Raw genomic sequence first — 56,508 nt, forward strand, 5'->3', positions numbered from 1 at the left:
TCGCCGTCATCGGCGACGGCGCCGCATCCGACGACGACGAGCCCGCCGACGAGCCCGAGGACACGTCCTCCGACGACTCCGCAGGCCAGGAGGACGACTCGGCCGGTGAGTCCGCCGAGAAGAAGGCCGAGGAGCGCAAGGCGGCCGAGAAGAAGGCGGCCGAGGAGAAGGCTTCGGACGAGCCCGCCAAGGCTGCTGCCAAGACGGAGAAGCCCGCGAAGGCGGAGAAGACCGAGAAGTCGGACGAGCAGGACTCTTCCGGCGACATTCCGAAGCGGGCCGAGCCCGCGGCTGCCGCCAAGGCCGGCACCTCCCCGTACGTCACCCCCCTGGTGCGCAAGCTCGCCCAGGAGCACGGCGTGGACCTCGACTCGGTCAAGGGCACGGGCATCGGCGGACGCATCCGCAAGCAGGATGTCCTCGCCGCAGCCGAGGGCGGCGGCGACAGTGGTTCCGAGGCCCCCGCGGAGAAGAAGCCCTCTGTCGGCGGTCCGTCCGCTGCCGGGGTGCGGCCCGAGCTGGCGGAGCTGCGGGGCACCACCAAGAAGGCCAACCGGATCCGCAAGATCACGGCCAAGAAGACGCGCGAGTCGCTGCAGACCAGCGCCCAGCTCACTCAGGTCTTCGAGGTGGACATGACCCGCGTCGCGCACCTGCGGGCACAGTCCAAGGAGCAGTTCGCCGACAAGCACGGCGTCAAGCTCACCTACCTGCCGTTCTATGCCAAGGCGGTGGTCGAGGCCCTGGTCTCGCACCCGAACGTCAACGCGTCCTACAACGAGGACTCCAACGAGATCACCTACCACGGCTCGGTGAACCTCGGCATCGCCGTGGACACCGAGGCGGGTCTGCTCTCCCCGGTGATCCAGAACGCACAGGACCTGGACATCCCGGGGCTGGCCAAGGCGATCATCGACCTGGCCGAGCGCGCGCGGTCGTCCAAGCTCACCCCGGACGACCTCCAGGGCGGCACGTTCACCATCACCAACATCGGCAGCGAGGGGGCCTTGTTCGACACCCCGATCCTCGTCCCGCCGCAGGCGGCGATGCTGGGAACCGGTGCGATCGTGCGCCGTCCCGTGGTGGACGCCGATGCCGACGGCGAGTCGATCGCCATCCGGTCGATGGGCTTCCTGCCGATGACCTACGACCACCGGCTCATCGACGGTGCGGACGCCGGGCGCTTCCTCACCACGGTCAAGGACCGGCTGCAGAAGGCCGAGTTCGAGGGTGACCTCGGGCTGTAGTCCCGCACCTCGACATCACGGGCGTCCTCCCCCTGGGAGGGCGCCCGTCGTCGTCGGAGGACGGTTCGGCCTAATCTGGACGGCATGCCCCACCACGGTCAGACCTTGCGCCGCGATCCTGCCGAGCCGGAGATCCGCCGCCTCGGCACAGTCGAGTACACGCCCACCTGGGACCTGCAGCGCACGCTCGCCGAGGAGCGGGCCGAGGGCCTGCGCGGGGACACGATCCTGCTGCTGGAGCACCCGGCCACGTACACCGCCGGCAAGCGCACCGAACCGTCGGACCGGCCGGACGACGGCACCCCGGTGATCGATGTGGACCGGGGCGGGCGGATCACCTGGCACGGTCCGGGACAGCTAGTCGGGTACCCGATCATCGCGCTGTCGGACCCGATCGACGTGATCGAGTACGTCCGTCGCGTGGAGCAGGCCCTCATCGCCACGTGCGCCCGACTCGGTGTGGACGTCGGCCGGGTCGAGGGCCGCTCCGGGGTCTGGTGCGCGGCCTCGGACGGCAGGCCCGAGCGCAAGATCGCCGCGATCGGCATCCGCGTCCAGCGCGGGGTGACCATGCACGGCTTCGCCCTCAACTGCGACTGTGATCTGGGTGCGTACTCGCGGATCGTCCCGTGCGGGATCGTCGACGCGGGTGTCACCTCGCTCTCGGCCGAACTCGGCCGGGATGTGCCGGTGTCGGAGGTCCTCGACCAGGTCACCTCCGACATGGTGGAGGCGCTCGACGGGCGTCTACCCCTGGTATGAATGCCGCGTAGGCTGGCGGCCGTGACTGTGACTCCGGAAGGCCGCAAGCTGCTCCGTATCGAGGCGCGCAACGCCGAGACGCCGATCGAACGTAAGCCGTCGTGGATCAAGACCAGGGCCACGATGGGCCCGGAGTACAAGGAACTGAAGAGCCTCGTCAAGACCGGCGGACTGCACACGGTGTGCGAGGAGGCCGGCTGCCCCAACATCTACGAATGCTGGGAGGACCGCGAGGCCACGTTCCTCATCGGCGGCGAGCAGTGCACGCGCCGTTGCGACTTCTGTCAGATCGCCACCGGTAAGCCCAGCGCCCTCGACCGCGACGAGCCGCGACGGGTGGCGGAGTCCGTCCGGGAGATGGGTCTGCGGTACTCGACCATCACCGGCGTGGCCCGCGACGACCTCGACGACGGCGGAGCGTGGCTGTACGCGGAGACGGTCCGCAAGATCCACGAACTCAACCCCAACACCGGCGTGGAGAACCTGATCCCCGACTTCAACGGGGAGCCGGACCAGCTCGCCGAGGTGTTCGAGTCGCGACCCGAGGTCCTGGCGCACAACGTGGAGACGGTGCCCCGGATCTTCAAGCGCATCCGCCCGGCCTTCCGCTTCGACCGGTCGCTGGGCGTTATCCGCGCCGCCCGCGACTTCGGTCTGGTCACCAAGTCAAACCTCATCCTCGGGATGGGCGAGACCACCGACGAGATCGTCGACGCGATGCGCGACCTGCACTCCGCCGGCTGCGACATCCTCACCATCACGCAATACCTGCGCCCCAGCCCGCTGCACCACCCGATCGACCGCTGGGTCAAGCCCGAGGAGTTCGCCGACCTGTCCGACCAGGCCCGCGAGATGGGCTTCGCCGGGGTCATGGCCGGTCCCCTGGTCCGGTCCTCGTACCGCGCCGGTCGCCTCTACGCGGAGGCGCTCGAGCACCGGGGCCAGCAGTTGCCGGGGCACCTCGAGCAGCTCACCTCCGGGGGCCCCGCCTCCCAGGAGGCCTCCAGCCTGATGGCGCGGCTCCAGGGCTGAGACCCAGGCGGATCCGGGGCGGATCCGGGCGCATCTGCGTCCGGGGTACCCCTTCGGCGAACCGCGGTTCCCGAACCGTCGCCTCTGCCACGTATCCTGATGGGCATGGCAAAGAGCGAGGTCAGCAAGGCGGACAAGAAGACGGCCCGGGCCGCACGGCGGCAGGCGGCCAAGCAGCAGCGCGGCCAGATGTGGGAGGCCCTGAAGATCCAGTCCAAGCAGGACAAACTCCTGTGGCCGCTGATGATCGGTGCCGTGGTCCTCTCGGCCGTCGTCTTCTTCCTCATCGGTTCCCTGTGGGGCGGCGAATGGTGGATGCTCCCCCTGGGCGTGCTCACCGGCCTGATGCTGGCGATGGTCATCTTCTCGCGGCGCGTCCAGAACACCGTGTTCGCCAAGGCCGAGGGTCAGCCCGGCGCCGCGGCGTGGGCCCTGGACCAGCTCCGCTCCGGCTGGCGGGTCAACCAGGCTGTTGCCGCCACCACCAGCTTCGACGCGGTTCACCGCGTGGTCGGTCGCTGCGGCATCGTCCTCGTGGGCGAGGGCCAGCCGCACCGGCTCAAGCCGCTCATGCTGCAGGAGAAGAAGAAGGCCGCGCGGGTGGTCGGCGACACTCCGATCTATGAGCTGATCGTGGGAGACGAGCAGGACGCGTCACCGGAGCAGGTGCCGCTGCGCAAGCTCAACCGTCGGCTCACGCGATACCCGATGAACATCAGCCGCGCCAAGGTCGACGCACTGGACTCCCGTCTCCGGGCACTGGGCACCAAGACCGGCATCCAGAACCAGATGCCCAAGGGACCGCTCCCCCAGGGCGCGAAGGTCCGGAACATGCAGCGCAGCGCGCGCCGTCGCAGCAGCTGATCCAGCGCCCTAGCGGGTGCGGATGAGCGCTGTACCCGTGGCGCGGTCGTGCATGCCGCGGCCGTCCTCGTCCTGGATGAGCGGCGGCAGCAGGAAGAAGATGAAGGCGACCCGGACCAGGGCACGAGGCACGCCCACCCGCTCGTCGGCGTCGATCCGGGCGGTCCCGATCCCGAACAGTGCCTGGCCGGGCGTCTGGGCGAAGAGCCAGACACACACCACGCCGATCACGCCCCAGACCAGCGGGACCGCCCAGCTCGCCACCCCCGCGAGCGACTCGCCGCCCAGCAGTCCGGGGCTCCCGAGCGTCACGACGAGGCCGATGATCCCGTAGGCCAGGAACCAGTCGACCAGCAATGCGCCGAAGCGGACCCCCAGCGGCGCCAGAGAGCCCTCGCCGTGCCTGGGCAGGCCCAGCCGCTCGCCCTTGAAGCTCTGTTCGGGCGCGTCCCCGGGCGAGGTCGGTCCGGACAGCCATGATCCCGCTACTTCACGCATGATCCCAGGGTAGCCGGGGCCGTGTCATTCCCCATGTCAACGATCCCCCTCTCCGGGTGACTAAGCTGTCCCCACTGGGAGGGCACCACCCGGCCCGTCGCGTAACACCACCGAAACACTCGGTTGACGGCCGGGCAACACCACCCCAATACCGTGAGGTCATCGCACGGCGGGGGACAACAGTTCCCCGCCGCCAAGAGAGACGAGGAGCGACACCGTGGCATTCTCCACTCCGGACGAGGTCATCAAGTACATCAAGGACGAGGCCGTCGAGTACGTCGATATCCGGTTCACCGACATGCCGGGTAACGAGCAGCACTTCACGATCGCCGCCGCCGCGTTCGACGAGGACATGTTCGAGGACGGCCTGGCTTTCGACGGCTCCTCGATCCGCGGATTCCAGTCGATCCACGAGTCCGACATGATGCTCCTGCCCGACGTCTCCACGGCCCGCATCGACCAGTTCCGCAGGGCCAAGACCCTCAACATCAGCTGCTTCGTGCATGACCCGTTCACCCGTGAGGCCTACAGCCGCGACCCCCGCAACGTCGCCCGCAAGGCCGAGGAGTACTTGCTCTCCACCGGGATCGCCGACACCTGCTTCTTCGGTGCCGAGGCCGAGTTCTTCGTCTTCGACTCCGTTCGCTACGGCTCGGGCACCAACCACGGCTTCTACGAGGTCGACTCGTCCGCCGGTCACTGGAACACGGGCGCCGCGGCCGAGGCCGACGGATCCCCGAACCTCGGCTACAAGGTCCGCCCCAAGGGCGGCTACTTCCCCGTGGCCCCGTACGACCACTTCGTGGACCTGCGCGACGAGATGTCCACCAACCTCACCAACGCCGGCTTCGAGCTCGAGCGCCTCCACCACGAGGTGGGCGGCGGCCAGCAGGAGATCAACTACAAGTTCAACACGCTGCTGCATGCCGCTGACGACATCCAGCTGTTCAAGTACATCGTCAAGAACACCGCGTGGAAGAACGGCAAGTCCGCCACCTTCATGCCCAAGCCCCTCTTCGGTGACAACGGCTCGGGCATGCACGCCCACCAGTCGCTGTGGAAGGACGGCAAGCCGCTGTTCCACGACGAGTCGGGCTACGCCGGTCTGTCGGACATCGCGCGGTACTACATCGGCGGCATCCTGCACCACGCCCCGTCGCTGCTGGCGTTCACCAACCCGACGATCAACTCGTACCACCGGCTGGTCCCCGGCTACGAGGCCCCGATCAACCTCGTCTACTCGCAGCGCAACCGCTCCGCCTGTGTGCGCATCCCGATCACGGGCAACAACCCCAAGGCCAAGCGCATCGAGTTCCGCTGCCCCGACTCCTCGGGCAACCCGTACTTCGCGTTCGCCGCGATGATGATGGCGGGCCTGGACGGCGTCAAGAACAAGATCGAGCCGCACGCGCCGGTGGACAAGGACCTCTACGAGCTCCCGCCGGAGGAGGCCGCGGACATCCCGCAGGCCCCCACCTCCCTGCCCGCGGTGATCGACCGCCTCGAGCAGGACCATGAGTACCTCACCGCTGGTGGCGTGTTCACCGAGGACCTCATCGAGAACTGGATCTCGTACAAGCGGGAGAAGGAGATCGCCCCGCTGAACCTCCGCCCGCACCCGCACGAGTTCGAGCTCTACTACGACTGCTGAGCCCGTACCCCTGTAATCGGTGAACGCCCCGGCCATCGCGGCCGGGGCGTTTACCGTTGGGCCAGGTGCCACACGCCACACGCCACAGGGCGGGACAGGGCGTGAGAGCGAAAGGGCCGGGGTCTGATGGACGCAGACGGGATGGACGCAGACGGGTTCGATTTCCGGAGTTCCTCCCCGCGGGCGAGGCCGCTCAAGGTGGTCGCCGCGGCCCTGGACCCCGAGCACGAACCGGGGATCGCCGCGGAGGGCGAGGGTTACCCCGTTCTGCTCAAGTTGTCCCGGGTGCTCGACCCGGAAGAGGCGCGGTTGATCCTCGAACGCAACCCCTTCCTCCACGCCACTGCCGGCTCACGCAAGCTCATCGCCATGGACACCTCCGTCGAGACCCTCCTCGAGCAGAAGGACCGGCTCCAACTGCTCCTCGCGGAGGTGGAGGCCGACGCACTGGCCCTGCTGGCCCGCCGCCGCTCGGAGGAGCACCGCGCGGCCGAACAACGCGCCGCGGAGCTCCGGCGGCGCAACGACGTCCTGGGCGAGATCGATTGGTGAGTAGGCGAGGACGTGGGAGAGTTCTTCAGATGACCTCCTCGCACCGTTCACGCTCCGTCGAAGGCGCCGCCCACTCGGCCGCCGACCACCCCGCCCTCGAGTGGCTCGCGCGCGCGGGCTTCATCATGAGCGGCGTCGTGCACCTCCTGATCGGCTGGATCGCCATCCGGATCGCGGTGGGCTCAGGAGGACAGGAGGCCTCCAACTCGGGCGCCCTCGCCCAGATCGCCTCGGCGCCCGGCGGCCAGTTCCTGCTCTGGGCGGGAGCGGTGGCGTTCGTCGCCCTCGGACTCTGGCAGGTCGTCGAGGCGATCCTCGGCGCCGAGGAGACGTCCGACCGGGTCAAGGCCGCCGCCAAGGCCGTCGTCTACGTCGTGCTCGGGATCACCACGGCCCGGTTCGCCTCCGGGGGCTCGAGCTCGGATTCCCAGTCCGCCTCGGACACCACCGCCGGTCTGCTGGGTTCGGGGGCGGGCAAGGTCGCCCTCGTCGTGGCCGGCCTGGTGGTGATCGGCGTCGGCGGCTACCACGTCTACAAGGGCGCCACCAAGAAGTTCGTCGAGGATCTCAAGCGGACCGGCGGGGGCAACGTCGGGCGGGCCATGATCGTGGCGGGACAGTCGGGCTACATCGCCAAGGGCGCCGCGCTGGTGATCCTGGGTGGCCTCATCATCGCGGCCGTCGTGACCGCCGACCCCGAGAAGGCCGGTGGACTGGACGCCGCACTGCGGACGGTCGGCGAGCAGCCCTTCGGTCAGGTGCTCCTCATCGCCACCGGCGTCGGCATCGCGCTGTACGGAATCTACTCCTTCGGGCGGGCCAGGTACGCCCGGATGTGAGACGCCGGCACGTAACACTCCGAACAACCGCCGGGTCCGGAGATCAACCGAGCTTGGGGAAGAACTGCGGGCAGTAGGTCCCCACGGCCGCACCCAGGAAGAAGCCCTGCTGCTCGGGGCCGAGGCGGCCGTACTCCCCGAGCCAGCCCGACACCTCGTCCATCTGCTGCCCGCCGCCGAAGCGGCCACAGGCCTCCGCCGCCGTGGCCACCGGATCCACCCCCTCCGGGAGGACCACGTCCTGCCGTTGCAGCAGGCCGGCGAAGTCGCCGCCGCCGGGTGCGGGCGGCGCCGGCTCACCCGGCGCCGGGGGTGCGGGATCGCCGGGCAGGAGCTCCGGCGCGGGTTCCGCCACCGGCTCCCCCGGTACGGGCTCCCCGGGCATGGGCTCCGTCCCCGGCACCGGGGTCGCGGGCGGGGTCACCGGCCCGGAGGGCTTCTCTGGTCGCTCCTCGGCAAACGGGGTAGTCGTCCCGGCGGCGGCCGCGGGGGCCTCCGATGACACCTCGGACGCCTCCCCCTCGACCGTCGCCCCTCCACAACCCGCGAGCACCGCGGCCATCATGACGGCACCGATCGTGACGGGGCCGATCGTGACGAGGCCGAGGCCGGAGGCGGTCGATCGGATGCGTGATCTCATGGTGCGCATGGTAGGTCAACGGGCGCGGCCGGTGGGAAGTCGCACCGTCGCGAGCACGCCCAGATGATCGGTGTCCCCCACGTGGACGGTGCTGGTCTCCCCCACCGCCAGCGCTCCCCGGGCCAGGACATGGTCGATGCCGATGAGCGGCGGGAAACTCCTGTCCGCCGGCCACGTGGGCAGCCACCCGTCGCCCCCGCCGGAGACCGAATCGACGTAGCCGAGCCCACGCAGGTCGCGGAACCGGACGTGATCCCAGGTGGCGTTGAAGTCCCCGCCCACCACGACGGGAGCGGGACCCGCGAGCCCGCCGAGGTACGAGCGCAGGCGATCGGCCTCCTCGACGGCGACGGGGGCGTCGAAGACCGGGGCGGTCGGGTGCGCGGCCACGACTGTGACCGGGCCCGCCGGGCCGGCCAGGTCGGTGCGCAGCACCCCCTTGCTGAAGCCGGGGATCCGCTCGGGCGCCGAGAGCGGATACCGCGACCACACGGCCACCCCGGCGGCCTGCGGAGCGGCGGCCAGGGCCTCGTGCGGGAGTGCCTCGGCCAACCCCGCGGCCCGGAGCCCGTCGACCGCCTCCGGAGTGGTCTCCACGGTCAACAGCAGGTCTACGCCGCCCTCGCGGACGGCGCGGGCAACGTCCCCCGGGTCTGCTCGGCCGTACTCCAGGTTCTGCACCAGCACCCGCAGGGCGATGCCCTCGTCGTCGTCGACCCCACTGGCCGGCGCCACCAGGGGCCCGTACTGGACCACCCCCACCCCGACCAGCGCCACCGCGATCACCGACAGCGCCGCGGAGCGGGCGCGCAGCGCCGCGAGCAGCGCGATGACGGAGAACGCCGACGCCCAGAGCGCGAAGGACGCCAGCACCAGCACGATGCCGACCTCGGAGGTCGAATGGTGGAGGGCGATTCCCGCCGCGGCGATCAGGGAGCAGAGGACGGCCAGCGCCCTGGCGACCGGGCGGCGGCGCGTCACCGGAGGAACTTGCGCAGATCCCCCAGGGCGGCGATCACCCGGTCCAGGTCGTCGCCGTTCCGGACCATCGACCGGACCGTCTCGGCGACCGAGGCGATGGTCGGCGAGGACGAGGCCGACGGCGCCGTGGTGGGCGATACGGGCTGGCCCACGAGCGCACCGGCGGCGGACCGCGCCGACCCGGCACGCCGACGATCGGGGCCGACCTCCGCCTCGAAGCGGTCGCCCTTCTCGTCGGAACCGAGGCACCGCACGCGCTCGTCCGCGGGCACGCCGGCCGCGCGGACCGCGTCGACGAACTCGTACAGCTCGCCGTAGGTCACGCCGTCGAGGGTGAGGGTCAGGGTCATCGTCACAGCCATGCCCCCAGGGTATCGGCGCCGGTGCCCGCAGCGCATCGGTGACAACCCTGGCCCGCGCGGGCGGGCACCCCTAGATCTCGCCCCAGAACACGTGATCGACGGCTTTGCGGCCGTGGCGGGTGATCCGCAGGTACTCGTTGAGGAACTCCGCGCCGTCGGAGGACCCGGTGCAGATGCTCGCGACGGCGGCCAGGATCTTGCCCTGGCCGGGAAGCTGGTCCACCGCCTTGCCGCGCGCCAGCACCAGGGCGTTGCGGGTGTGCCCCGCCATGAGCCAGGACTGGACGAGCGCGTCCCGCTCGCCCTCGGACAGCAGCTCAGCGGAGGCCGCGGCCTCCAGCGCCTCCAGGGTCGAGGTGGTGTGCAGGCCCGGCACCCGCGCCGCGTGTTGCATGGTGAGCAGCTGCGCGCACCACTCCACGTCCGCCAGGCCGCCCCGCCCGAGTTTGGTGTGCGTGGCCGGGTCGGCGCCGCGCGGGAGCCGCTCCGAGTCGATCCGGGCCTTCATGCGCCGGATCTCCTGCACCACCTTGGGTGGCACACCCGCCTCCGGGTACCGGAACTCGTCGATCATGTGCAGGAAGTCCAGCCCCAGGTCGCGGTCCCCCGCCGCGAACGCCGCGCGCAGCAGCGCCTGCAGCTCCCACGTCTCGGCCCACTTGGCGTAGTAGGCGCGGTAGGACGCGAGCGTGCGGACGAGGGGTCCGTTGCGGCCCTCCGGCCGCAGGTCGGCGTCCAGGTCGAGCGGCGGATCCGACGACGGCGAGGCGAGCAGCTTGCCCACCCGTTCGGCCACCTGGATGGCCCACCGGACCGCCACGTCCTCGGCGGCCCCGTCGACCGGGTCGCACACGATCATCACGTCCGCGTCGCTGCTGTAGGACAGCTCGTCCCCGCCGAGCCGCCCCATCCCGATGTACGCGAGCCGCGCCGGCGGTTGCTGCCCCTCGGGGACCATGTCCCGGATCACGGCCGCCAGCGAGGCCTCGAGCACCGCGCGCCACACGGCAGAGAGGCGTTTGCCCACCTCGGGCACCGAGACCAACTGCAGCACATCGGCGGCGCCGATCCGCGCGAGCTCGGCCCGGCGCAACGACCGCGCGGCGGCGATGACCTTCTCCGGGGTCCGGTGCCGGGCAGCCGAGGCTGCCAGCGCGGAGGCGATGTCCGAGATCCGGGAGGCCACCAGGACCGGCCCCTCCGCCCCGTCCGTCAGGTCGGGGATCACCTCGGGGTTGCGCAGGAGGAGCTCGGAGACGAACGCCGAGGTACCCAGGACCGTCACCAGGCGGCGCGCGACGATGCTGTCGTCCCGCAGGATGCGCAGGAACCAGGTGACGTCCTGGTGCTCGTCGCACAGCTTGCGGTAGGCCAGCAGCCCGGCGTCCGGGTCCGGGGTGTCCGCGAGCCACTCCATGAACGTGGGCAGGAGGAGTGAGTGGATCCGGCCGCGTCGGTTGCTCTGTCCCGCGAGCGCACGGAGGTGGCCGAGAGCGTTGCGGGGGGACCCGAACCCCAGCGCCGCGAGCTGCCGCTCCATGGCCTCCGAGCTGAGGGACAGGGCCTCCGCGTCGTACGCGGCGATCGAATCCAGCAGGGGCCGGTAGAAGAGTTTGGAGTGGAGTCTGCGGACCCGGCGCCGGACCTGACGGAGTTGATCGAGCAGGACCTCGGCGGCGTCGAGCCGGCCACTCGGCCGGATGTGGGCGGCGCGGGCGAGCCAGCGGTACGCCTCCGCGTCGTCGTCCGCGGGGAGCAGGTGGGTGCGTTGCAGGCGCTGGAGCTGGAGCCGGTGTTCGAGCAGGCGCAGGAATTCGTAGGCCGCCACCAGATTGGCGCCGTCCTCGCGGGCGATGTAGCCGCCGGCCCGGAGCGCCGATAGCGCGTTCACCGTGCTGGTGACCCGCAGTTCCTCGTCGGTGCGGCCGTGCACCATCTGCAGCAGCTGGACCGCGAACTCCACGTCCCGCAGGCCCCCGCGACCGAGCTTGAGCTCGCGCTCGCGCAGCGTCTCGGGCACGTTCTCCTCGACGCGACGGCGCATGGCCTGGACGTCGTGGACGAAGTCGTCCCGCTCGGCCGCCGTCCACACCATCGGGTGCAGCGCGGCGTGGTACTCGTCTGCCAGCGCCATGTCACCGGTCATCGGCCGGGCCTTGAGCAGGGCCTGGAACTCCCAGGTCTTGGCCCAACGCTTGTAGTAGGCCTCGTGCGACTCGAGAGTCCGCACCAACTCGCCGGACTTGCCCTCCGGTCGGAGCCCCGCGTCCACCTCGAAGAAGGCCATCGAGCCGATGCGCATCATCTCCCCCGCCACGCGGCCGGTCTTGGCGTCCGCGGGCTCGGAGACAAAGATGACGTCGACGTCGGAGATGTAGTTCAGCTCCCGGGCGCCGCCCTTGCCCATGGCCACCACGCCCAGTCGGCCGGGCATCGGCGAATCCGGATACACCGTGGCCACGGCCACCGCCAGCGCCGCGGTGAGTGCCGCATCCGCGAGATCCGCCAACCGGCGGCCCACCTCGGCGAAGGGCAGCACCGGCTGGTCCTCGACCGTGGAGGCCAGGTCGTGCGCGGCCAGGAGGGCCACGTGGTGGCGGTACGCCGAGCGGAGGACGTTGATCGCGGCGCCGCCGACCACCGCGGCGCGATAGGTACCCACGCTGCCCAGGTCCTCCGCCTGGGTGGGCGCGGGCGCGCCCTCGACCTGCTCCTCGGGGACGGCCTCGACGGCCCCGAGCATGTCCGCCAGGACGTCCTCGCGGGACGGCAGCGGGCAGCGGAGCAGCGCCCAGCGGGCGGGGTCGGCGACCAGATGGTCCCCGAGCGCGCTGGACGACCCCAGCAGTCCGAGCAGCCGCCCTCTCAGCTGCAGATCCGTCCGGAGTGCGGTGTCCAGGGCTGCTTCCCCGGTCTCGCCCCCCGCTCGGGCAGCGGAACCGCTGGCGTCCGCGTGCGAGTCGGCGACCAACGCCTCGCGGAGCCGGACCAGGGCTCCGAGGGCCAGGTCCGGGTCGGGCGCGCGCGAGAGCGCCCACAGCAGATCAACCGCGTCCTCGTTGATCCAGCCCAGGTACTCCAGCCAGTCCCCCGCGCGATCGTCGAGCAGGCCGAGCCGGCCCGGGCTGGGGATCCTGGACCGCGAAGAACCGGTGCTCACCTCGCGGTTCCGGTCACAGGCTGAGGTAGCTGCGGAGCTCGTACGGGGTCACTTCGTTGCGGTACTCACGCCATTCGCGCCGCTTGTTGCGCAGGAAGAACTCAAAGACGTGCTCGCCGAGTGCGTCGGCGACCAGCTCGGATTCCTCCATCGCGTCGAGGGCCTGTTCCAGACTCCCCGGCAGATCGGTGTACCCCATCGCCCGCCGCTCGCGTCGGCTCATGGTCCACACGTCGTCCTCGGACTCCGGGGGGAGCTCGTATCCCTCCTCCACGCCCTTGATGCCGGCGGCGAACATCACCGCGTACGCGAGGTACGGGTTGCTGGCCGAGTCCGGGCTGCGGACCTCGATCCGACGGGAGGAGGCCTTGTTGGGCGTGTAGAGCGGGACGCGCACCAGGGCGGAGCGGTTGGCCCGACCCCAGGTGGCCGCCGTGGGGGCCTCGCCGCCGCCGATGAGCCGCTTGTAGGAGTTGACCCACTGGTTGGTGACGGCCGAGAACTCGGGGGCGTGGCGCAGGATGCCGGCGACGAAGGCCTTGGCGGTGGCCGACAGCTGGTGCTCGTCGTCCGGGTCGTGGAACGCGTTGGAGTCGCCCTCGAAGAGGCTCATGTGGGTGTGCATGGCCGAGCCCGGATGGTCGCGCAGGGGCTTGGGCATGAACGACGCCCACACCCCGTTGCTCATGGCCACCTCCTTGACGATGTACCGGAAGGTCATGATGTTGTCCGCCATGCTCAGGGCGTCGGCGTAGCGCAGGTCGATCTCCTGTTGACCGGGGCCGTTCTCGTGGTGGGAGAACTCCACGGAGATGCCCATGGCCTCGAGTGCCTCGATGGCGTGCCGCCGGAAGTGCGGCGCGGAGTCGTGCACGGCCTGGTCGAAGTAACCGCCGTTGTCGGTGGGGACCGGCTCGGCTCCGTTGGTGTCGAGGTCCTTGAACAGGTAGAACTCGATCTCGGGGTGCACGTAGCAGGAGAAACCCAGGTCCGCGGCCTTGTTGAGCTGTCGCCGCAGCACGTGCCGCGGGTCCGCCCAGCTGGGACTGCCGTCGGGGTTGTAGATGTCGCAGAAGATGCGTGCGGAGTGCTGCGCGCCGTCGTCGTGGGCCCACGGCAGCACCTGGAACGTCGACGGGTCCGGCTTGGCGACGGTGTCCGCCTCCGAGACGCGCGAGAAGCCCTCGATGGCCGAGCCGTCGAAGCCGATCCCCTCGCTGAACGCGCCCTCGAGCTCCGCAGGGGCGACGGCGACGGACTTCAAGGTTCCCAACACATCGGTGAACCAGAGCCGGACAAACCGGATATCTCGTTCCTCTAGCGTCCTGAGAACGTACTCCTGCTGGCGGTTCATGCCGTCCAACCTAGTGCCTCTCGTGTTACGACCGTGTGACATACCGTCCCGGGGACACACTCCGACCCCACTCGGGGCCTGCGTGGCAGACTCGACGGCAGCGGGGAGAGCCCGTCACAGCCCCTTGTCCACCCGGGGACCGGCCACTTCGCCGGCCTCGGGTCCACCCGGGGACCGGCCACGTCGCCGGCCTCGAGGTCACCGAAGGAAGGCCACACCTGACATGAGCGACAACCCCGACACCCCGGTCTACGGATCCGGCGGCGCGCCGTCCGAGGGACCGCAGGGCCTCACACGGGTCACCCGGATCCACCACCTGGCCGAGCTCAAGGCCGCCGGCGAGCCCTGGCCCATGCTGACCGCGTACGACTTCGTCTCCGCCCAGTTGTTCCAGGAGGCCGGGATCCCCGTCCTGCTGGTGGGCGACTCCGCGGCCAACGTGGTCTACGGCTACGACACCACTGTCCCGGTGACCGAGGACGAGATGATCCCGCTGGTGCGGGCCGTCACCCGCGGCGCGCCCCGCGCGCTGGTCGTGGCCGACCTGGTGTTCGGCAGTTACGAGTCCTCGCCGACGCAGGCCGTGGCCGCCGCCACCCGGATGATGAAGGAGGGCGGCGCCCAGGCCGTCAAACTCGAGGGCGGGGTGCGGATGGCCCCGCAGATCCGGGCGATCGTCGACGCCGGGATCCCCGTGATGGCCCACATCGGTTTCACCCCCCAGTCCGTCAACGGCCTCGGCGGATTCCGCGTCCAGGGCCGCGGGGACGCCGCCGGCCAACTGCGGGCCGACGCCCGCGCCGTGCAGGAGGCCGGGGCGTTCTCCGTGGTCATGGAGATGGTGCCCGCCGATCTCGCCCGCGAGGTCACCGCCGAGCTGGGGATCTCGACGGTCGGCATCGGCGCCGGCAACGGTTGCGACGCCCAGGTGTTGGTGTGGCAGGACATGGCCGGCCACGGCACCGGGCGGACGGCGAAGTTCGTCAAGCGCTACGCGCAACTCGCCGACACCCTCCGCGACGCCGCCCGCGAGTACGGCGACGAGGTCCGCTCCCGCGCGTTCCCCGGCCCCGACCACTCCTTCTGACCGTGCCCGGATCGTCGAGGGACACGCACGCCACGCGCCGTACCCCCTATCCGGAGATCGAGCCCCACCAGACCGGGATGCTCGACGTGGGGGACGGCCAACTCCTGTACTGGGAGTGCTCCGGCAATCCCGACGGGGCACCCGTGCTCTTTGTCCACGGCGGCCCCGGGGGCGGGACCACCCCTGCCCACCGGCGGATGTTCGACCCGGCCGCCTACCGGATCATCCTGGTGGACCAGCGCGGATGCGGCCGGAGCACCCCCCACGTGGCCGACGGCGCCGACCTCGCCGTCAACACCACCTGGCACCTCGTGGCCGACCTCGAGCGACTACGCGAGCACCTCGGGGTCGAGACCTGGCTGGTCTTCGGCGGTTCCTGGGGCACCACGCTGGCGCTGGCCTATGCACAGGAGCATCCCGACGTGGTCCGTGGCCTGGTGCTGCGCGGGATCTTCCTGTGCCGCCCGTCGGAGATCGACTGGTTCTACCGGGGTGGCGCCGCCCACCTGTTCCCCGACGCGTGGGAGGGATACCTCGCGCCACTCGTGGCCGCCGACGGCGCGGCGGCCGTCCGCCGCGAGGGGTACGACCACGTGGCGGCCTATCACCGCCTCCTCCACTGCGGCGACCCGGCCACCGAGATCGAGGCCGCGCGCGCGTGGACCACGTGGGAGACCACCACCTCGACCCTGCTCCCCCGCCCGCGGGCCGACGGAGACGATCCGGACCGGTTCGCGCTGGCCTTCGCCCGAATCGAGAACCACTACTTCACCAGCGATGCATTCCTGGGCGGCAGGGCGATCCTGGATCGCATGAACCGCATCGCCCACCTGCCGGCCGTCATCGTCCACGGACGCTACGACGTGGTGTGCCCGGTGGCCAACGCCTGGGAGCTGCACGCGGCGTGGCCGGGGTCCCAGTTGCACATCGTCCCGGATGCCGGTCACGCGATGGCCGAGCCCGGAACCACCCACCACCTGATCGAGGCCACGGACGCCTTCCGCCCCTGAGTGCGCCGTACCCGCCCGTCCGGGAACGCGAGCCCCGCGGTCAGACCACGCCGAAGCGGCGTGAGATCGCGACCGTCCCCTTCTGGTAGGCGACCGGGGCCAGGCGCACGAGCGCGTCGAGCACGTAGGCGTCCGGGCCCACCAGCACCCGGGCCCTGCGCTTCTCCACCCCGTCGAGGATCACCCGAGCGGCCGTCGAGGCCTCCGTACGCGCGAACTTGGAGTCGAAGATCGTGGCGAAGGTCGCGGTGTCCAGCCCCTCGGCCGCCCCGGCACTGCGGGCGACCGCCGTCTTGATGCCCCCGGGGTGCACGCACGAGACGTCCACGGGATGCCCGGCCGCGAGCATCTCCATCCGCAGCGACTCGGTGAACTGCTGCACCGCGGCCTTGGCCGCGTTGTAGGCGTTCTGGGTGGGCACGGACAGGAACGCGAAGATGCTCGAGACGTTGACCAGGTGCCCGTCACCGGAGGCGATGAGGTGCGGGAGGAACTCCTTGGTGCCGTACACGACGCCCCAGTAGTCCACGTCCATGACCCGCGCGATGTCCTTGTACGCCGACTGTTCGACCGACCCGGTGAACGCGATGCCGGCGTTGTTGATCACCAGGTTGACCACGCCGAAGTGCGCCATGACCCGCTCTGCGTACTCGGCGACCGCGGCCTGCTCGGTCACGTCGAGTCGCACGGAGTGCACGTCCGCCGCCCCGTCCCCGGCCGCCCCGTCCCCGGCCGCTCCGTCCCCGCGAGCCCCGCCCGCGCGCACCAACTCGACCGTCTCGGCCAGCCCGTCGATGTCGATGTCGCTCAGCGCGAGCCGGGCTCCTCGACGCGCGGCCTCACGGGCGAGTTCGCGGCCGATGCCCGAGCCGGCGCCCGTGATCACGACGACCTTGCCGTCCATCCGCCAGCGGGGTCGGCGGGCCACCAACCCACCCACGGCGCCGACGAGTCTGCCGACCGGCGCGCTCACAGGGCAGCCGCCTGCCCGGTAGGCGTCCCGGTCGGGTTCTCGGTCCCGGCGCCGTCGACCGCCGTGCGGCGGTACGCGCTGAGGTCGAACTCCCTGGTCTCGCGGCGGAACGCGAAGGTGAAATCGGGCCACACCGCGGGCGCGTTGCCCTTGGCGTCCAGGTACCAGCTCTTACAGCCGGTCACCCAGACGGTCTCGCCGGTGCTCTCGCGCAGCTCGCGGTTGTAGGCGTCCTGGACCGCCTCGCGGACCTCCACCGTCTGCAGGCCCCGGTCGCGCATGGTGCGCAGCGCGTCCACCAGGTAGTTGAGCTGGGATTCGATCATGTAGATCATCGAGGAGTGGCCGAGGCCGGTCGCCGGCCCCACCAGGACGAAGAGGTTGGGGTACCCGGCGACCGTGGTGCCCTTGTAGGCCTCCATCCCCTCGCTCGCCCACTTGTCCGCCAGCGTCCGTCCGGCCGAGTCATGTACCCGTTCGAAGAACGGCGAGTCGGTGACGTGGAAGCCGGTGGCCACCACCAGGACGTCGGCCGGGTGCTCGGCGCCGTCGGCGGTGACGATCCCTTCCGGGGTAACCCGGCTGATGGGCGCGGTCACCACATCCACGTTCTTCCGGGTCAACGCCCGATACCAGCCGTTGGACAGCAGGATGCGCTTGCAGCCGATCTCGAAGTTCGGCGTCAGCTTGGCTCGCAGCGCGGGGTCGCGCACCGACATCGCCAGATTCGCGCGCCCGAGCGCACTGATCGGCGCGAGGGCCGCCCGGTTGCGGGTCAGGCCCACCACCTGGAACTCGCGGCTGACGTATTGGAGCGCCCGGACGGCGCGCTGCAGCCCGGGGACCCTGCGGTAGAGGGCTCTCTCGAACCGCGGGTAGGCGCGGTCCATCCGGGGCAGGACCCACGGCGCGGTGCGCTGGTAGACGTCGAGGTGCCCCACGACCGGGGCGATCGACGGCACCACCTGGATGGCCGAGGCGCCGGTCCCGATCACCGCGACGCGGCGGTCGGCCAGCGGAACCGAGTGGTCCCAGCGGGCGGTGTGGAACACCGGCCCGGCGAACTCGGAGATCCCGTCGATCTCCGGGTTCTTGGGCTCGCACAGGGCGCCGACGCCCAGCACCACCACGCGGGCGTCGTACTCCCCCGCCGTCGTCTCGACCGTCCACCTCTCGCGGGTGTCGTCGTACCGGGCGGAGGTGACCTCGACGCCGAACCGGATCTTGTCCCGCACCCCGGCGGCGTGGGTCACGCGGCGGATGTAGTCGTAGATCTCACCCTGGGGGGAGAACGCGCGGGACCACTCCGGGTTCAGCGCGAAGGAGTACGAGTACAGGTGGGAGGGGACGTCGCACGCCGCGCCGGGGTAGGAGTTGTCGCGCCACGTGCCGCCCACGTCGGAACCCCGTTCGACGACGACGAGGTCGTCGAATCCCTCCTCGACCAATTTGATGGCCGCACCGAGACCGGAGAAACCGGCCCCGATGATGAGGACGTCGACGGTTGTCGCCTGATCCACTTCTTCTCCCCACGATGAGCATGTGACCTGAACCACCTTCGACCTTACCCGCTGGTAAGTCCTGTCCGGTGACAGGTCCTCCCCGTTGGTGGATCCAACCGTGGCCGAGCGCGAGCGTGGCGGAGCGCGAGGCCGCGTTCACCCGAGCCTGGTACAACCAACCCATGACGATCAGCGAATCCCTCGAGATCGAGAGCAAGTTCGAGGTCGGTCCCGACACCCAGGTCCCCTCCGGCGACGCCTTCGCCCCGCTCGTGGCGGACCCACCGGTGGTGCACGAGCTCTCCGCGACGTACTACGACACCGCGGACCTCACCCTGACGCGCCACAAGGTCACCCTGCGCCGGCGCACCGGCGGCGACGACGCCGGCTGGCACCTCAAGTTGCCCTCGGAGGCCGGCCGGGTGGAACTCCACGCCCCGCTCGCGGACGACGACCAGAGCGCTGTCGACGACCAGGTGCCGGTGGACTTCATCACCGCGGTGGCCGGGCTGGTCCGCCGCCGGCCGCTCGCGCCCGTCGCCCGAGTGGACAACCAGCGGCACGTGCTGATGCTGCGCGAACCGGACGGGACGGCGGTGGTGGAGTTCTGCGACGACCACGTCTCCACCGAGTCGTTCGTCGCCGCCGGCGGCGCGTTCGACACGCCCTCAGGCGGTGGCGACTGGCGGGAATGGGAGGCCGAACTCGTCGATCCCTCGCAGCCCGGGGCGATGGGTCATCTCGCCGGCGTCGCTGCTGCGTGCGCTGCCGCAGGGGCCACCACCTCGTCGTCGTCGTCCAAACTCGCCCGCGCCCTCGGGCCGATCCCCGAGCCGTTCGACCGGGGCGTCTCCCCCGTCAGGGACGCGCTCGGCGAGGACCTCCAGCAACTCCTCGACCACGATCCGGCCGCCCGGCGCGTCACGATGGTGGGTGTCCACCAGATGCGGGTGGCGGTCCGCGGGCTGCGCAGCACGATCAGCTCCTATGCCGCCGAGCTGGAGGCGGAGACCGAGCACACGGAGATCGACCTGCCCGCACTGCTCGAGGAGCTCAAGGTGCTCGCGGCGGTGCTGGGCAAGGTGCGGGACATCCAGGTGGTCGACGAGCGTCTGGAGACCCTGGCCGCCCAGTTCCCCGAGGACGTGGTCAGCCCCGGCACCCGGGAGCGGCTGCGCGCCGAGCTCGACATCGAGGAGCGACGCGCCGGACGACGCGTGACGGCTGCACTGGGCACCGACAGGTACCTGGATCTGATCGACTCGCTCCACCAGTTGGTGGAGGTCGCCGGCACCGACCCGGCAGCCGCGCGGCCCGCAACAGCGGAGGGCGGGTCGACCGAGGAGGTCGGGGCGGCTGAGAAGCTGCCCGCCCCGACCAAGAAGAAGGCCAAGAAGCGGGAGGCCGAGGACCTGATGCTGCGCGGGGTGGACCGGCAGTTCGCCAAGTTCACCAAGGCGCGCACCCGCACCGAGCGCGACCTCGAGGCCCTCGACCTGACGCTGGCCCAGCGTGAGGAACTGACCCATGTCGTGCGCAAGCGCGCCAAAGCGCTGAGGCGCAACGTCGGCGCGCTTCCCGCGACGGGCGATCTGACCGTCGCCCCGCTGCGCACCGCCTGCCAGCGGCTGCACACCGTGCTCGGCGAGGTCCAGGACAGCGTGACCTCCCGGATGTGGATCCGGCGCATCGCCGCGCGCGCGGAGTCCGCGGGTGAGTCCACGTTCGGGTTCGGCGTCCTCTTCGAGCACGAACGCGGGTTCTCGGAGCGCACGCTGGCCGGGTTCGAGAGCGACGCCGCGACCGTCACCGCGGCCTACCGCGAACTGTCCGAATCCAGGCGCTCAGCTCGTCGACGGAAGAGCAACCGGAAGTAATTTCTTAGCGCAGCCGCGGGGACTCGCTCATCTCTCGCTCAGGTTCAGCTGTCCTCTGCGTCCCACGCCTCGTTGCGAGCCTTGGCCTTGGCCAGCGCCGCCTCGGCCTCGCCACGGGTGGCGTAGGGGCCCATGCGGTTATCCCAGTTCTTCACCTTGCCCTGAACCGCCTGACCCGTGCTGACGTCGTAGTACCACTGCTCTTCGGACATGACTGACCTCCTCGTGGCTGGTGCTGACCTCGGACACTACCCGCTCCCCGGCCCACCCCCGGTCCGACCCGGCGCTCCCCGAGGTCAGCGCTGCTGGTGAGTGTTGCTTTAATTTCACAACCATGTTGACGCGGGCATCTTGGTGGTTGTCATCTGTGTACACATGCGGTTACATCCCTGGCAGCACGCATCATCCGGTGCGGCACAGTGCGGCGACCGCCACCCCCAGAGCGGGCGCCCAACCTGAAGGAGTCGTATGAACAAGCTTGTTCGGTCAGTTGGAATCATCTCCGCCGCAGTGACATTCGGGGCCGGGACCGCCCTCGCCGCACCCCTCGCGGGAGCCCAGTCATCGCTGCCGGGCAGCTCGGCGGGCGCCCAGGCGGATGTCGACGACTGCGGCGTGACCACCGTGACCCCCTCGGGACTCAAGGCTGCCGGCTGGTCCACCCCGAGTGATGAGACCCCCGCCGAGATCGGCGCCGTCGCGGACGCTCCGGCCGAGGTGGGCGCTGCGGCGGTGACCTTCCCGGTTGCGGACCCCGCGGTAGGCACCTCGCTGTACAAGAACGCCAACAAGATGCCGCTGGCCGAGCTCATGGAGGGTGACGAGCTCGTCGACCTGAGCTACGACTACTTCTCCAGCGGACAGGCCCCGGCGCTGCAGATCCGGGTCAACGGCGCCGACCTCGCCGATTCCGAGAGCAATGCAGGCGGCTACGACATCGGTTTCGCCACCATCGTGCACAGCCCGGCGAACAGCGATGGTGAGTGGAAGACGGCCGACCCGGGCGAGTCGGACAGTTTCTGGGTCACCCGCGCCCTCAAGGGGGAGGACGGTCAGGTGATCCCCCGGATGACGATGATGACGTTCGAGCAGATCCTCGAGCTGAACTGGGACGCTGTCGTCACCGAGTACGGCGTCCAGAAGACCAAGGAGAACGTCGCCACGAACGACGCGGTCGACAACTTCACCCTCGGTTGCGAGACCACGAACTTCGAGCTCGCCGACGAGGACGGGTCAGCGGGCAGCCTCTCCGGGATCTTCGGTTCCGTGTCGGGCATCTTCCAGTCCTGAGTCCCCAGCGCTGAGTCCGCCGCGTCAGCCGGCCGCGGTCGGCATGACCGGTGAGAGCGCACGACCGGTGGGATCCCATGACCGGTGTGGGCGCACGATCGGTGAGGGCGGGGATCTCAATGCAGATCCCCGCCCTTCGGCCTGCGTGCAGCGGGCCAGGGTAGGTCGACGCAGGCGGGGATGTGGGTGAACGAGTCGGCCTGTAAGCCGGATCCTGTACCCCCCGCAAGGGAGGGCGACGACCATCCATCTGGGCACACCGTCACCGGGTACCTCAAGCGGTCCACCCGCGGACTCGGGCGAGCAACCCTGTCGTGCATCGCTGCACTTCCATCCGCGCAGACGCACCCTCGCGGGTGCGACCTTTGACCTTGCTCCGAGTGGGGTTTACCTAGCCGCCCCGGTCACCCGGGGCGCTGGTGCGCTCTTACCGCACCGTTTCACCCTTACCGCGCCGCGAGGGCGCGGCGGTCTGTTTTCTGTGGCACTGTCCCGCGGGTCACCCCGGGTTGCCGTTAACAACCACCCTGCTCTGTGGAGTCCGGACTTTCCTCGGGCCGGGGCCTTGCCGCCCATCAGGCGTCGGTTCCCCGATCCGCGGCCGTCCGGCCGACTCGTTCGCAGGGCAGTCTAGTCGAGGTGCGAGGTGTCGTTGACCAGGTGGACCGAGGTCGGGCCGTCCGGGTAGTAGCGCACCTCGGAAACCGAGGCCAGGTCGAGGTGAAGACGGAAGAGCAACTCCTCGCCCACGCCCAGTCCCGCGCGGATCGCCAGCTTGATGGGCGTGACATGGCTGACGACCGCGACCACGCCACCCGGGTGGTCGTCGACGATCCGCCGCAGTCCCCGCTCGACCCGGGCGCGCACCACCGCGAAGCTCTCCCCACCCGGCGGCGGGACCGAGGTGTCCCCGAGCCAGCGGGAATGCAGCTCGCGGTCCTGCTCCGCGGCCTCGCTGAACGTCAGGCCCTCCCACCGACCGAAGTCGGTCTCGATGAGGTCGCGCTCGGTCACCAGCGGCACACCCGCCGCGTCCGCGGCGCGCTCGGCCGTGGCCAGGCACCGGCGTAGCGGGGAGGAGACGACGGCGGCGAGGTGCGGGATCCGGGCCAGGCGCTCGGCGGTCCGCTCAGCCTGGGTCCCGCCCAGTGGGGTGAGGTCCGGGTCGCCCTGCCCGGAGTAGCGCCGGTCCACCGACAACGGGGTCTGGCCGTGTCGGGCGAGCACGATCCGGGTGGGCTCTCCGATCGCCCCGGTCCACCCCGGTCCACCGCTCACGAATTGTCCGTACGGACCACGATCACTCCGCACTCCGGGCAGGTCAGGACGTCGTCCTGGGGCGCGGACCGGAAGGCGGCGACGGCGCTCCGGCTGAGATCCATCGCGCAGGCGGAGCACCGGCCACCGCCCAGGATCGCCGCTCCCACCCCCGCCTCCTCTGCGCAACGGGAGTAGAACTCGAGGAGTTCGGTCGGGAGCCCCTCCGCCTCTCTTGCCCGCTCGGCGGTCGTCTCGGTCACGGCGTCCTCGAGGTCGGCGAGCGCGGTGTCGCGAACGGTCGCGGCCATGCCGATCCGCGCGTCCAGGTCCGTGATGACGGCCCCCGAGTGCCGGACGTCGGCGTCCACGGCCTCGTGGCGCTCGGTCAGTTCGGCGAGCTCGTCCTCCAGCGACTCCTCGCGGCGGGCCAGGGACCGGAGCTCGTACTCCAGCTCGGTGGCCTGCCGGTCGGACAGCCCGCCACCGGCCACCAACCCCGCGTCGTTCTGGCGGCGCCTGCGCACCGCGTCGAGATCCGAGCGCAGCTTGGCGATCGCGCGGTCGAGGTCTTCCACGTGGATGCGGGCTCGCGCCGCCGATTCCACGGCCGCCCGCCGCTCGGCCACGAGCTGGTCCAGCGCCGCCTGTTCCGGCAGCGACTCGCGCCGGTGCGCGAGCCCGCCCAGCCGTCGGTCGAGTTCGGCGATGTCGACGAGTCGACGCTGGTCGGTGGGAGCGGCCTTCATGAGTGCCAAGACTACCGGCCGCCGCCCTCGCCTCCCGACGCCACCGTCCACGGGTCGGTGCGCAGATCGCAGACGGTCGCCGTCACCCCGACCCCCTCCTCGAGCAATGCCGCGGCCTGCGCGCACCACGGGAACTCGAGCGCCCAGTGCGCGGCGTCCACGAGCACCGGGCCGCCCTCGCGCAGATACTCGTCCACCACGTGGTGCCGGAGGTCGCCGGTCAGGTAGACGTCGGCCCCGGCAACACGCGCGGCGCCCAGCAGCGAGTCGCCCGATCCCCCGCAGAGGGCGACCCGCCTGATCTCGGTGTCCGGGTCGCCGGCGGCGCGGACACCCCAGGCGGTCCTGGGCAGTCGGTCTGCGACGAGCGCGGTGAACTCGGCGAGCGACATGGGCTCGCGGAGTTCACAGATCCGGCCGAGACCGGTGCCGTCCGGTGCGGGGCCCGGCCCCGCGTGGTTGACCAGCACGTCCATGGCGGGCACCTCGTAGGGGTGCGCGGCCGTTACCGCCCGGCGCACGGCCGACCTGAGCTCAGGGGGCGCGACGAACTCCACCCGGGTCTCCGAGACCTGCTCCGGTTCACCGACCGTGCCGATAGCAGGGTCCGTGCCGTCCCCGGGGCGGAAGCGGCCGGTGCCCGGGACCGAGAACGAGCACTCCGCGTAGCCGCTCATCTGCCCGGCCCCGGCGGCGAACACCGCGTGGAGCAGGTCCTCCACGTCGTCGTCCGGCACCGTCACCACCCACCGGTCCACCGTTCCGTCACCGGTCGGCGCCAACGGCCGGCCGGGGGTCAGGCCGAGGATCTCGGCCAGGGCGTCGTTGACCCCGGGGCGCGCGGAGTCCGCGTTGGTGTGTGCGGAATACAGCGCGCACCCACCCGCGATGAGCTTGTGCAACAACCTGCCCTTGGGGGTGTCGGCGGCGATCGAATGCACCCCCCGCAGCAGCGGCGGGTGGTGCACCAGGAGCAGGTCCGCGCCCACGGCGAGCGCGTGGTCCACCACCTCGTCGGTGGCGTCGACGGCCACCACCACCTTGTCCACCTCCGCGGCGGGGTCGCCCGCGACCAGTCCCACCCGGTCCCACGACTCGGCCAGCCGCGGCGGGTACGCGTGCTCGAGGAGGTCGATCACGTCAGCCAGGGTGAGCCTGCCGGTGGTCATCGCTGATCCCCTTCCCATTCGCCCCGCCACGCCCGGACGAGGTCGCCCACCATGGTGCCCTCGAGCACCGCTGGCCGCAGGCGCCGGCGGGGATCTGGGAAGATGGGTGCCATGTCAGATCGCCCGACCCTCCTCGTCGACCTCGACGGCACCATCACCGATTCGCTGGACGGAATCGCCAAATCCCTCCACCATGCGTTGGGCGTCGTCGGCGCCCGGTGGGACGACTCCCGCGATATCCGTTCGATCGCCGGGCCACCCATGCCCGAGACCTTCACCTCGCTCGGCTTGGAGGGCGCCGACCTGGACCGCGCGATGGTCGCCTACCGCGAGCGCTACACCGACGTGGGGTGGCTCGAGAACGCCGTCTTCGCCGGCATGGACGAGCTGCTGACGGGGCTGGCGGACCAGGGCTACCGGATGGCGGTGGCCACGAGCAAGGACGAGAAGGCTGCGCGACGGATCCTCGAGCACTTCGATCTGGCCGCACCGTTCGAGTTCATCGGAGGAGCGGACCTGGGTGCCGGCCGCTCGGCCAAGGCCGACGTGGTCGCCCACTCGCTCGCCGCGCTCGGGGTCGACCCGGTTCCCGCCGCCGCCGGGGGCACCGCGCAGGCGCTCATGATCGGCGATCGCGAACACGACGTCGAGGGCGCCGCCCGCTACGGCATCCCCACCGCGATCGTGCGCTGGGGATACGGCCGCCCCGAGGAGTGGGACTCGGCCCGCTGGTCCGCGATCGACACGGCCGAGCTGGAGCGCATCGTCCATGACTGGTGACCCGGGCATCCGCGTTGTGTTTGTCTGCACGGGGAACATCTGCCGCTCCCCCATGGCCGAGGTCATGACGCGGCGAGCCGTGGCCGAGGCCGGGTGGGCGGACGAGGTCGCCGTCTCGAGCGTCGGGACGGGCGGCTGGCACGTCGGTGACGGGATGGACCCGCGGGCGGCCGCCGAACTCGAGGAGCACGGTTACGACTCCGCCCACGTCGCCGCGCAGCTCACCGCGGCCGATCTCTCCGCCGATCTCATCGTGACCCTCGACCGCGGTCACCGGGCCCATCTGCTCGCCGCCGGCGCCGACCCCGACCGGGTCCGGCTCCTTCGTGGGTTCGATCCGGACGCCCACGCCCCCGACGTCGCTGACCCCTACTACGGCGACCGCACCGACTTCAGCCGAACGCGGCTCGAGATCTCGGGCGCCCTGCCGGGCCTGATCGCCGAGCTCCGCGCCCTGCGCGGTTAGCCGGTCCGGCTCGACCGATACCCTGGGGCCATGCGGAGTCTGCGGCGTTTCCTGAGTCCCGGGTGGGTGATCGGCCTGCTCGCCGTGGTCGTCTTCGCCTGGGCCTGCTTCGCTCTACTGGCCCCCTGGCAGCTCGGCAAGAGCGGCGACCTGGAGGCCCGGAACTCCCAACTCGAGGAGTCCTTCCAAGCCGAACCGGCGCCTCTCGCCCAGGTGATCGACCGGCCCGACGGCTTTGTCGAGCGCGAATGGCGCCTCGTGACGGTGTCCGGCCGGTGGGTTCCGGATTCGGAGGCCCTGTTGCGGTTGCGCGCGGTGGACGGTGAACCGGTCTACCAGGTGCTCACCGTGTTCGATCCGGTGGACGGACCCGACCTGCTGGTCAACCGGGGACACGTCCCCGTGGGCGAGAACAACACGGTCCCCGACTACCCCGTGGCACCGGCCGGTCAGGTGGACATCACCGCGCGGGTGCGCGCGACGGAGGCAGGACTGGCCGAACCCGTGCTGGTGGACGGCCGACAGACGGTGCGCGTCGTGGACCCGGTCGTGCTCGGCGACACCCTCGGCCACACCCTGGAGTCGCAGGGCTACCTCCAACTCTCCGGCGGCCAGCCCGGCTCACTCTCCCCCGCACCCGTCCCGGCGATCGAGAACGGCCCCTATCTGTCCTACGGACTGCAGTGGCTGCTGTTCGGGGTGCTCGCCCCGGTCGCACTGGTGTACTTCGCCTGGGCCGAGATCCGCGCGCGGCGCCGGGACGCCGAGGACGAGGTGGTGGATTCGGCCGCCGAGGGCATGTCAGGCCGTGACGCGTCGGGCGACGACACGAGGGGGGACGGCGGAGGCGTCGCGATCGACGGCACCACCGGGGGTCGCTCCCCCGACGTCTTGGAGGACGAGATCCACGCCCGCGAGCGAGTCATGCGGGCCCGCTACGGGGAGCGGGACGACGCCGAACACCGCCGGGCGTACAAGCGGGCCAACCGACTCCTCAACTGAGGTTCGGGCCCTGAGGGAGGGTTCGCGGAGAACCACCTCGGCGGCGACCCCGGGGCTCGACGCGGGGAGATGCCCGGGTCACGTGCTCACTAGGTGTTCAAGGGTGCGCGCGGAGGGAATCGAACCCCCGACCGCTGGTGTGTAAGACCAGAGCTCTAACCGCTGAGCTACGCGCGCGAGTGCACCGGCGCGACGAGCGCGCCGGTGCAGGTCAGGATAACCCACTCGGGCAGGCGGTTACTTCCGCACCGCGCCCTTCTTCCGCAGGGCGAGCCGGCTGCCGGCCCACTCACCGAGGGCAGCGGTGCGGGTCTGGAGCATCCCGGCCGTCTGCGCGGATTCGGCGATCACCGAGGGTTCGACGTGGCCGTCGGTCCCCGTCTTGGGGGTGAGGACCCACACGGAACCCTCTTCCGCCAACGGGGTCACGACATCCATGAGCCTGTCGACCAGGTCGCCGTCGCCGTCTCGCCACCAGAGGATGACGGCGTCGACAACCTCGTCGGTATCCTCCTCCAGCAGCTCCGATCCGACGGCGTCCTCGACAGCCTCACTGATCGACTCGTCGCAGTCGGAATCCCATCCGACCTCCGAAACGAGCATGTCCTTCGTCAGTTCGAGCTGACCAGCTACCTGGTCCGCTCCGTCCTGCTGGTTCGCCGCGGCGACCACCGTGGTGTTCCTCCTCGTATTCGGGTTGTGCTCTGTCAGGTCCTTCGCTGACCAGGAACACTACCCGCGCACTCTCCCGGGGGAAACGAGTACCGCCCTTTTGATCCCCGAGCCCACCACCCGGTGTCGCACATCACGGTTTGGGGCACAATCGGAATCGGACGTGGACCGACGACGGTTCACGCACGGCCAGAGGCCCGATCCGCCACACACCCGCGGCTCGTGCGGACGACCGGACGCTGCAACACGACAGGCGTGCTCGACCCCACCGGGTCGCCGCGCACGCATCGTAGAAGTGAGGACGAGACGCATGACCGAGAACGCAGGTACCAGGGACGGTTCCGCGCCCACAAACGTGCCGGTCCTCCGAGAGGGGGTCGCCTCCTACCTCGCGGATTCGGACCCCGAGGAGACCCAGGAGTGGATGGACTCCCTCGACGGCATGCTCGCCGAGGCGGGTCCGGAGCGTGCGCGCTACCTCATGCTCAGGCTCCTCGAACGCGCCTCCAAGCAGCGCGTTCCTCTTCCTGCGCTCACCTCGAGCGACTACGTCAACACGATCCCCACCAGTCTCGAGCCCGACTTCCCGGGTGACGAGTCGGTGGAGCGCACCTACCGGCGGTGGATCCGCTGGAACGCGGCCATAATGGTGCACCGCGCGCAGCGTCCGGGCATCGGTGTGGGCGGCCACATCTCCACCTACGCGGGAGCCGCACCGCTGTACGAGGTCGGGTACAACCACTTCTTCCGGGGCAAGGACCACCCGGGCGGTGGCGACCACATCTTCTTCCAGGGCCACGCCTCACCGGGCATGTACGCCCGCGCCTACCTCGAGGGCCGCCTCCGCGAGCACGACCTCGACGGCTTCCGACAGGAGAAGAGCCACCCGGGCCGATCCCTGCCCTCCTACCCCCACCCCCGTTCGCTGCCCGAGTTCTGGGAGTTCCCCACGGTCTCGATGGGCCTGGGCCCGCTCAACGCCATCTTCCAGGCGCGGTTCAACCGGTACCTCCACAACCGTGGGATCGAGGACACCGCGCAACAGCACGTGTGGGCGTTCCTCGGCGACGGCGAAATGGACGAGGTCGAGTCCCGGGGCGCCCTCCAGGTGGCGGCGAACGACGCGCTCGACAACCTGACCTTTGTCATCAACTGCAACCTCCAGCGCCTCGACGGGCCGGTCCGCGGCAACGGACAGATCATCCAGGAGCTGGAGTCCTACTTCAAGGGCGCCGGATGGAACGTCATCAAGGTGGTCTGGGGCCGCGAGTGGGACGCACTGTTCGAGAAGGACACCGAGGGCGCACTGGTCTCGCTGATGAACTCCGTGTCCGACGGTGACTACCAGACCTTCCGTGCCAACGACGGCGCCTGGATCCGCGAGCACTTCTTCGGCCGCGACCCGCGCACGGCCAAGCTGGTCGAGAACATGTCCGACGACGAGATCTGGGCGCTGCGCCGGGGCGGCCACGACTACCGGAAGATCCACGCCGCGTACAAGGCCGCGCTCGAGCACACCGGCCAGCCGACGGTGATCCTCGCCCACACCGTCAAGGGTTTCGGTCTGGGCCAGAACTTCGAGGGGCGCAACGCGGCGCACCAGATGAAGAAGCTGACGCTGGAGGACCTCAAGCAGTTCCGCGACAAGCAGCTCATCCCGATCACCGACGAGGAGCTGGAAGCGGACCCGACGCTCCCGCCGTATTACAACCCGGGACCCAACTCGCCGGAGATCCGGTACATGCTCGACCGCCGTTCGACGCTCGGCGGACACGTCCCCGAGCGGCGGCAGTCCTTCACCCCGCTGGCCGTGCCGGACATCGACTCCCTGGCGCCCCTCCGCAAGGGATCGGGCAAGCAGTCGGTGGCCACCACGATGGCGCTGGTGCGCACCGTCAAGGAGCTCATGCGGGACGAGACCCTGCGCGAGCGCTTCGTCCCGATCATCCCGGACGAGGCCCGCACCTTCGGGATGGACTCGTGGTTCCCGACCCTGAAGATCTACAACCCGCACGGGCAGAACTACACGGCGGTCGACCACGACCTCATGCTGAGCTACAAGGAGGCCAAGGACGGCCAGATCATGCACGAGGGGATCAGCGAGGCCGGCTCGGTCGCCGAGTTCACGGCCGCCGGCACCGCGTACGCGACCCACGGCCAGCCCATGATCCCGCTCTACATCTTCTACTCGATGTTCGGGTTCCAGCGCACCGGTGACGGCATCTGGGCGGCCAGCGACCAGCTCGCCCGCGGCTTCCTGCTCGGTGCGACCGCCGGCCGCACCACTCTCACCGGTGAGGGTCTCCAGCACATGGACGGTCATTCGCCGCTGCTCGCGGCCACCAACCCCGCGATCATCGCGTACGACCCCGCCTGGGGCTTCGAGCTGGCCCACATCATGCGCGCGGGCATCGAACGGATGTACGGACCGGGTGCCGCGCACGAGTCGGAGACCGACGGCGTCGACCGCAACGTCTCCTACTACATCACCCTCTACAACGAGCCGGTCCCGCAGCCGGCCGAGCCCGAGGACCTCGACGCCGAGGCGCTACTGCGTGGCCTGTACCGCTTCCGTAAGGCCGAGGGCGGTTCCCACAAGGCGGCGATCCTCGCCTCCGGTGTCGCGATGTACGCGGCGGCCGAGGCCCAGAAGGTCCTCAGCGAGAAGTGGGACGTCGCGGCGGATCTGTGGTCGGCGACGTCGTGGAACGAGCTGGCCCGGGACGGTTTCGAATGCGAGCGTCACGAGCTGCGCCACCCCGATCAGCAGCCCCGCATCCCGTTCGTCACCGCCGCACTGGAGTCCAGCGAGGGTCCGAAGGTGGCTGTGAGCGACTTCCAGAAGGCGATCCCCGAGCAGATTCGCGGCTGGGTACCCGGCGACTTCACCGTCCTGGGCACCGATGGCTTCGGGTTCTCCGATACCCGTCCCGCCGCCCGGCGCTTCTTCAACACCGACACCGAGTCGATCGTGGTGGCCGTCCTGGCCGGGTTGGTCCGTGAGGGCAGCATCGAGAAGCGCACCCTGCTCGAGGCCGCCCGCCTCTACAAGATCGACGACGTCATGGCGGCGCCCGAGCCGACGACGGATCCCGGCGTCGCGTGACCGAGACGACCGAGCCCGCGGCCGGGTCGCCGACACCGAGATCGTCCCGTCGGCGATCCGCCACGGCGGCGCCGACCGATCAACGGCCGGTGTCGGATGCGCTGCTCAAGCGCATCACCAGGTACTCGGGAACCCTGTCCACGGAAGCGGTCAGGGCGCTGGAGGTGGATCTGCCGTTCTTCGCCGGGCTCTCCGCCGATCAGCGGGCGGAGATCCAGCTGATCATCCAGAGCGCCGTGCGGGACTTCGTCACCTGGATGCGGAACCCGGATGCCCCACACACGGACACGATCGCGGGGTTCAAGCTGCTGCCCAAGGGAGTCGGGCAGGGCCTGACCCTGCAGCAGACCGTTCAGCTGGTCCGGTCGACCTGCGAGTACTTCGAGCTGGTGATGCCGCGGATCACCCACAACGAGCGCCAGCGCGGGCTCATGATCAACGCGGTCCTCAAGTTCGGACGCGAGCTCGGGTTCACCGCTGCCTCGGTGTACGCGGCCGCCGCCGAGAACCGCGGCGCCTGGGACACACGGATGGAGGCCATGCTGGTCGACGCCGTGGTCCGGGGTGACCGCCACGCCGACCTCGCCTCCGGGGCCTCCGCCCTGAACTGGGACCCGACCACGGCGGCGACGGTCATCGTGGGGACACCCCGCGCGGAACTCGGGCTGGCGTCCGTCCCGGCCGTGCACAAGGCGGCGGTGGCGGCCAACCGGCACGCGCTGGCCGTGGTGCAGGGAGCGCGTCTCGTCGTCATCCTCTCCGGAGAACTCGAGTCCGGCGCCGCCACCCCACCGACGGTTCTCGACGCCTTCGCCGCCGATGCCCCGGTGGTCGTCGGACACACGGTGCCCTCACTCGCCGAGGCCCCGGACAGCGCGGCGGAGGCGCTGGCGGGCGCCTCGGCGGTGAGCGGGTGGCCCGGCGCCCCCCGTCCGGTGGCCGCGATCGACCTCCTGCCCGAACGGGTTCTGGGCGGCGACCGCGGGGCGGCGGGGATGCTGGTCGAGCGGATCGTCACCCCGCTCCGCGGCGCGGACCCGTCACTCGAGGAGACGCTGCGGGCCTACCTGGACTCAGGCGGACACGTGGAGGCGTGCGCGCGCGAGTTGTACGTCCATCCCAACACCGTGCGCTACCGACTCAAGCGGGTAACCCAGATAACGGCGTTCGACCCGCTTAACGCGAGGGACGCTTTTGTCCTGCGGATAGCCCTCGTTCTCGGCAAATTCGCCGAACGAAGTCCTCAGGACTCGTAAGGAATCACTCGGGTAACAGGGTGTAACGAAATCCGTCCTCGCACAGATGGACGTCCGGCCAGCTCGGATTTTGTAGGAACCCTACAAAATCCAGCCCTTGTTTCTGGCTTCGAGAACATCATCCGAACCAGGTGGGGACGTGTTGTCTGATACTCGTGCTCTGTCTCACCGCCCCTGGACAAGGGTCCCAGAAAGCCGGAATGCTCGCGCCGTGGCTCGAGTTGCCCGGTGCCTCGCGCCGCCTCGATGAGTGGTCCGCGTCGAGCGGACTCGATCTCGAGCGCCTGGGCACCACCGCCACCCTGCAGGAGATCACCGACACGGCGGTCACCCAACCGTTGGTGGTCGCGTCCGCGTTGCTCGGCGCCGCTGAACTCCGTCGCCGGGGTGACGTGCCGGCCGACACGATCGTCGCCGGCCACTCCATCGGCGAGGTTGCAGCACTGGCGATCGCCGGGGCCATCTCCGAGTCGGACGCCCTGCGTCTGGCGTCGGCCCGCGGCGCCGCGATGTCCCGGGCGTGCGCGGAGCGTCCCACCGGGATGATCGCCGTCCTCGGCGGCGTGGAGGCCGACGTCCTGCTCGCCCTGGAGAACGCCGGGCTGGCCCCGGCCAACCGCAACGGCGCGGGGCAGATCGTCGCCGCCGGGCCGCTCGAGGCGTGCGATGCCCTCGAGCAGAACCCACCGAGCCGCGCGCGTCTGCGCCGGCTCGAGGTGGCCGGGGCGTTCCACACCCCGCACATGGGGTCGGCCGTCGAGGAGTTCCGGGCGCTCGCGGACACGATCGAGGTCCACGATCCCGAACTGACCCTGCTCTCGAACGCCGACGGGGTCGCGGTCTCCACCGGTCGGGACGCCCTTGACCGCGTGGTCTCGCAGATCACCCACCCCGTGCGTTGGGACCTGTGTACGCAGACGATGCTCAAGCTCGGCGTGGACGCGTTCGTCGAGCTCCCGCCGTCCGGCGCGCTCATCGGCCTGGCCAAGCGCATGATGCGCGAGGTGACCCGGCACGGTGTGACCACACCCGAGGACCTCGAGCACGCGCTCGAAGACGTCCCCGCGCTGAGTGGGTCGTAACCACCCCCAAGAACCCCGGTCGCCGTAATATTGCGGCGATCGTGTCACGAGAACAGCATCGTGCCCGGACGGGCACGATGACACCCATTGGAGAGGACACCACATGGCACGCACCGAGTCTGAGATCATCACGGGACTGGCGGAGATCGTCGAAGAGGTCACGGGCATCGAGCCGTCCGAGGTGACCCCGGAGAAGTCCTTCGTCGACGATCTCGACATCGATTCGTTGTCCATGGTGGAGATCGCGGTCCAGTGCGAAGACCGATACGGGGTTGAGATTCCGGACGAGGATCTGGCCGGGCTGCGTACGGTTGGAGACGTTGTGGAGTACATCCAGAAGATCGATCAGAGTTGACGGCTCGCCCCTGACGGGGGCGGGGACGCGATCAGGTCCGCTGGTGCGGTCGGTGCACCTCGTAGGCCCGCGTCCCCTCCTCACACGAGGGGCGTCTCACGACACACGGTCGGCCCGCCCCGCGCGGGACGGCAGACGGTCGGCAGCAGCCGGGACGGGGGTCCCGGGCGCACGCCGTCCGTCAACCAGACAGTCCGGGGGTCCATCAGACCGCGTCTTCCCACCGGGAAGTCGCGGCGCGGAAAGGACTGCAATCAATGACCATCACCACCACCGTTGACCAGAACACCCAGATCGACCCGCGCGACCCCGTCCTGCGGCTCGAGAACCTCTTCGACCCCGCGTCGCTCGAGTTCATCACCGAGCCCGACTCGTCGGGCGCGCTGGCGGCGCGCGGCCTGATCGACGGCCTGCCGACGATCGCCTATGCCACGGACGCCACCATCATGGGCGGAGCCATGGGCCTCGAGGGCTGCCGGCACATCGTGCGCGCCATCGACGTGGCGATAGACGAGCACCTGCCCATCGTCGGCGTGTGGCACTCCGGCGGCGCCCGACTCGCAGAGGGCGTCGAGGCGCTCCACGCTGTCGGCCTCGTCTTCGAGGCCATGGTCCGCGCGTCCGGCCACGTGCCGCAGATCTCGGTCGTGCTCGGCCCCGCCGCCGGCGGCGCCGCCTACGGCCCCGCGCTCACGGACGTCGTGATCATGGCGCCGGCGGGCAAGATCTTCGTCACCGGACCCGACGTGGTCCGCTCGGTCACCGGCGAGCAGGTGGACATGGAGGGCCTCGGAGGCCAGGACGTGCACCACCGCAAGTCGGGCGTGTGCCACATCGCTGCCGCGGACGAGCGCGACGCCCTCCACCGGGCCCGCCGTCTCATCAACCTCCTGTCCGCGCAGGGCGAGATCGATCCGCGCATCCTCGAGAACGACCACACGGACCTGGCCGGCCTGCTGCCCGAGTCCCCCAAGCGGGCCTATGACGTCCGCCCGCTCGTCCACGGCATCCTCGACTCCTCCGAGGTGGACGGCAGCACGACCTTCGAAGAGCTCCAGTCCAAGTGGGCGCCGAGCATCGTGGTGGGCTTCGGTCGTATGGCCGGGCGCACGGTCGGCATCATCGCCAACAACCCGCTGCGGCTGGGTGGCTGCCTCAACTCCGAGTCGGCTGAGAAGGCCTCCCGGTTCGTCCGCCTGTGCAACGCGTTCGGGGTGCCGCTCCTCGTCATCGTCGACGTCCCCGGATACCTCCCCGGCGTCTCCCAGGAGTGGGAGGGCGTCGTCCGCCGCGGCGCCAAGCTACTGCACGCGTTCGCGGAGGCCTCTGTCGCCCGCGTCACGTTGGTCACCCGCAAGATCTACGGCGGCGCCTACATCGCCATGAACTCTCGCGCCCTGGGCGCCTCGGCCGTGTTCGCCTGGCCCGACGCCGAGGTGGCCGTGATGGGTGCCAAGGCCGCCGTGGGCGTCCTCCACAAGCGCACGCTCGCCGCCGCGCCGGAGGACGAGCGCGAGGCCCTGCACGAGCGTCTGGCCGACGAGCACGCCGCGATCGCCGGCGGCGTCGGTCGCGCGGTCACCATCGGGGTCGTGGACGAGGTCATCGAACCCACCGAGACCCGCCGTCGCCTCTCCGAGGCGCTGGACGCGGCCGATCACGTGCGTGGCCAGCACAAGAACATCCCGCTGTGAGCTGACAGGCCCTGCCTGAGACCTGCGGTTGACGGAGAACGCCCGCGCCCCCCTGGAATCAGTCCGGAGGGGGCGCGGGCGTTCTCGTGCGGAGCCGGGAGCGTGGCGGGTCAGCCGACGCGGGAGAGCCAGGTGACCTCGGCGGCGGTCGGATGTCCCCGCAGCGGCTCCAGGGCGCGGTCCCACGCGGTGCCGAGCTCGACCTCGACGGCCGAGTGGAACGCGGCGGGGCCGGCGGCCATGAGATGCCGGAGCCGGTTCTCGGCGATCACCACGTCGCCGCTGGCACCGGTCTGGCCTCGCCACATGCCGAGTTCAGGGGTGTGCGAAAAGCGTTCGCCGTCGACGAGCTCGCTCGGGTCCTCGGTGACCTCGAAGGCCAGCATCGACCACTTGCCCAGCGAGTCGGCCAGGCGCGCACCGGTACCGACCGGGCCGATCCAGTCGACGATCGCCTTTCGGGCGCCCGGCTGGGCCGGCTGGTCTTCCCAGCGCATGGCAGAGCTCGCATCGAGTGTGCTCGCCAGAGCCCACTCGACGTGAGGACACAACGCGGTAGGCGCGGCATGGATGAACACCACGCCGGTCGTCGTATCCGCGAAATGATTTAGATCCGACATCGCTTCACTCCCGACTCACTGAGGGACGTCTTCCCCAACGACCTCATGAAATCGTGTGAACGATGATTCCTATGTGCTTGTTGAACACCACTGTGCCCCAAGTGAGTGAATTACACCAGCGACACTTCTGCATCCTCGGCAAAGTTACATCACCGTGATCCCGACGACGCGGCATGCCCTCGGCGTGTCGACGCGGGGCCGGCGACGGGGTCAGAACAGGGTCGGAACAGGGTCGGAACAGGGTCGGAACAGGGTCGGCGCGCGAACGCACGCGGGGCCTCAACCGCCCAGCGAGTCCTCTGGACGCATGCGCCGTGTGGCGGCGTCCACCACCCTGTCCGACAGCTCCGGCCACAGCGGCTTGGCCCAGTCCCCGAAGTCGCGGTCGGTGAGCACCACCAGCGCGGTGTCGATCTCCGGTTCCACCCACAGCAGGGTGCCGGACTGACCAAAGTGGCCGAAGGTCGCCGGGGAGTTGTGTTGCCCGGTCCAGTGCGGGTACTTGGCCTCGCGCAGTTCGAAGCCCAGCCCCCACGGACAGGGCTTGTGCATCCCGTACCCCGGCACGATCCCGTCGAGGCCGCGGAACTGCTCGGAGATCGCCTCCTCCAGCGTCTCGGAGGCCAGGAGCCGCGGGGACACGAGCTCGCGGGCGAAGGCGATCAGGTCGGCCAGGCTGCCCGACGCGCCGTGCCCGGCAGAACCGTCGAGCACAGTGGACTCCATCCCGAGCGGCTGGAGAACCGCCTCGGCGAGGTAGTCACCGAATCCGATCCCCGTGGCGTCCGCGATGTGGTCGGCCAGGACCTCGAAGCCGGCCGAGGAGTAAATGCGCCGCTCCCCCGGCGCGGCCCGCACCTTCTCGCGATCGGCGAAGTCGAGCCCGGAGGCGTGCGCCAGCAGGTGCCGCACGGTGGACCCCTCGGGCCCCGCCGGGTCGTCGAGGGAGATCGCCTCCTCCTCGACAGCCAACAGCGCCGCCACGGCCACGATCGGCTTGGTCACCGAGGCGAGCCGGTACACGCGGGCGTCGTCCCCGCGTGCGGCCAGGACGCCGTCGGGGCCCACCACCGCCGCCGCGACGGTGTCCACCGGCCAGTCGTCGACAACCGACAGCGCGGTGTCGAGCCTGTCTCGATCGAACTCGTCCGACATGGGTGCCTCCTGCGTGATGTCTCTCGGACCGGGAGTACCCGGACCCGCCGCCTCCGGCCGCGTCTACAGCTGTGTGGTCAGTCTGTCAGGTCCGCTGTCACGTCCGGGGCACGTCCCGCCGACGGAAGGCGAGCAGACCCACCGCTACGAGAACGGCGGCAGTGACGAGCAGGATCGCGACCCCGGGCGAGTTGACCTCCCCGGTCAGGACCTCCCCCACGGCGGTGAACGGTGACAGCCGCATCTGCTCCGCCGACAGCTGGAGCGTGGGCCCCATGAAGGAGACGACGACGGCGAGGGTGAACGGCACCCAGGCCAGGACCTGTAGCCGCGGGATCAGTCCGAACAGCGCCGACGAGACCCCGACGAACACCAGCACCGCGGGGAGCTGCCACAACCCGGCCTCGAGGATCCGGCCGGCCGCGGACGGGTCGTCCATCGCGATCGCTGACGAGCCGGCGAACGCGGCGGAGCCGGCCACCACGACCAACACGGAACCGGCGGCCACGATCCCCGCGTGCGTGGCCAACCAGGACCACCTGGACCGCCCGGTCGCGAGCGCGATCTCGAGCCGCCCGGAGGTCTCCTCGCCCCGCAGTCCCCCGAGCGACTGCAGCGCGAAGCCCGCTCCCAGGATCCCGGCGAACACCACGAGCATCTGCGCGATCGAGTCGACGAGCACCGGGGAGTCGCCCAGGAAGGCCGCGAGGTCGGGGTTGGCCACGATGGCCTCCACCACCACGTCCATCAGGGCCCCGTACATGGTCATGAGGGCGACCACCCCGATCGTCCAGCCGGCGAGAGCGCCGAGATGCTGGTGTACGGCCACGCCGGGTTCCGACGCCCGCCATCTCGACGCCGTGGCCGGTCCGCTGCGGACCGGCGTCATCCCCGCCCCCACGTCCCGGCGCCCGGAGAGCCACAGGGCGGTCGCCGCGAGCGCTCCCGCCACCGCCACGGCCAGGAGGAGCGGGAACAGCGAGGCGTCGCCGAACGGACGGACCAACCCGAGCCAGCCCAGCGGCGAGGTCCAGCTCACCCAGTTCTCGTTGGTGTCGCCGATGCCCCGGGCGAGCAGCGTGAGCCCGGCGACGGCCATCCCCGCCGCCCACACGGTGCGGTTGTGGCCCAGCACCTGCGCGAGCACCGCCGTGGCCGCGGCGTACACCCAGCCGGTGGCGACGATCGAGGCCGCGTACAACGCCGCCGCGGAGCGGTCGACCGGGATGGGGAGGGTCGCCGCCCAGATCCCGGCACCGAGGAGGAGGAAGACCCCCGCGACGACGACGAGGGCTGCCATGACCGGGGCGAGCCGACCGGTCCGGGCGGACAAGAGGAGTTCCAGCCTGCCCGCCTCCTCCTCGCGGCGGGTGGACCGGGCGGTCAGCGCGATGGCCATGATGGGGACGGCGAACGAGGCGATCGACGCGAACTCGTTCATCAGGACCCCGCCGAGCGTGTCGAGCCCGGCCACCCGGCCGTTGAGCATCACCATCGACTCCCCGAGGGACGCGGAGTAGGTGGCGAGCTTGTCCGGGGTGTCGTAGAGCGCCGCGATCGAGAGCCCGGTGACCAGGTACAAGGAGAGCAGTCCGAGAACCCAGGCGGCGACGGACCGCCACCCGGTACGCAGGGCGGTCCGGACCAGCAGCCCGGTTCCCGCGAGCGGGGAGTTCACCGCGAACCCCCGGGTTCCGAGTCGGCGCCCGAGTAGGCACTGAGGAAGAGGTCGTCCAGGCTGGGCGGGGTGGCCGTGAGGGTGTGGATCCCCGCCGCGTGCAGGATCCCCGTCACCTCGGCGAGCCGCTCGGCCGGCACGTGGCAGCGGACCGCGAACCGCCCGCCGTCGGTGTGCTCCATCCGCAGGCCGTCGATCCCGGCGACCGAGACGAGGGCGCGGGGATCGGTGTCGGTGACGGCGTGGACGTCGGTGGTGGTGTGGCGACGCAGGTCGGCCAGGGTGCCCGAGCTGATGGTGCGGCCGTCACGGATGATGCTCACACGGTCGGCCAGCGCCTCGACCTCCCCCATGATGTGGCTGGAGAGGAGCACGGTGGAACCGCCGTCGACGGCCTCGCGGACACAGTCCTGGAACACCTGCTCCATGAGCGGGTCCAGGCCGGAGGTGGGCTCGTCCAGGACCAGCAATTCGGCGCCGGAGGCCAGCGCGGCGATGAGCGAGACCTTCTGACGGTTCCCCTTGGAGTAGTCGCGGGTGCGTTTGGTGGGGTCCAGGCGGAAGCGCTCCATCAGCTGGTCGCGACGGGCCGGGTCGAGCCCGCCCAGTGCGCGCCCCAGGATGTCGATGCACTGGCCCCCGCTCAGACGGGGCCACAGCGTGACCTCCCCCGGCACATACGCCAACCGGGCGTGGAGGTCGACCGCGTCCCGCCACGGATCACCGCCGAACAGCGTGACCCGGCCCGAATCCGCTCGCATGAGCCCCAGCAGGATCCTGATGGTGGTGGATTTGCCCGAACCGTTGGGCCCGAGGAAGCCGTGTACCTCGCCCCGGCGCACCTCCAGCTCGAGTCCGTCGAGCGCGCGGGTGGCTCCGAACGTCTTGACCAGGTCTTCGACCCGGACCACTTCGCCAGAATCTGAACGCATGACCTGCTCCTTAGTCCGTTCAGTCGATCATCCTCTTGATTCCCGGCACAATGTGGCGATGCGCTCTCCAATGTCCGGACACCGGGATTTCACGCCCTCGATCGCCGACCGCCTCACCAAAGCCGCGATGACCGCCTCCGGCGCACTGCCCGGCCGGTTGATCCAGTTGGCTGCCGGCGCCCCGCGGCGGATCGACGGCCAGGCGTTGGATCCGCACTTCCAGGCCGGGCTCCGGGTGATGTCCCGGCTCTCGGAGGGCGAGTACGAGGACATGCCACTCGCCCAGGCCCGTCGGACGGTCGAGCGGTCGGCGTTCACCGTCTCGGGCGACGGGATCGACCTCGCCGTCGTCAAGGACCTGGTCCTCCCCCTCGCGGGTGACGATCCCGCCCGCGCCGACCTGCCCGCCCGCCTGTACTCGCCCGTCCACGGCGATGAACCTCTACCGATGTTGATCTTCTTCCACGGTGGCGGGTGGGTCCTCGGCAGCATCGACTCCCACGACGCGACCTGCCGCTACATCGCCCGCACGGGCGGCCTCAAGGTCCTGAGCGTGGACTACCGGATGGCCCCCGAGTTCCTCTTCCCCACCGCCGTCGACGACGCCGTGGCCTCCTTCCGATACGTCCGCGACAACGCCGCGACGCTCGGCGTCGATCCGGAGCGGATCGCGGTGGGAGGGGACAGCGCCGGGGGCAACCTCGCCGCGGTCGTGTGCCAGCAGACCCGCGACGCCGGCGAGAAGACGCCCGCCTTCCAACTGCTGTTCGTCCCCGCCACCAACATGTCCGCCCGGACGCGCTCGTTCGAACTGTTCGGCGAGGGCTTCTTCCTGACCGCCAAGAACATGGACTTCTACGAGAACACCTACCTGCGTTCCGACGACGACCGGCTCGACCCGCGCGCCTCCCCGCTGCTGGCCGAGGACTTCTCCGGCCTGCCACCTGCGCACGTCGCCACCGGCGGCTTCGACCCGCTCCGCGACGAGGGTGAGGCCTACGCCCGGAAGCTGGCCGACGCCGGGGTCAAGGTCTCGCTGCGCCGCCACGAGACGTTGGTCCACCCCTTTGTCAACGCCGTCGGCGCCGCCCCGGCCGCCAGGGCCGCGCTGTCGGAGGCCGTGGGCGCGCTGCGGATGGGGCTGGCGTACTGACCCCGCCCCCCGTGTTACCTTGTGATCGCCAGCGAGACCGAAGGGTCGCGGGAATCCGGTGCGAATCCGGAACTGACGCGCAGCGGTGAGGGTGATGGCGGGGCACGATGCCACTGGGCCGCATGGTCTGGGAAGGCGCTCCGTCCAGGTGATCCCGAGTCCGAATACCGGCTGGCCCTCGCGGTGACAACCGCCGGGTCATCACCGGGCTTCGCGTTCCAGGCCCGCGACCTCGGAGCACACTCATGCGTTCTTCCGCCCTGCTCGCCCTCGCCGGCGTCACCCTTCTCGCCCTGACCTCCTGTACAGCCCACGACCCGTCCGCGACCGCCGGCCCGGGCGCCGACCCGATCGAGAACTGCGGGGAGCAGGTGTCGGTCGAGGCCCCGCCCGAGCGGGTCGTCTCGCTCAACCAGGGCTCCACCGAGATCCTGTTCGCCCTCGGCCTCGGCGACCGGATGGTCGGCACCGCGGCCTGGACCGACCCGGTCCTGCCCGAGTTCGCCGAGGTGAACAGGTCGATCCCCCGCCTGGCCGACAACGCGCCGTCGTGGGAGGCCGTCCTCGACGTGGAGCCGGACTTCGTCACGGCCTCCTTCGGCAGCACCCTCGGCGAGGGCGGGGTCGCGGGACGCGCGCAGTTCCACGAGCTCGGCGTGGGCACCTACCTGTCCCCGGCCGACTGCGTGGGCAAGGTCGCCGATTCCGGGGACGGGGTCCGCGAGACCCCCTACACCGCGTCCCTGCTGTACCGCGAGATCGCCGAGCTCGCGCGGATCTTCGACGTGGAACAGGCCGGGGACGAGCTGGTGGCGGACCTGCAGCGGCGGCTCGAGGCGGCCGGGGCGAGCGTCGATGCCAGCGGGCTCTCCGCGATGTACTGGTTCGCCAATTCCGAGTCCCCGTACCTGGCCGGTTGTTGCGGCGCCCCCGGCCTCATCTCGACCACCCTGGGCCTGGAGAACGTCTTCGACGACACCACCCAGGAGTGGCCGCAGATCAGCTGGGAGGTCGTGGCCGAGCGCGACCCCGACGTGATCGTCGTGGGAGACCTGACCCGGAAGAGCCAGACCGCCGAGACCGCCGGCGCCAAGATCGCCTACCTTGAGTCCAACCCCGTCACCCGGGAGATGACGGCGGTCCGGGAGAGGCGGTACATCGACGTCACCGGCGCCGAGATGAACCCCTCGCTCCGCACGGTCTACGGGGTGGAGACCGTCGCGGCGGGTCTCACCGCGCTGGGACTCCTCACTCCGGGCCGCACCGAGCCGGGCCTCAGCGAACCGGGCCCGGCCAGCGCCCCGGACCCGGCCAACTGACCCGATGACCCTCGCACCCGAGAGGCCCACCGCCACGGGGGCCCCGGCGTCACCGCACCGGCAACCGCCCCTGCGCCGACCGACCGCGCTGGTCACCCTGTGGCTCGGCGGCCTGGGGCTGCTGACCGTGTCGACGGCGCTCGTCATCACCATCGGTCCGTCCGGACTCACCAGCGCCGACGTCCTCCAGTCCGCCCTGGCCCGACTCACGGGTTCCGACTCCGGGCTCACGCGTATCCAGGAGGGGATCATCTGGAACCTGCGACTGCCACGCACCCTGATGGCCGCCCTGGCCGGGGCCGGGCTCGCGCTGTGCGGCGTGATCCTGCAGTCGCTGCTGCGCAACCCCCTGGCCGACCCGTACATCCTCGGCATCTCCTCAGGGGCGTCGACCGGGGCGGTGCTCGTGGTGGTGCTCGGCGTCGGCGCGGGCGCGTTCGGGCTCACCACGGGGGCGTTCGTCGGAGCGCTGACCGCGTTCGGGTTCGTGCTGGTCCTGGCCTTCGCCTCCGGCGGGACCACCGACCGGGTGGTGCTGGCGGGGGTCGCTGCGACCCAGCTGTTCTCCGCGGTGACCTCGTTCGTCGTCTACATCGCCGCCGACGCCGAGCAGACCCGCGGGGTGCTGTTCTGGCTGCTGGGCTCGCTGGCCTCCGTCCGGTGGTCGGACGTGGTGGTGTGCGGGGTCGTGGTCCTGCTCGGGCTCGTGGCGTGCCTGCTGCACACCTCCAGCCTCGACGCGTTCACCTTCGGCCAGGACGCCGCGGCCACTCTCGGCGTCAACGTGGCCCGCACCCGGCTGGTGCTCATGGTGGTGACCGCGCTCGTCACGGCCGTCATCGTGAGCACCTGCGGGGCGATCGGGTTCGTGGGGCTGGTGCTCCCGCACGCCGCCCGGGCCCTGGTCGGCGGCCGGCACCGGGTCCTCGTCCCGACCGCGGCGCTGATGGGCGCCGTCTTTGTCGTGTGGATCGATGCCGCCTCCCGCACCGTGATCGCGCCCCAGGAGTTGCCGATCGGGGTGGCGACCGCGCTCATCGGCGTCCCGGCCTTCGTCGGGCTCCTCCTGCGACGGGGACGCGGCCGATGACCGCCGCCCCGGCGACCCTCGAGGCTCGCGGCGTCTCGTGGTCCGTACACGGCCGGACCATCCTCGACGACGTCAGCGTGGCCCCGGCCCCCGGCACGATGGTCGGGGTGCTGGGGCCGAACGGATCCGGCAAATCGACGCTCCTGCGGGTCATGGCGGGCCTGCTCCGGCCCGACACCGGATCGGTACACCTCGACGGCACGGACATCCGGTCGATCCCCCGCAAACGCCTGTCCCGGCGCCTGGCGCTGGTGGCGCAGGAGTCGACCACCGACCAGAACCCCACGGTCCGGGAGGTCATCGAGCTCGGGCGCATCCCCCATCGCGCGGCCTGGTCGGGCCCGGCTCCCGGGGACGACGTGGTGGTGCGACGCGCGGCGGCCACGACCGGACTCGCCGATCGCCTGGACCAGCGGTACCCGACCCTGTCCGGCGGGGAACGGCAGCGGGTACAAATCGCGCGGGCCCTGGCCCAGGAGCCCGGCGTGCTGGTGCTCGACGAGCCGACCAACCACCTCGACATCCGCCACCAACTCGACCTGCTGACCCTGGTCCGCGCCACCGACACCACGGTGATCGCGGCCCTGCACGATCTCACCCTGGCGGCCACGTTCTGCGACCATCTCATCGTGCTGTCCGGTGGGCGGCTCGTGACCGGCGGCGCGCCCCACGAGGTGCTCACCGCCGAATTGATCCGGGAGGTGTACGGAGTGGAGGCCGAGGTGACCCACGACGAGCGGGGGGCGCATGTCCGCTATCTCGCCCGCTGACCCCCGCCCGCACCGCGCGTCGTGCGCGCGCCGCCGCGGTGACGGGAACGCGCTCGCCGCCCGCGCGACGGGCATCGCTGCGGGGTTCCTCCTCGACCGCCTCGTCGGCGACCCGCGGCGCTTCCATCCCGTCGCGGGATTCGGCCGGGTCGCGCTCGCCGTGGAGTCACGCCTGCGGCGGCCGGGACGGACCCCGAACGCGCAGCGGGCTGCGGGGCTGCTGTTCACCGGCGTCCTCGTGGGGGGCACCGCCGCGGCGGTGACCGCCGTCGGGCAGCGAGCCGGGAGGAACCGCACCGCGGCCGTGGTGTGGGACGCCGCCGTGGTGTGGTCGTGCCTGGGCGGGTCCTCGCTGCTCGCGGTCGCGCGGCGGCAGGGCGACCTGCTCGTCCGGGGCGACCACGCGGGCTCCCGGGAACTGTTGCCGTGGTTGTGCGGGCGCGATCCGTCGGCGCTCGACCCGGCGGATCTCGCGCGGGCGGTCGTGGAGTCAGTCGCCGAGAACACCTCCGACGCCGCGGTCGCGACGCTGTTCTGGGCCGCGGTGGCGGGTCCTCCCGGCGCGGCGGTTCACCGGGTAGCCAACACCCTCGACGCGATGGTCGGGCACCGCTCGGAGGAGTACCGCCACTTCGGCACCGCCGCGGCGCGGCTCGACGACGTGCTGGGGTTCCTGCCGGCGCGGGTGGCCGGGGCGCTCGGGGTGGCGTGCGCCCCGACCGTGGGCGGGAGCCCGGCCGGGGCCCTGCGGGCGTGGGCCCGAGACGCGCGGGCGCACCCGAGCCCGAACGCCGGGGTGGTCGAGGCGGTGTGCGCGGGCGCGCTCGGGGTCCGGCTCGGCGGGCCCACGCCGTACCCGTACGGCGTGCAGGACCGGGCGGTCCTCGGCGACGGCCGGCCGGTCCGGGCCGGCGACATCCGCCGCGCGGTGCTGCTGCACGACCGCGTCCAGGTGGTCACCGCCGCGCTGGCCGTGCTGGGTGTGGTCGCACGACGCGCCGGCCACCACCGCCCGTGGGACGTCCGCGCCAAAATGACCGCTCCAGGGAGGCGACCCTATGACCGACGACCTGCTGCGCATCCACGGCGACACCCAGGTCGCCCCCGGTGAGGTCGACTTTGCCGTCAACGTCCACGGGGATCGCCCGCCGGAGTGGCTGGCCGCGCGACTGCAGGCGCGGATCCTCGACCTGGCCGCCTACCCCACCGCCGCCGACGACCTGCGCGCCCGTCGCGCCGCGGCGCGACGGCACGGCACCGACGCGGCCCGGGTGCTTCCGCTCGCCGGGTCCGCGGAGGGTTTCCACCTGCTGGCCGAGCACGCCGCGCGCCGGGGGCTGCGGGCGGCCGTGGTGCACCCGTCGTTCACCGAACCCGAGGTGGAACTGCGCCGGGCGGGCGTCCCGGTCACCCGGGTCGAGCTGCCAGAGCCGTACACCTTCGACCCCGCTCTGGTCCCGGAGGCGGCCGACCTCGTCGTCGTCGGCAATCCCACCAACCCCACGTCGGTCCTCCACCCGCGCGAGGCCCTGGCCTCGTTGTGTCGACCCGGCCGGGTCACCGTGGTGGACGAGGCGTTCTGTGACGTGGTCGACGACGAGGAGGGCGTGTCACTGGCCGGGGCCGACCTGCCGGGGCTGGTGGTGCTGCGCTCGGTGACCAAGACGTGGGCGCTGGCCGGGCTGCGGGCCGGGTACGCGGTGGGCGACCCGGCCGTCCTGGCCGACCTCGCCGCGCACCGCGTGCACTGGCCGCTCGGGACCCTGCAGCTCGAGGCCGTGGCGGCGTGCTGTTCGGACGAGGCGGCCGGTCACCTCGCGCGCATCCGGGATCGGCTGGCCACCGACCGTGTGGAGATGTGCGGGTTGCTCGAGGGCGCCGGAATCGCGATCGCCGTGCCGCCCGCTGCGCCGTTCGTGCTGGTCAAGACACCCGTGGGGATCGATCCCGGCGGGTTCCGGGGCCGTCTGCGCTCCTATGGCTACGCCACTCGACGCTGCGACACCTTCCCCGGACTGGACCCCGCCCACGTCCGGCTGGCCGTCCGCGACCCCGAGACCGTGCGGGGTCTCGTGGCCGCGTGGCAGCGGGTCGTGGGTGAGGCCCATGAACGCCCGAGTCGATGACTCAGGTGTAGGCCGACAGCTGCTCGGACAGCGCCGCGACCGCTCCGATCACGGTGATCGCGGGCGGCGCGATCCCCGCCTCGGCGGCGTCGCGGGCAATCGTGGCCAGCGTTCCGCGTAGGACCCGCTCGGCGGCGGTCGAGCCGTTCTCGATCATGACCGCCGGGGTGTCCCCGGGCATGCCCTCGGCGAGGAGTTCGGCGGTGATCGCGGCGAGGGTCGTCACCGCCATGAGCAGCACGAGCGTGGTGCCCGACCTGGCCAGCGCTCTGTAGTCGAGGGTCGAGGCGGGGCTTCCCGGCGGGACGTGCCCGGAGATCACCGACACGCCCTGCGAGAGCCCGCGATGGGTGGCGGGGATCCCGGCGAGGGCCGGTACCGAGAACGCCGAGGTGACGCCCGGGATCACGGTGACGGGCACCCCGGCGGCCGTGCACGCGAGGTACTCCTCGCCGCCACGGCCGAACAGGAAGCTGTCCCCGCCCTTGAGCCGGACGACCGTGCGGCCGCGCCGTGCGTGGTCCACGAGGATCCCGTTGATCTCCTCCTGCGGGGTGGCGGGCCCGAAGGGCACCTTGCCCACGTCGATCACCTCGATGCCGGGGTCGAGGTCGCCGAGGATCGACACCGGTCCCAGGCGGTCGGTCACCACCACGTCGGCGGCGCGGACGGCGTCGAGGCCGGCCACGGTCATCAGTCCCGGGTCGCCGGGGCCGCCGCCGACCAGCACCACCCGTCCGGTGCACTCCTCCGCGGCCGTCATCCGGGCGCCCGCCGGTTCCGCCGGCATCGGTCTCTCGTCCGCCGCCATCAGGCCACCTCCCCATCTCCACGTCGCAACAGGTACACGTCCATCACCCAGCCGTGCTCGGCCCGCAACCGCTCCCGGTGCGCCCGCAGCTCCGGCAGGACGTCGCCGACCCGTCCCGCGACGAGGGTCTCGCCAGCGTCGCCGAGGTTGCCGCCCCACCAGATCCGCCAGTCGGCCAGGTCGTCCAGCGGCAGGTCGGCGTTGAGCATCACCACCACGTTGTCGGCGCCGGCGGCCACGACCTCCCGCAGCCGCCGGCCGGTGGTCACGGTGACCGTGCCGCCGATCTCGTGCAGGACCAGCCGGTGGCGCGCGGCCAGGACCTGCAGCGCCGAGATGCCCGGGACCACCTCCACATCGAGGTCCAGACGGCCGCGCTCGGCGATCCGGTCCACGATCCGCAGCGTCGAGTCGTAGAACGCCGGGTCGCCCCACACGGGGATCGCCACGTCACCGGGCCGCGCCGCCAGGGCGCGTTCCCAGGCCAGGGAGCGGGCCTCGTGCCAGTCCGTCACCACGCCGCGGTACCCGGCGCCCGAGGAGGTCGACGACGACGAGCGGTCCCGCTGCGGATCGACCACGCCCACCAACTCCACCCGCGGAGCATGCCGGGCGAGCAGTCGCCGGCGGAGGTCGACCAAGGGGTCATCCGGCCCCTTGACCGCCGCGAGCGCGTACTCGGACGCGCGGAGCGCGGCGATCCCCTCGACGGTGATCTGGTCGAGGCCGCCCGAGCCGATGCCCACGACCCGCACCCGGCGGCGGCGCGACCGCCGGTCCGGACGCACCCCGTGATCCTGGCCCCCTTGCAGACGCGCGCAAGTACTGCATGCGCACGCGATATCTCGTGTGCGGATGCAGTGATCGCGCGCGTCTGGGCTGCGTGATTCGCGAGGGGGGGGCTCAGTCATCGTGGGACTCCTCGAGGTCGCCCTCTACGTCCAGGTAGACCTGCCGCATCCGGTCCATGATCTCCGCCTCGGGCTCGGCCCACATCCCGCGGTCGACGGCCTCGGACAGCCGCTCGATCATCCCGCGCAGCGCCCACGGGTTGGAGCGGCGCAGGAACTCCTGGTTTGTCTGGTCCAGGACGTATTCCCTGGCCAGGGTGTCGTACATCCAGTCGTGGACCACGCCGGCGGTGGCGTCGAACCCGAAGAGGTAGTCGACCGTCGCGGCCAGCTCGAAGGCACCCTTGTAGCCGTGGCGCTGCATGGCGGCGATCCACCGCGGGTTCACCACGCGCGAGCGGAACACGCGGGTGATCTCCTCCGCCAGCGACCGGGTGCGGATGGCATCGGGCGTGGTGGAGTCGCCCACATAGGCGCGCGGTTCGGCGCCGGTGAGCGCACGCACGGTCGCGATCATCCCGCCGTGATACTGGAAATAGTCGTCCGAGTCGGCGATGTCGTGCTCGCGGGTGTCGATGTTCTTGGCCGCCACCGCGATGCGCCGGTAGTTGGTGCGCATGTCGTCGGCGGCGGGGACGCCGTCGAGGCCGCGGCCGTAGGCGTACCCGCCCCAGCGGGTGTAGACCTCGGCCAGGTCGCTGCTGTCCCGCCAGTTGCCCGCCTCGATGGTCTGCAGGATGCCCGCCCCGTACGAGCCGGGCGCGGAACCGAAGATCCGGGTGGTGGCGCGGCGGTGATCCGAGTGCTCGGCGAGGTCGGCCCGGGTGTGGGCGGCCACGTAGTTCTGCTCGTCCGGTTCGTCCAGTTCCGCGACCATCCGCACGGCGTCGTCGAGCATCCCGATCACGTGCGGGAACGCGTCGCGGAAGAAGCCCGAGATGCGGACGGTCACGTCGATGCGCGGGCGCCCGAGCTCGGCGGTCGGCACCACCTCGAGTCCGTTGACCCGGCGGGAGGCCTCGTCCCATCGGGGCCGGACACCGAGCAGGGCCAGGACCTCGGCGATGTCGTCGCCCGAGGTGCGCATGGCCGAGGTCCCCCAGATCGACAGCCCCACCGAGCTCGGGTACTCCCCGGTCTCGGCGACGTGCCGCTCCAGCAGCGAGTCCGCCATGGCCTGCCCGGTCTCCCACGCCAGCCGCGACGGGACGGCGCGCGGGTCCACCGTGTAGAAGTTCCGGCCCGTGGGCAGCACGTTGACCAGGCCCCGCAGCGGGGATCCCGAGGGCCCGGCCGAGATGAAGCCGCCGTCCAGCGCGTGCATCACGGCGTCCAGCTCGTCGACCGTGGCGGCCAGGCGCGGCACCACCTCGCGGGCGGCGAACTGCAGCACCTGCGCGACCTCGTCGTCGTCGTCGTGCTCGTCGTGGTCGAGTCCGTCACCCGCGCCTCCGGCACCGACCCCGCCCGCGGTGAGGCCCGCGGCGGGTCTCACCTCGTTCATCACTTCGGACACGGCAGCGAGGTCCCAGTCGCGCGCGTCCATCGCCTCGACCAGCGCCGTGGCCAGCGCCTCGACGCGGTCGACCTCTTCGGTCGGCGCGCCCTCGGCCAGCCCCAGCGCCCGGCGCAGGCCCGGCACCGCCCCGGACTCCCCGCCCCAGACCTGCGAGGCCCGCAGGATCGCCAGCACCAGGTTGATTCGCGCCTGCCCTTCCGGCGCCTGGCCCAGCACGTGCAGGCCGTCGCGGATCTGGACGTCCTTGATCTCGCAGAGCCAGCCGTCGACGTGGAGCAGGAAGTCGTCGAACTCCTCGTCCCCGGGCCGTTGCTCGAGGCCCAGGTCCTCGTGCATGTGCGCGGCCTGCATGAGGGTCCAGATCTGCGCGCGGATGGCCGGGAGCTTGGCCGGGTCCATCGAGGCGATGTTCCCGTACTCGTCCAGCAGCTGCTCCAGGCGGGCGATGTCGCCGTAGGACTCCGCGCGGGCCATCGGCGGGACCAGGTGGTCGACGATCGTCGCGTGCGCGCGGCGCTTGGCCTGGGCGCCCTCGCCGGGGTCGTTGACGAGGAACGGGTAGATCAGGGGCATGTCGGCGATCGCGGCGTCCGTGGCGCACCCGGCCGAGAGCGCGGCGTTCTTGCCCGGCAGCCACTCCAGCGAGCCGTGCTTGCCCAGGTGGACCAGCGCGTGCGCCCCGAAGCCGCGCGCCAGCCAGCGGTAGGCGGCCAGGTAGTGGTGGGACGGCGCGAGCTCGGGGTCGTGGTAGATCGCGACCGGGTTCTCGCCGAAGCCGCGGGGTGGCTGGATCAACAGGACGACATTGCCGGCCTGGAGGGTGGCCAGGACCATCTCGCCGGCGTCGTTGACGAACAGCTCGCCCGGCGCCGGCCCCCACGCCTCGACCATCTCCGCGCGCAGCGTCTCGGGCAGGTCCGCGGTCCAACGCAGGTAGTCCTCGGTGGAGATCCGCACGTGACTGTCGGTGAGCTGGGCGCCCGTGAGCCACTCCTGATCCTGACCGCCCGCGGCGATGAGCGCGTGGATGAGGGCGTCGCCGGCGGCGGTGTCGTCGGCGAACCCGGTGTCGTCGGCGTAGTCCCCGGCGGTGTCCAGACTCGATCGATCAAGATACTGCGCGATGGGGCCATCGTCCGGGCCGAGGTCGTAGCCCTCGTCGCGCATCCGGCGCAGCAGGCGGATGGTCGAGACCGGGGTGTCCAGCCCGACGGCGTTGCCGATGCGGGAGTGCTTGGTCGGATAAGCCGAAAGCACCAGGGCGACCCGTCGGTCGGCGGGCGCCACGTGGCGAAGCCGCGCGTGGGCGACGGCGATCCCTGCGACGCGCGCGCACCGCTCGGGGTCGGCCACGTAGCGGGGCAGGCCGTCGGCGTCGATCTCCTTGAACGAGAACGGTGCGGTGATGATCCGGCCGTCGAACTCCGGGATGGCGATCTGGTTGGCCGAGTCCAGGGGGTTGACGCCGTCGTCGGAGGCCGCCCAGTCCTCGCGGCTCCACGTCAGGCACAGGCCCTGGAGGACGGGGATGTCCAGCGCGGCGATGCGTTCGACGTCCCAGGTCTCGTCCTCGCCGCCCGCGCTCACCGCTCCGGGCGTGGTGCCGCCGGCTGCCAGGACGGTCACGACCAGCGCATCGAGCGTGCCGAGCGCGTCGAACAGCTCGTCGGGAGCCGAGCGCAAGGACCCGGCGAAGACCGGTACGCCCACGGCCTCGCCGGTGGCGTCGATCGCGTCGGCCAGCGCGTGCGCGAACCCGGAGTTCCCGCTCACCTCGTGGGCGCGGTAGTAGAGCACGCCGACGCGGGGCAGGTCGGTGGCGAGGTCGCCGACGTTGTCGTCGTCGTTGTCGTTGTCGTCGTCCCGGTCGTTCCCCGCTCCGTTCCCCGTGCCGTGGCCTGCGGCGCCCGGGCGCGGCGGCATCCCCCACACCGGCACGCTCTCCGGCGGCTCGAAGCCGGCGCCGGTGAGCAGCACGGTGTCGGACAGGAAGGCGTGCAGCTGGGCGAGGTTCCGCTCCCCGCCCTCGGCGAGGTAGCGGTGGGCCTCGGCCGCGATGCCGATCGGGACCGTCGACAGCTCCATCAGGTCGGCGTCGGGGCTCTGCTCCCCGCCCAGCACGACCACCGGCAGGCCCGAGGCCGAGACCGCGGCGAACCCGGCCTCCCAGGATCGCCGGGAGCCCAGGATCCGGACCACCACCAGGTCGGCGCCGTCGAGCAGCCCGGGCAGGTCCGCCTCCACGTCGAGCCGGGACGGGTTGCCGAGCGCCCACCCGGCGCCGGAGGCCCGGGCGGAGAGCAGATCCGTGTCGGAGGTGGATAACAGTGTGATCAGTGGTGCCGAGACGTCATCAGGGGACGCCAAACGCCGGTTGGGGCGCATGTTCTTCTCCAAACCCTCGTGGAACATGTCGCCGTGGCCGGTCTCCTGGCTTCCGCATCAACGCCGTGCGACCGACCTTCCCGGATCCTGGAGGATCCAGTGGCCTCCGCCCCGTGCGGGACGGACGAGGGTCGCATGACTCCGCGACTACAGTGGCGAGGGCCGCGCCGGCTTTTCCTCCGGCTTCCCGAACACCACGGCAGCGCCGAGCCTATCCGCCCCCACCCGGTTGAGCGGTGCCCGCCCTCCCGCGGCCCGGGTGGAACACTGACCCCCGTGAGCATCACCGAACCCACCCGCCGCACCCGTGGCGACCTGTGCCCGGGGGTGTTGCGCCCGTGGCCGGCCGCCGACGGCGCCCTGGTCCGGCTGCGCGTCCCGGGTGGCCGCGTGTCGCCCGCGGCCCTGGCCGCGCTGCACGGGGTCGCCGTGCGATTCGGCGACGACGACAACGTGCACGTCACGACACGCGCGAACCTGCAGCTGCGGGCCCTGCCGATCGGCCCGGACGGACAGCTGCCCGGCGAGGTGGTGGCGGCGATCGCGGAGACGGGCCTGCTCCCCGAGCCCGGTCACGAGCTGGTGCGCAACATCCTCGTCTCGCCGCTCACGGGCCTGGTCGGCGGCCGGGCCGACCTGCGCCCGGTGACCGACCGGCTCGACGCCGGGCTGCTGGCCGATCCCGCGCTCGGCGGGTTGCCGGGCCGGTTCCTGTTCGTCCTGGACGACGGCCGCGGCGACCTTCTCGAGCGGTCCTGCGACCTCGGTCTGGTCGCCCTGGACGCCGGCACCGCACAGCTGCGGGTGGGCGCGCAGTGGTCGGACGTCGTGCCGCTGGCCGAGGCCGCCGACCGGCTGGTCGAGCTGGCCCGCGAGTTCGTCCGGGCCCGCGGCACCGGCCCGGACGCGCCGTGGCACGTGCGGGAACTGCCAGTCCCCCTCATCGCGGCCCGCCCGGCGGACCACCGGCTCGCGAGCCCGGCCCCGGTGCTGCCGTACGGTCCGGTCGCGAGCTCGGCGGGGCTGATCGACCACGTCGAGGCCCATAGCGGCGTAGTGGACCGCGCCCTAATCGACCGGCTCACCGGCGGCGACGTGGCCGAGTTGATCGTGACCCCGTGGCGCGGGGTGCTGGCCGTCCACGCGTAGGCTGCGGGCTGTCCCACGGCGAGGAACCCGGTGAAAATCCGGGGCGGTTCCGCCACTGTGAGGCCCGTCGATCCGACGTGCCGAGCCAGATACTCACCGGGGATCAGCGCGCTCTAACCGCGTCGCTGCGACTTCTCACACCGGGGCGAGAACCCCGAGGAGGACCCCATGAGTGCTGCCCTCAGGCCGCCGCGTCGCTACGACTACGTCGACGACGGGCCCGCCATCTACGTCGACTCCTTCGCCACCATCCGCCGCGAGACCGACCTGTCCCGCGTGCCGGCCGACGCCGAGAGGCTCTCCGTCCGGATGGTCCACGGCACCGGCCAGACCGACCTGACCCGCGACCTACAGGTCCACCCCCGGCTCGTGTCCGCCGCGCGCTCGGCGCTCGACGCCGGCGTGCCGATCCTGTGCGACGCCCACATGGTCGCTTCCGGGATCACCCGCGCCCGGCTCCCGCGCAGCAACGACGTGGTGTGCACGCTCTCGGAACCCGACGTCCGCGAGCTGGCCGCGCGGATGTGCACCACCCGCTCCGCCGCCGCGCTGACGCTGTGGGGAGACCGCCTGGACGGCGCTGTGGTGGCGATCGGCAACGCCCCCACCGCCCTGTTCCACCTGCTGGAGATGCTGCTCGACGGCGCTCCCCGGCCCGCCGCGATCGTCGGCTGCCCGGTGGGGTTCATCGGAGCCGCCGAGTCCAAGGCCGCGCTCGCGGCGTTTGCCGACGATCACGGCATCGACATCCCCTTCGTCACGGTCCACGGCCGGCGCGGCGGGTCCGCGATGACCGCCTCGGCCGTCAACGCCCTGGCGCAGGAGGCGGAGTGAGCGCCGGATCGCCCGCGGCCGGTGTTGCTCCCGGCCGGCTCTACGGCGTCGGCGTGGGCCCCGGCGACCCCGAGCTCCTCACCCTCAAGGCCGCCCGGTTGATCGGCGCCGCCGACGTCGTTGCCTTCCACGCCGGCCGCGGCAAAGAGTCCAACGCGCGCCGCATCGCCGCCGACCTCATCCCTGTCGGCGCGATCGAGGAGCGACTGGAATACCCCGTGACCACGGGCGTCACCGACCACCCGGGCGGGTACGCGGGCGCGATCGCGGACTTCTACGAGCGCAGCGCGCAGCGGCTGGCCGAGCACCTGGCCGCAGGCCGGGACGTGGTCCTGCTCTCGGAGGGAGACCCGCTGTTCTACGGCTCCTTCATGTACATGCACGACAAGCTCGCCCCTCGGTTCGACACCGAGATCGTGCCGGGCATCCCCGCTTTCGCCGCTGCCACCGCCGCGGCCGCCACTCCCCTGGTCAGGCAGACCGACGTCCTCACCGTCCTGCCGGGCACGCTGCCCGAGCCCGAGCTCGCGCGGCGACTTGCAGACACCGACGGCGCGATCATCATGAAGCTCGGACGGAACTTTCCCGCCGTCCGGCGCGCGCTCGAGGCCGCCGGACGGCTCGAAGGCGCGGTGTACGTCGAGCGGGCATCGATGACCACCGAGCAGTTCCACGCCGTCGCGGAGGTCGACCCGGCGACCGTGCCGTACTTCTCCCTCATCGTGGTTCCCGGCGACTCACGGCACAGCGATCCAACGGGGCGCCGGTCAGCGCCCCTGGTCAGCGCCGGGGCGCCGGAAGTGTCGTCCGATCCGGCTTCCGTCATGGAGGCCCTGCCGGGCGGCGTCCTGCACGTGGTCGGGCTCGGACCCGGCCCGGACGGGTGGCTCACCCCGGAGGTGAGCCAGGTGCTGGCCGAGGTCGACCACGTGGTGGGCTACGCGCCCTACGTCAACCGGGTCCCCCAGCGGGCCGGCCTCACCCGGCACTCTTCGGGCAACACCGTGGAGGTGGACCGCGCCCGGCTCGCGCTGGACCTGGTGGTGGCCGGCGAGCGGGTGGCGGTGGTCTCCGGCGGCGACGCCGGAGTGTTCGGCATGGCCGCCGCCGTGTTCGAGGCCGCCGAGGACCCCGCGTACGCAGGCGTCGATATCCGGGTGGCCCCCGGCGTCTCGGCCGTGCAGGCGGTGGCCGCGCGCGCCGGCGCTCCCATCGGCGCCGACTTCGCCGTGGTCAGCCTGTCCGACCGGCTCAAGCCGTGGGAGGTGGTCGAACACCGGCTGGACGCGATCGCCGCCGCCGACCTGGTGTTGGCGGTCTACAACCCCGCCTCACGCTCACGCACCCACCAGGTCGCCGATGCCCGCAACGTCCTGCTGCGTCACCGTTGCCCGGAAACGCCCGTGGTGGTGGGCCGCGACGTGGGCCGCGCCGAGGAGTCGCTCACGGTCACGACCCTCGGTGACCTGGACTGCGGCGCAGTGGACATGAAGTGCCTGCTCATCGTGGGCGCCTCCGGGACCCGGGTCACTGACACGGGTCGTGTGTGGAGCCCGAGGTTCGTGACGGCATGAGTGGCGACCGCGAGCGCCTACTCAAAGTGTTCGCTGTAGCGCCGGGTGTCGGTCTGAGTCAGCCCTGGCACGCCGCCTCTACGACTCGCTGCGGCTAGAGAGCATCCTCCAGGCGCCAGTGTGGGCCGCCACAGCCGGAGCCAGACGTTATGCCAAGCTAACGGTATGGAGTTGTACGCCCGTGAACTCAGGCTTCCTCCTGGACCTCGCTCGCCAGCGCAAGAATAGATCGCGGTCAACCCGTCCGATGACGCCCCACCCGGGGCGGAGTGGCCAGTCATGGCCGAGCCGGCTCCCCTGCGCCGGTGGACGACTCGGCGATCTGTTTGATCGCGGCGAGCGTCTTCGGGATGCCGTCGAGGGCGTCCTGCGTGCGGTCGGCGATCTCAGCGGGCGCCCGGTCGCCGAACTTCTCCTCGAACATGGCGATCCCGCCGGGCAGGAACTCCCAGGACTCGGTGAGGATCGTCCCTGCCGGCGCGGGGGCGAGAGTGAACCCCCACCGGACGAAGCTGCCGCCCACGACCCAGGCGAACTCGCGCCCATGCTCGGCCGCCACCACCACCGACCGGGTCTCCCACGTCCGGTGCGGGAGCTCGTTGCGCCCGGTGAACCAGGCACCGACCTGACCTGCCTCGGCCTCGTCGTCCCACCAGCACGCGGTGCAGATCGGACTCCACTCGCCGGTACGGGTGATGTCGGAGACCAGGTCGTAGAGCGCCTCGGCCGACGCCTCGACGGTGACGGACTCCCGGTGACTGCGAATGCTGGTTCCGCTCATGTCTCCACCTCCTCAACAGGGTCACTTCTTCTGCCGCCGGCTGCCGCCGTGCCAGTCCTCCTGCTTGCCCACCGTGTCGGCATCCACTCCGAGCGCGGCCAGCTGTGGCCGCTCGCGCAGGCTGCGCTTGAGCTCGGCGAAACCCGGGAAGCGGGCCAGCCCGACCACGTGGTCCCACAGCCCGGCCGCCGAGTCCTCGTGTGGCAACCGGCTGATCACGGGCCCGAAGAAGGCGACCCCGGTCGGTGGCTCGAAGTGGATGATGGGCGTACCCACGTCCTTGCCCGTCAGCGAGAGCGCCTCATCGGTCTCCCGGCGGATCTCGGCGTCCCACGACTCGTCGTCCAGGGCGTCCGCCAGCTCCATCGGCAGACCGGCGTCGGCGAGGATCAGCTCGGCGAACTCGCGCGTCCCGCGCCGCTCACGCACCTCGCCTTCGCTGCGGTCGTCGCCGGCGTCCGGAGCGGTATCGAAGATGTGCGCCCCGAAGGC

General features: G+C 71.2%; 50 protein-coding genes, 1 tRNA gene, 1 other RNA gene and 3 riboswitches (1 of these 55 cut by a window edge). Of the genes, 28 read left to right on the forward strand and 24 right to left on the reverse strand.

Annotated features, from left to right (window positions below; translation table 11 throughout):
* The 4 genes from sucB to R4P08_RS11680 all read left to right on the forward strand — a co-directional run.
* On the forward strand, window positions 1-1,247 hold a 1,247-nt coding region (gene sucB / locus R4P08_RS11665), incomplete at its 5' end, for a 2-oxoglutarate dehydrogenase, E2 component, dihydrolipoamide succinyltransferase (RefSeq protein ID WP_317814023.1).
* A gap of 84 nt (window positions 1,248-1,331) precedes the next feature.
* Complete coding sequence (gene lipB, locus R4P08_RS11670) at window positions 1,332-2,009, forward strand: lipoyl(octanoyl) transferase LipB (protein WP_317814024.1); 678 nt, start codon at window positions 1,332-1,334, stop codon at window positions 2,007-2,009.
* Between the two features lie 21 nt (window positions 2,010-2,030).
* Window positions 2,031-3,041, forward strand: a complete 1,011-nt coding sequence (lipA, locus tag R4P08_RS11675; RefSeq protein ID WP_317814025.1) for a lipoyl synthase — start codon at window positions 2,031-2,033, stop codon at window positions 3,039-3,041.
* A gap of 105 nt (window positions 3,042-3,146) precedes the next feature.
* Window positions 3,147-3,905, forward strand: a complete 759-nt coding sequence (locus tag R4P08_RS11680) for a DUF4191 domain-containing protein (RefSeq protein ID WP_317814026.1) — start codon at window positions 3,147-3,149, stop codon at window positions 3,903-3,905.
* Window positions 3,906-3,914: 9 nt separating this feature from the next.
* Here R4P08_RS11680 and R4P08_RS11685 read toward each other — a convergent pair whose 3' ends face one another.
* On the reverse strand, window positions 3,915-4,403 hold the full coding sequence (locus R4P08_RS11685) for an RDD family protein (RefSeq protein ID WP_317814027.1): 489 nt from the start codon (window positions 4,401-4,403) through the stop codon (window positions 3,915-3,917).
* Between the two features lie 217 nt (window positions 4,404-4,620).
* On the opposite strand from R4P08_RS11685, the gene glnA (R4P08_RS11690) reads away from it, so the two are divergent.
* The 3 genes from glnA (R4P08_RS11690) to R4P08_RS11700 all read left to right on the forward strand — a co-directional run bounded on the left by glnA (R4P08_RS11690) (window position 4,621) and on the right by R4P08_RS11700 (window position 7,445).
* Window positions 4,621-6,054 carry a type I glutamate--ammonia ligase gene (glnA, locus tag R4P08_RS11690; RefSeq protein ID WP_317814028.1) on the forward strand — a complete coding sequence of 478 codons (1,434 nt, stop codon included), beginning with the start codon at window positions 4,621-4,623 and terminating at the stop codon, window positions 6,052-6,054.
* Window positions 6,055-6,180: 126 nt separating this feature from the next.
* Window positions 6,181-6,606 (forward strand): hypothetical protein, encoded by a 426-nt coding sequence (locus R4P08_RS11695; RefSeq protein WP_317814029.1) that lies wholly within the window; start codon window positions 6,181-6,183, stop codon window positions 6,604-6,606.
* Window positions 6,607-6,635: 29 nt separating this feature from the next.
* Window positions 6,636-7,445: a DUF1206 domain-containing protein gene (locus tag R4P08_RS11700; protein ID WP_317814030.1), complete on the forward strand. Its 810-nt coding sequence runs from the start codon at window positions 6,636-6,638 to the stop codon at window positions 7,443-7,445.
* Window positions 7,446-7,488: 43 nt separating this feature from the next.
* On the opposite strand, the gene R4P08_RS11705 is transcribed toward R4P08_RS11700, so the two are convergent.
* From R4P08_RS11705 to glnA (R4P08_RS11725), 5 genes are all read right to left on the reverse strand, one after another.
* Window positions 7,489-8,085, reverse strand: a complete 597-nt coding sequence (locus R4P08_RS11705) for a DUF732 domain-containing protein (protein WP_317814031.1) — start codon at window positions 8,083-8,085, stop codon at window positions 7,489-7,491.
* 15 nt (window positions 8,086-8,100) lie between these two features.
* Complete coding sequence (locus R4P08_RS11710) at window positions 8,101-9,066, reverse strand: endonuclease/exonuclease/phosphatase family protein (RefSeq protein WP_317814032.1); 966 nt, start codon at window positions 9,064-9,066, stop codon at window positions 8,101-8,103.
* A complete protein-coding gene (locus tag R4P08_RS11715; protein ID WP_317814033.1) occupies window positions 9,063-9,428 on the reverse strand; it encodes a hypothetical protein in 366 nt (121 codons plus the stop codon). The genes R4P08_RS11710 and R4P08_RS11715 overlap by 4 nt, the downstream gene beginning before the upstream one ends.
* Before the next feature lie 70 nt (window positions 9,429-9,498).
* Window positions 9,499-12,588: a bifunctional [glutamine synthetase] adenylyltransferase/[glutamine synthetase]-adenylyl-L-tyrosine phosphorylase gene (locus tag R4P08_RS11720; RefSeq protein WP_317814034.1), complete on the reverse strand. Its 3,090-nt coding sequence runs from the start codon at window positions 12,586-12,588 to the stop codon at window positions 9,499-9,501.
* A gap of 13 nt (window positions 12,589-12,601) precedes the next feature.
* Window positions 12,602-13,942: a type I glutamate--ammonia ligase gene (gene glnA, locus R4P08_RS11725; RefSeq protein WP_317814036.1), complete on the reverse strand. Its 1,341-nt coding sequence runs from the start codon at window positions 13,940-13,942 to the stop codon at window positions 12,602-12,604.
* Between the two features lie 223 nt (window positions 13,943-14,165).
* On the opposite strand from glnA (R4P08_RS11725), the gene panB reads away from it, so the two are divergent.
* Complete coding sequence (gene panB / locus R4P08_RS11730) at window positions 14,166-15,029, forward strand: 3-methyl-2-oxobutanoate hydroxymethyltransferase (protein WP_317814037.1); 864 nt, start codon at window positions 14,166-14,168, stop codon at window positions 15,027-15,029.
* 2 nt (window positions 15,030-15,031) lie between these two features.
* Window positions 15,032-16,039 (forward strand): prolyl aminopeptidase, encoded by a 1,008-nt coding sequence (pip, locus tag R4P08_RS11735; RefSeq protein ID WP_317814038.1) that lies wholly within the window; start codon window positions 15,032-15,034, stop codon window positions 16,037-16,039.
* A 40-nt stretch (window positions 16,040-16,079) separates the two neighbouring features.
* Here pip and R4P08_RS11740 read toward each other — a convergent pair whose 3' ends face one another.
* A complete protein-coding gene (locus tag R4P08_RS11740; protein ID WP_317814089.1) occupies window positions 16,080-16,943 on the reverse strand; it encodes an SDR family NAD(P)-dependent oxidoreductase in 864 nt (287 codons plus the stop codon).
* A gap of 65 nt (window positions 16,944-17,008) precedes the next feature.
* A complete protein-coding gene (locus R4P08_RS11745) occupies window positions 17,009-18,532 on the reverse strand; it encodes an NAD(P)/FAD-dependent oxidoreductase (RefSeq protein ID WP_317814039.1) in 1,524 nt (507 codons plus the stop codon).
* Window positions 18,533-18,696: 164 nt separating this feature from the next.
* On the opposite strand from R4P08_RS11745, the gene R4P08_RS11750 reads away from it, so the two are divergent.
* Window positions 18,697-20,391, forward strand: coding sequence for a CYTH and CHAD domain-containing protein (locus tag R4P08_RS11750; RefSeq protein WP_317814041.1), 1,695 nt, complete (start codon window positions 18,697-18,699; stop codon window positions 20,389-20,391).
* 44 nt (window positions 20,392-20,435) lie between these two features.
* Here R4P08_RS11750 and R4P08_RS11755 read toward each other — a convergent pair whose 3' ends face one another.
* Entirely contained in the window at window positions 20,436-20,603 is a 168-nt protein-coding gene (locus R4P08_RS11755; RefSeq protein ID WP_317814042.1) for an SPOR domain-containing protein, read from the reverse strand.
* 256 nt (window positions 20,604-20,859) lie between these two features.
* On the opposite strand from R4P08_RS11755, the gene R4P08_RS11760 reads away from it, so the two are divergent.
* On the forward strand, window positions 20,860-21,681 hold the full coding sequence (locus R4P08_RS11760; RefSeq protein WP_317814044.1) for a hypothetical protein: 822 nt from the start codon (window positions 20,860-20,862) through the stop codon (window positions 21,679-21,681).
* Window positions 21,682-21,868: 187 nt separating this feature from the next.
* Here the strand turns inward: R4P08_RS11760 and rnpB are convergent.
* The 4 genes from rnpB to R4P08_RS11780 form a co-directional block, all read right to left on the reverse strand.
* An RNA gene (gene rnpB / locus R4P08_RS11765) (RNase P RNA component class A) lies at window positions 21,869-22,298 on the reverse strand.
* A 13-nt stretch (window positions 22,299-22,311) separates the two neighbouring features.
* Complete coding sequence (locus R4P08_RS11770; protein ID WP_411741196.1) at window positions 22,312-22,959, reverse strand: histidine phosphatase family protein; 648 nt, start codon at window positions 22,957-22,959, stop codon at window positions 22,312-22,314.
* A complete protein-coding gene (locus R4P08_RS11775) occupies window positions 22,956-23,687 on the reverse strand; it encodes a zinc ribbon domain-containing protein (protein ID WP_317814045.1) in 732 nt (243 codons plus the stop codon). Before R4P08_RS11775 ends, R4P08_RS11770 begins: the two co-directional genes overlap by 4 nt.
* A gap of 11 nt (window positions 23,688-23,698) precedes the next feature.
* Window positions 23,699-24,856 (reverse strand): Nif3-like dinuclear metal center hexameric protein, encoded by a 1,158-nt coding sequence (locus R4P08_RS11780; protein ID WP_317814046.1) that lies wholly within the window; start codon window positions 24,854-24,856, stop codon window positions 23,699-23,701.
* A gap of 111 nt (window positions 24,857-24,967) precedes the next feature.
* Here R4P08_RS11780 and R4P08_RS11785 point away from each other — a divergent pair, with 111 nt between their 5' ends.
* From R4P08_RS11785 to R4P08_RS11795, 3 genes are read left to right on the forward strand one after another with little or no spacing between them, the layout of a single operon-like run.
* Complete coding sequence (locus R4P08_RS11785) at window positions 24,968-25,636, forward strand: HAD hydrolase-like protein (RefSeq protein ID WP_317814047.1); 669 nt, start codon at window positions 24,968-24,970, stop codon at window positions 25,634-25,636.
* Window positions 25,626-26,102 carry a low molecular weight protein-tyrosine-phosphatase gene (locus R4P08_RS11790; RefSeq protein WP_317814048.1) on the forward strand — a complete coding sequence of 159 codons (477 nt, stop codon included), beginning with the start codon at window positions 25,626-25,628 and terminating at the stop codon, window positions 26,100-26,102. Before R4P08_RS11785 ends, R4P08_RS11790 begins: the two co-directional genes overlap by 11 nt.
* Window positions 26,103-26,132: 30 nt before the next feature.
* On the forward strand, window positions 26,133-27,104 hold the full coding sequence (locus R4P08_RS11795; RefSeq protein WP_317814049.1) for an SURF1 family protein: 972 nt from the start codon (window positions 26,133-26,135) through the stop codon (window positions 27,102-27,104).
* Between the two features lie 104 nt (window positions 27,105-27,208).
* Here R4P08_RS11795 and R4P08_RS11800 read toward each other — a convergent pair.
* Window positions 27,209-27,281 (reverse strand) — tRNA-Val (locus tag R4P08_RS11800).
* Between the two features lie 60 nt (window positions 27,282-27,341).
* On the reverse strand, window positions 27,342-27,776 hold the full coding sequence (locus R4P08_RS11805) for a DUF3052 domain-containing protein (protein WP_317814050.1): 435 nt from the start codon (window positions 27,774-27,776) through the stop codon (window positions 27,342-27,344).
* 310 nt (window positions 27,777-28,086) lie between these two features.
* Here R4P08_RS11805 and aceE point away from each other — a divergent pair, with 310 nt between their 5' ends.
* The 5 genes from aceE to R4P08_RS11830 all read left to right on the forward strand — a co-directional run bounded on the left by aceE (window position 28,087) and on the right by R4P08_RS11830 (window position 35,269).
* A complete protein-coding gene (gene aceE / locus R4P08_RS11810) occupies window positions 28,087-30,882 on the forward strand; it encodes a pyruvate dehydrogenase (acetyl-transferring), homodimeric type (protein WP_317814051.1) in 2,796 nt (931 codons plus the stop codon).
* Complete coding sequence (locus tag R4P08_RS11815) at window positions 30,879-32,138, forward strand: helix-turn-helix domain-containing protein (RefSeq protein WP_317814052.1); 1,260 nt, start codon at window positions 30,879-30,881, stop codon at window positions 32,136-32,138. Before aceE ends, R4P08_RS11815 begins: the two co-directional genes overlap by 4 nt.
* A 155-nt stretch (window positions 32,139-32,293) precedes the next feature.
* Window positions 32,294-33,220 (forward strand): ACP S-malonyltransferase, encoded by a 927-nt coding sequence (locus tag R4P08_RS11820; protein WP_317814053.1) that lies wholly within the window; start codon window positions 32,294-32,296, stop codon window positions 33,218-33,220.
* Between the two features lie 103 nt (window positions 33,221-33,323).
* Window positions 33,324-33,575 (forward strand): meromycolate extension acyl carrier protein AcpM, encoded by a 252-nt coding sequence (gene acpM, locus R4P08_RS11825; RefSeq protein WP_317814054.1) that lies wholly within the window; start codon window positions 33,324-33,326, stop codon window positions 33,573-33,575.
* Window positions 33,576-33,832: 257 nt separating this feature from the next.
* Window positions 33,833-35,269 carry an acyl-CoA carboxylase subunit beta gene (locus R4P08_RS11830; protein ID WP_317814055.1) on the forward strand — a complete coding sequence of 479 codons (1,437 nt, stop codon included), beginning with the start codon at window positions 33,833-33,835 and terminating at the stop codon, window positions 35,267-35,269.
* A 110-nt stretch (window positions 35,270-35,379) separates the two neighbouring features.
* Here the strand turns inward: R4P08_RS11830 and R4P08_RS11835 are convergent, their stop codons facing one another.
* From R4P08_RS11835 to R4P08_RS11850, 4 genes are all read right to left on the reverse strand, one after another.
* On the reverse strand, window positions 35,380-35,889 hold the full coding sequence (locus R4P08_RS11835) for a DUF3145 domain-containing protein (protein WP_317814056.1): 510 nt from the start codon (window positions 35,887-35,889) through the stop codon (window positions 35,380-35,382).
* Between the two features lie 279 nt (window positions 35,890-36,168).
* Window positions 36,169-37,044 carry a serine hydrolase domain-containing protein gene (locus R4P08_RS11840; protein WP_317814057.1) on the reverse strand — a complete coding sequence of 292 codons (876 nt, stop codon included), beginning with the start codon at window positions 37,042-37,044 and terminating at the stop codon, window positions 36,169-36,171.
* 97 nt (window positions 37,045-37,141) lie between these two features.
* The gene (locus R4P08_RS11845; RefSeq protein ID WP_317814058.1) at window positions 37,142-38,722 is read right to left on the reverse strand and encodes a hypothetical protein; all 1,581 of its coding nucleotides are present in this window, start codon (window positions 38,720-38,722) and stop codon (window positions 37,142-37,144) included.
* On the reverse strand, window positions 38,719-39,654 hold the full coding sequence (locus R4P08_RS11850; protein WP_317814059.1) for an ABC transporter ATP-binding protein: 936 nt from the start codon (window positions 39,652-39,654) through the stop codon (window positions 38,719-38,721). The genes R4P08_RS11845 and R4P08_RS11850 overlap by 4 nt, the downstream gene beginning before the upstream one ends.
* A 58-nt stretch (window positions 39,655-39,712) precedes the next feature.
* Between R4P08_RS11850 and R4P08_RS11855 the strand changes: the two genes are divergently transcribed.
* The 6 genes from R4P08_RS11855 (at window position 39,713) to cobC (ending at window position 46,112) form a co-directional block, all read left to right on the forward strand.
* Entirely contained in the window at window positions 39,713-40,807 is a 1,095-nt protein-coding gene (locus R4P08_RS11855) for an alpha/beta hydrolase (RefSeq protein WP_317814060.1), read from the forward strand.
* A gap of 12 nt (window positions 40,808-40,819) precedes the next feature.
* Window positions 40,820-40,998, forward strand: a riboswitch (cobalamin riboswitch).
* Window positions 40,999-41,052: 54 nt separating this feature from the next.
* Entirely contained in the window at window positions 41,053-42,126 is a 1,074-nt protein-coding gene (locus R4P08_RS11860; RefSeq protein ID WP_317814061.1) for an ABC transporter substrate-binding protein, read from the forward strand.
* A gap of 4 nt (window positions 42,127-42,130) precedes the next feature.
* Window positions 42,131-43,216, forward strand: coding sequence for a FecCD family ABC transporter permease (locus R4P08_RS11865; RefSeq protein ID WP_317814062.1), 1,086 nt, complete (start codon window positions 42,131-42,133; stop codon window positions 43,214-43,216).
* Window positions 43,213-43,986, forward strand: a complete 774-nt coding sequence (locus tag R4P08_RS11870; protein ID WP_317814064.1) for an ABC transporter ATP-binding protein — start codon at window positions 43,213-43,215, stop codon at window positions 43,984-43,986. The genes R4P08_RS11865 and R4P08_RS11870 overlap by 4 nt, the downstream gene beginning before the upstream one ends.
* The gene (locus R4P08_RS11875) at window positions 43,964-45,097 is read left to right on the forward strand and encodes a cobalamin biosynthesis protein (RefSeq protein WP_317814065.1); all 1,134 of its coding nucleotides are present in this window, start codon (window positions 43,964-43,966) and stop codon (window positions 45,095-45,097) included. Before R4P08_RS11870 ends, R4P08_RS11875 begins: the two co-directional genes overlap by 23 nt.
* On the forward strand, window positions 45,045-46,112 hold the full coding sequence (cobC, locus tag R4P08_RS11880) for an Rv2231c family pyridoxal phosphate-dependent protein CobC (protein ID WP_317814066.1): 1,068 nt from the start codon (window positions 45,045-45,047) through the stop codon (window positions 46,110-46,112). Before R4P08_RS11875 ends, cobC begins: the two co-directional genes overlap by 53 nt.
* Window position 46,113: 1 nt before the next feature.
* On the opposite strand, the gene cobA is transcribed toward cobC, so the two are convergent.
* The 3 genes from cobA to cobN form a co-directional block, all read right to left on the reverse strand.
* Window positions 46,114-46,923 (reverse strand): uroporphyrinogen-III C-methyltransferase, encoded by an 810-nt coding sequence (gene cobA / locus R4P08_RS11885; RefSeq protein ID WP_317814067.1) that lies wholly within the window; start codon window positions 46,921-46,923, stop codon window positions 46,114-46,116.
* Window positions 46,923-47,711, reverse strand: a complete 789-nt coding sequence (cobF, locus tag R4P08_RS11890; protein ID WP_317814068.1) for a precorrin-6A synthase (deacetylating) — start codon at window positions 47,709-47,711, stop codon at window positions 46,923-46,925. The genes cobA and cobF overlap by 1 nt, the downstream gene beginning before the upstream one ends.
* Window positions 47,712-47,826: 115 nt before the next feature.
* Entirely contained in the window at window positions 47,827-51,678 is a 3,852-nt protein-coding gene (gene cobN / locus R4P08_RS11895; RefSeq protein WP_317814091.1) for a cobaltochelatase subunit CobN, read from the reverse strand.
* Between the two features lie 17 nt (window positions 51,679-51,695).
* Window positions 51,696-51,892, reverse strand: a riboswitch (cobalamin riboswitch).
* Between the two features lie 62 nt (window positions 51,893-51,954).
* Here cobN and R4P08_RS11900 point away from each other — a divergent pair.
* From R4P08_RS11900 to R4P08_RS11910, 3 genes are all read left to right on the forward strand, one after another.
* A complete protein-coding gene (locus R4P08_RS11900) occupies window positions 51,955-52,827 on the forward strand; it encodes a nitrite reductase (protein WP_317814069.1) in 873 nt (290 codons plus the stop codon).
* Window positions 52,816-52,943, forward strand: a riboswitch (cobalamin riboswitch). Its footprint overlaps the gene before it by 12 nt.
* A 52-nt stretch (window positions 52,944-52,995) precedes the next feature.
* Complete coding sequence (locus R4P08_RS11905) at window positions 52,996-53,661, forward strand: precorrin-8X methylmutase (protein WP_317814072.1); 666 nt, start codon at window positions 52,996-52,998, stop codon at window positions 53,659-53,661.
* A complete protein-coding gene (locus R4P08_RS11910; protein ID WP_317814073.1) occupies window positions 53,658-55,235 on the forward strand; it encodes a precorrin-2 C(20)-methyltransferase in 1,578 nt (525 codons plus the stop codon). Before R4P08_RS11905 ends, R4P08_RS11910 begins: the two co-directional genes overlap by 4 nt.
* Before the next feature lie 277 nt (window positions 55,236-55,512).
* On the opposite strand, the gene R4P08_RS11915 is transcribed toward R4P08_RS11910, so the two are convergent.
* Together R4P08_RS11915 and R4P08_RS11920 are read right to left on the reverse strand one after the other, a co-directional pair.
* Window positions 55,513-56,016 (reverse strand): SRPBCC family protein, encoded by a 504-nt coding sequence (locus tag R4P08_RS11915; RefSeq protein ID WP_317814075.1) that lies wholly within the window; start codon window positions 56,014-56,016, stop codon window positions 55,513-55,515.
* A gap of 21 nt (window positions 56,017-56,037) precedes the next feature.
* Window positions 56,038-56,508: the 3' portion of a hypothetical protein gene (locus R4P08_RS11920; protein WP_317814077.1), read on the reverse strand. Its footprint extends 267 nt past the window's final position; only the last 471 of its 738 coding nucleotides appear in the window; its start codon lies beyond the right edge, outside the window; the stop codon is at window positions 56,038-56,040.

The sequence above is a fragment of the Rhodococcus sp. IEGM 1408 genome, from assembly GCF_033142235.1.
In the GTDB taxonomy this organism is placed as follows: domain Bacteria; phylum Actinomycetota; class Actinomycetes; order Mycobacteriales; family Mycobacteriaceae; genus Dietzia.

What these genes read in the sequence shown, in the direction of transcription:
- R4P08_RS11795 (WP_317814049.1), top strand. Translation starts at nt 26,133, where the DNA reads ATGCGGAGTCTGCGGCGTTTCCTGAGTCCCGGGTGGGTGATCGGCCTG.
- R4P08_RS11905 (WP_317814072.1), top strand. Translation starts at nt 52,996, where the DNA reads ATGAGTGCTGCCCTCAGGCCGCCGCGTCGCTACGACTACGTCGACGAC.
- lipB (WP_317814024.1), top strand. Translation starts at nt 1,332, where the DNA reads ATGCCCCACCACGGTCAGACCTTGCGCCGCGATCCTGCCGAGCCGGAG.
- aceE (WP_317814051.1), top strand. Translation starts at nt 28,087, where the DNA reads ATGACCGAGAACGCAGGTACCAGGGACGGTTCCGCGCCCACAAACGTG.
- R4P08_RS11875 (WP_317814065.1), top strand. Translation starts at nt 43,964, where the DNA reads ATGTCCGCTATCTCGCCCGCTGACCCCCGCCCGCACCGCGCGTCGTGC.
- R4P08_RS11760 (WP_317814044.1), top strand. Translation starts at nt 20,860, where the DNA reads ATGAACAAGCTTGTTCGGTCAGTTGGAATCATCTCCGCCGCAGTGACA.
- R4P08_RS11785 (WP_317814047.1), top strand. Translation starts at nt 24,968, where the DNA reads ATGTCAGATCGCCCGACCCTCCTCGTCGACCTCGACGGCACCATCACC.
- R4P08_RS11850 (WP_317814059.1), bottom strand. Translation starts at nt 39,654, where the DNA reads ATGCGTTCAGATTCTGGCGAAGTGGTCCGGGTCGAAGACCTGGTCAAG.
- R4P08_RS11715 (WP_317814033.1), bottom strand. Translation starts at nt 9,428, where the DNA reads ATGGCTGTGACGATGACCCTGACCCTCACCCTCGACGGCGTGACCTAC.
- cobN (WP_317814091.1), bottom strand. Translation starts at nt 51,678, where the DNA reads ATGCGCCCCAACCGGCGTTTGGCGTCCCCTGATGACGTCTCGGCACCA.
- R4P08_RS11830 (WP_317814055.1), top strand. Translation starts at nt 33,833, where the DNA reads ATGACCATCACCACCACCGTTGACCAGAACACCCAGATCGACCCGCGC.
- cobA (WP_317814067.1), bottom strand. Translation starts at nt 46,923, where the DNA reads ATGGCGGCGGACGAGAGACCGATGCCGGCGGAACCGGCGGGCGCCCGG.
- R4P08_RS11740 (WP_317814089.1), bottom strand. Translation starts at nt 16,943, where the DNA reads ATGGACGGCAAGGTCGTCGTGATCACGGGCGCCGGCTCGGGCATCGGC.
- acpM (WP_317814054.1), top strand. Translation starts at nt 33,324, where the DNA reads ATGGCACGCACCGAGTCTGAGATCATCACGGGACTGGCGGAGATCGTC.
- R4P08_RS11695 (WP_317814029.1), top strand. Translation starts at nt 6,181, where the DNA reads ATGGACGCAGACGGGATGGACGCAGACGGGTTCGATTTCCGGAGTTCC.
- R4P08_RS11865 (WP_317814062.1), top strand. Translation starts at nt 42,131, where the DNA reads ATGACCCTCGCACCCGAGAGGCCCACCGCCACGGGGGCCCCGGCGTCA.
- R4P08_RS11780 (WP_317814046.1), bottom strand. Translation starts at nt 24,856, where the DNA reads ATGACCACCGGCAGGCTCACCCTGGCTGACGTGATCGACCTCCTCGAG.
- R4P08_RS11750 (WP_317814041.1), top strand. Translation starts at nt 18,697, where the DNA reads ATGACGATCAGCGAATCCCTCGAGATCGAGAGCAAGTTCGAGGTCGGT.
- glnA (WP_317814036.1), bottom strand. Translation starts at nt 13,942, where the DNA reads ATGAACCGCCAGCAGGAGTACGTTCTCAGGACGCTAGAGGAACGAGAT.
- R4P08_RS11775 (WP_317814045.1), bottom strand. Translation starts at nt 23,687, where the DNA reads ATGAAGGCCGCTCCCACCGACCAGCGTCGACTCGTCGACATCGCCGAA.
- R4P08_RS11870 (WP_317814064.1), top strand. Translation starts at nt 43,213, where the DNA reads ATGACCGCCGCCCCGGCGACCCTCGAGGCTCGCGGCGTCTCGTGGTCC.
- R4P08_RS11790 (WP_317814048.1), top strand. Translation starts at nt 25,626, where the DNA reads ATGACTGGTGACCCGGGCATCCGCGTTGTGTTTGTCTGCACGGGGAAC.
- R4P08_RS11680 (WP_317814026.1), top strand. Translation starts at nt 3,147, where the DNA reads ATGGCAAAGAGCGAGGTCAGCAAGGCGGACAAGAAGACGGCCCGGGCC.
- R4P08_RS11860 (WP_317814061.1), top strand. Translation starts at nt 41,053, where the DNA reads ATGCGTTCTTCCGCCCTGCTCGCCCTCGCCGGCGTCACCCTTCTCGCC.
- R4P08_RS11755 (WP_317814042.1), bottom strand. Translation starts at nt 20,603, where the DNA reads ATGTCCGAAGAGCAGTGGTACTACGACGTCAGCACGGGTCAGGCGGTT.
- panB (WP_317814037.1), top strand. Translation starts at nt 14,166, where the DNA reads ATGAGCGACAACCCCGACACCCCGGTCTACGGATCCGGCGGCGCGCCG.
- R4P08_RS11840 (WP_317814057.1), bottom strand. Translation starts at nt 37,044, where the DNA reads ATGTCGGACGAGTTCGATCGAGACAGGCTCGACACCGCGCTGTCGGTT.
- R4P08_RS11915 (WP_317814075.1), bottom strand. Translation starts at nt 56,016, where the DNA reads ATGAGCGGAACCAGCATTCGCAGTCACCGGGAGTCCGTCACCGTCGAG.
- R4P08_RS11705 (WP_317814031.1), bottom strand. Translation starts at nt 8,085, where the DNA reads ATGAGATCACGCATCCGATCGACCGCCTCCGGCCTCGGCCTCGTCACG.
- R4P08_RS11835 (WP_317814056.1), bottom strand. Translation starts at nt 35,889, where the DNA reads ATGTCGGATCTAAATCATTTCGCGGATACGACGACCGGCGTGGTGTTC.
- R4P08_RS11700 (WP_317814030.1), top strand. Translation starts at nt 6,636, where the DNA reads ATGACCTCCTCGCACCGTTCACGCTCCGTCGAAGGCGCCGCCCACTCG.
- R4P08_RS11855 (WP_317814060.1), top strand. Translation starts at nt 39,713, where the DNA reads ATGCGCTCTCCAATGTCCGGACACCGGGATTTCACGCCCTCGATCGCC.
- cobC (WP_317814066.1), top strand. Translation starts at nt 45,045, where the DNA reads ATGACCGACGACCTGCTGCGCATCCACGGCGACACCCAGGTCGCCCCC.
- R4P08_RS11685 (WP_317814027.1), bottom strand. Translation starts at nt 4,403, where the DNA reads ATGCGTGAAGTAGCGGGATCATGGCTGTCCGGACCGACCTCGCCCGGG.